52 protein-coding genes and 1 pseudogene (2 of these 53 running past the window's edge) are annotated in these 56,805 nt (G+C 63.9%); 26 read left to right on the forward strand and 27 right to left on the reverse strand.

What is annotated here, in order from left to right; genetic code table 11:
- The 5 genes from PCJ21_RS01645 to PCJ21_RS01665 form a co-directional block, all read left to right on the forward strand.
- Positions 1-140, forward strand: the 3' end of a protein-coding gene (locus tag PCJ21_RS01645) for an acyl carrier protein (protein WP_269929633.1). Its footprint begins 142 nt before the window's first position; the window shows 140 of its 282 coding nt (coding positions 143-282); the start codon falls outside the window, past its left edge; the stop codon is at positions 138-140.
- Between the two features lie 17 nt (positions 141-157).
- Positions 158-1,345 carry a beta-ketoacyl-ACP synthase gene (locus PCJ21_RS01650; protein WP_269929634.1) on the forward strand — a complete coding sequence of 396 codons (1,188 nt, stop codon included), beginning with the start codon at positions 158-160 and terminating at the stop codon, positions 1,343-1,345.
- Between the two features lie 18 nt (positions 1,346-1,363).
- A complete protein-coding gene (locus PCJ21_RS01655) occupies positions 1,364-2,635 on the forward strand; it encodes a beta-ketoacyl-ACP synthase (RefSeq protein WP_269929635.1) in 1,272 nt (423 codons plus the stop codon).
- Positions 2,636-2,775: 140 nt separating this feature from the next.
- The gene (locus PCJ21_RS01660; RefSeq protein ID WP_269929636.1) at positions 2,776-3,804 is read left to right on the forward strand and encodes a zinc-binding dehydrogenase; all 1,029 of its coding nucleotides are present in this window, start codon (positions 2,776-2,778) and stop codon (positions 3,802-3,804) included.
- A 52-nt stretch (positions 3,805-3,856) separates the two neighbouring features.
- On the forward strand, positions 3,857-4,816 hold the full coding sequence (locus PCJ21_RS01665; RefSeq protein WP_269929815.1) for a lipid A biosynthesis lauroyl acyltransferase: 960 nt from the start codon (positions 3,857-3,859) through the stop codon (positions 4,814-4,816).
- Between the two features lie 13 nt (positions 4,817-4,829).
- Here PCJ21_RS01665 and PCJ21_RS01670 read toward each other — a convergent pair whose 3' ends face one another.
- From PCJ21_RS01670 to PCJ21_RS01690, 5 genes are all read right to left on the reverse strand, one after another.
- The gene (locus tag PCJ21_RS01670) at positions 4,830-5,750 is read right to left on the reverse strand and encodes a dimethyl sulfoxide reductase anchor subunit family protein (RefSeq protein WP_269929637.1); all 921 of its coding nucleotides are present in this window, start codon (positions 5,748-5,750) and stop codon (positions 4,830-4,832) included.
- A gap of 3 nt (positions 5,751-5,753) precedes the next feature.
- Positions 5,754-6,521: a 4Fe-4S dicluster domain-containing protein gene (locus PCJ21_RS01675; protein WP_269929638.1), complete on the reverse strand. Its 768-nt coding sequence runs from the start codon at positions 6,519-6,521 to the stop codon at positions 5,754-5,756.
- Entirely contained in the window at positions 6,518-9,358 is a 2,841-nt protein-coding gene (locus PCJ21_RS01680) for a molybdopterin oxidoreductase family protein (protein ID WP_269929639.1), read from the reverse strand. The genes PCJ21_RS01675 and PCJ21_RS01680 overlap by 4 nt, the downstream gene beginning before the upstream one ends.
- Before the next feature lie 199 nt (positions 9,359-9,557).
- Positions 9,558-10,388: a hypothetical protein gene (locus PCJ21_RS01685; protein WP_269929640.1), complete on the reverse strand. Its 831-nt coding sequence runs from the start codon at positions 10,386-10,388 to the stop codon at positions 9,558-9,560.
- 238 nt (positions 10,389-10,626) lie between these two features.
- Positions 10,627-11,052, reverse strand: a complete 426-nt coding sequence (locus tag PCJ21_RS01690) for a L,D-transpeptidase (protein WP_269929641.1) — start codon at positions 11,050-11,052, stop codon at positions 10,627-10,629.
- Positions 11,053-11,374: 322 nt separating this feature from the next.
- Here PCJ21_RS01690 and PCJ21_RS01695 point away from each other — a divergent pair, with 322 nt between their 5' ends.
- From PCJ21_RS01695 to PCJ21_RS01730, 8 genes are all read left to right on the forward strand, one after another.
- Positions 11,375-12,949 carry a flavin monoamine oxidase family protein gene (locus PCJ21_RS01695; RefSeq protein WP_442865938.1) on the forward strand — a complete coding sequence of 525 codons (1,575 nt, stop codon included), beginning with the start codon at positions 11,375-11,377 and terminating at the stop codon, positions 12,947-12,949.
- A 50-nt stretch (positions 12,950-12,999) separates the two neighbouring features.
- Positions 13,000-13,413 carry a c-type cytochrome gene (locus PCJ21_RS01700; RefSeq protein WP_269929643.1) on the forward strand — a complete coding sequence of 138 codons (414 nt, stop codon included), beginning with the start codon at positions 13,000-13,002 and terminating at the stop codon, positions 13,411-13,413.
- A gap of 64 nt (positions 13,414-13,477) precedes the next feature.
- Positions 13,478-13,978 (forward strand): RidA family protein, encoded by a 501-nt coding sequence (locus PCJ21_RS01705; RefSeq protein WP_269929644.1) that lies wholly within the window; start codon positions 13,478-13,480, stop codon positions 13,976-13,978.
- Between the two features lie 107 nt (positions 13,979-14,085).
- Positions 14,086-15,366, forward strand: coding sequence for an acetylornithine deacetylase/succinyl-diaminopimelate desuccinylase family protein (locus PCJ21_RS01710; RefSeq protein ID WP_269929645.1), 1,281 nt, complete (start codon positions 14,086-14,088; stop codon positions 15,364-15,366).
- Positions 15,367-15,499: 133 nt separating this feature from the next.
- Complete coding sequence (locus PCJ21_RS01715; protein WP_269929646.1) at positions 15,500-16,981, forward strand: ABC transporter substrate-binding protein; 1,482 nt, start codon at positions 15,500-15,502, stop codon at positions 16,979-16,981.
- A 78-nt stretch (positions 16,982-17,059) separates the two neighbouring features.
- On the forward strand, positions 17,060-18,007 hold the full coding sequence (locus PCJ21_RS01720) for an ABC transporter permease (RefSeq protein WP_269929647.1): 948 nt from the start codon (positions 17,060-17,062) through the stop codon (positions 18,005-18,007).
- On the forward strand, positions 18,004-18,873 hold the full coding sequence (locus PCJ21_RS01725; protein ID WP_269929648.1) for an ABC transporter permease: 870 nt from the start codon (positions 18,004-18,006) through the stop codon (positions 18,871-18,873). Before PCJ21_RS01720 ends, PCJ21_RS01725 begins: the two co-directional genes overlap by 4 nt.
- Positions 18,870-20,492, forward strand: a complete 1,623-nt coding sequence (locus PCJ21_RS01730) for an ABC transporter ATP-binding protein (RefSeq protein WP_269929649.1) — start codon at positions 18,870-18,872, stop codon at positions 20,490-20,492. Before PCJ21_RS01725 ends, PCJ21_RS01730 begins: the two co-directional genes overlap by 4 nt.
- Positions 20,493-20,586: 94 nt before the next feature.
- Here PCJ21_RS01730 and PCJ21_RS01735 read toward each other — a convergent pair whose 3' ends face one another.
- A complete protein-coding gene (locus PCJ21_RS01735) occupies positions 20,587-21,018 on the reverse strand; it encodes a tellurite resistance TerB family protein (RefSeq protein WP_269929650.1) in 432 nt (143 codons plus the stop codon).
- Between the two features lie 245 nt (positions 21,019-21,263).
- On the opposite strand from PCJ21_RS01735, the gene PCJ21_RS01740 reads away from it, so the two are divergent.
- The 3 genes from PCJ21_RS01740 to PCJ21_RS01750 all read left to right on the forward strand — a co-directional run bounded on the left by PCJ21_RS01740 (position 21,264) and on the right by PCJ21_RS01750 (position 23,433).
- On the forward strand, positions 21,264-22,049 hold the full coding sequence (locus PCJ21_RS01740; RefSeq protein WP_269929651.1) for a TSUP family transporter: 786 nt from the start codon (positions 21,264-21,266) through the stop codon (positions 22,047-22,049).
- A 49-nt stretch (positions 22,050-22,098) separates the two neighbouring features.
- Complete coding sequence (locus PCJ21_RS01745; RefSeq protein ID WP_269929652.1) at positions 22,099-22,932, forward strand: helix-turn-helix domain-containing protein; 834 nt, start codon at positions 22,099-22,101, stop codon at positions 22,930-22,932.
- Between the two features lie 78 nt (positions 22,933-23,010).
- Positions 23,011-23,433: a VOC family protein gene (locus tag PCJ21_RS01750; protein ID WP_442865939.1), complete on the forward strand. Its 423-nt coding sequence runs from the start codon at positions 23,011-23,013 to the stop codon at positions 23,431-23,433.
- Positions 23,434-23,436: 3 nt separating this feature from the next.
- Here PCJ21_RS01750 and PCJ21_RS01755 read toward each other — a convergent pair whose 3' ends face one another.
- Together PCJ21_RS01755 and PCJ21_RS01760 are read right to left on the reverse strand one after the other, a co-directional pair.
- Positions 23,437-24,906 carry a cobyric acid synthase gene (locus tag PCJ21_RS01755; RefSeq protein ID WP_269929654.1) on the reverse strand — a complete coding sequence of 490 codons (1,470 nt, stop codon included), beginning with the start codon at positions 24,904-24,906 and terminating at the stop codon, positions 23,437-23,439.
- A 3-nt stretch (positions 24,907-24,909) separates the two neighbouring features.
- Entirely contained in the window at positions 24,910-25,527 is a 618-nt protein-coding gene (locus PCJ21_RS01760; RefSeq protein WP_269929655.1) for a dimethylsulfonioproprionate lyase family protein, read from the reverse strand.
- Between the two features lie 118 nt (positions 25,528-25,645).
- Between PCJ21_RS01760 and PCJ21_RS01765 the strand changes: the two genes are divergently transcribed.
- Both PCJ21_RS01765 and mmsB read left to right on the forward strand, forming a co-directional pair.
- Positions 25,646-26,821: an isobutyryl-CoA dehydrogenase gene (locus PCJ21_RS01765; RefSeq protein WP_269929656.1), complete on the forward strand. Its 1,176-nt coding sequence runs from the start codon at positions 25,646-25,648 to the stop codon at positions 26,819-26,821.
- A gap of 114 nt (positions 26,822-26,935) precedes the next feature.
- Positions 26,936-27,820 (forward strand): 3-hydroxyisobutyrate dehydrogenase, encoded by an 885-nt coding sequence (mmsB, locus tag PCJ21_RS01770; protein ID WP_269929657.1) that lies wholly within the window; start codon positions 26,936-26,938, stop codon positions 27,818-27,820.
- A 232-nt stretch (positions 27,821-28,052) separates the two neighbouring features.
- On the opposite strand, the gene PCJ21_RS01775 is transcribed toward mmsB, so the two are convergent.
- Positions 28,053-28,424, reverse strand: a complete 372-nt coding sequence (locus tag PCJ21_RS01775) for a hypothetical protein (protein WP_269929658.1) — start codon at positions 28,422-28,424, stop codon at positions 28,053-28,055.
- Between the two features lie 286 nt (positions 28,425-28,710).
- Entirely contained in the window at positions 28,711-30,090 is a 1,380-nt protein-coding gene (locus PCJ21_RS01780) for an aspartate aminotransferase family protein (RefSeq protein WP_269929659.1), read from the reverse strand.
- Between the two features lie 313 nt (positions 30,091-30,403).
- Between PCJ21_RS01780 and PCJ21_RS01785 the strand changes: the two genes are divergently transcribed.
- Complete coding sequence (locus PCJ21_RS01785) at positions 30,404-30,781, forward strand: COG4315 family predicted lipoprotein (protein ID WP_269929660.1); 378 nt, start codon at positions 30,404-30,406, stop codon at positions 30,779-30,781.
- Positions 30,782-30,835: 54 nt separating this feature from the next.
- On the opposite strand, the gene PCJ21_RS01790 is transcribed toward PCJ21_RS01785, so the two are convergent.
- Both PCJ21_RS01790 and PCJ21_RS22075 read right to left on the reverse strand, forming a co-directional pair.
- Complete coding sequence (locus PCJ21_RS01790) at positions 30,836-31,738, reverse strand: MFS transporter (RefSeq protein WP_333474377.1); 903 nt, start codon at positions 31,736-31,738, stop codon at positions 30,836-30,838.
- Positions 31,723-32,013, reverse strand: coding sequence for a hypothetical protein (locus PCJ21_RS22075; RefSeq protein ID WP_333474378.1), 291 nt, complete (start codon positions 32,011-32,013; stop codon positions 31,723-31,725). Before PCJ21_RS22075 ends, PCJ21_RS01790 begins: the two co-directional genes overlap by 16 nt.
- Positions 32,014-32,213: 200 nt before the next feature.
- On the opposite strand from PCJ21_RS22075, the gene PCJ21_RS01795 reads away from it, so the two are divergent.
- The 4 genes from PCJ21_RS01795 (at position 32,214) to PCJ21_RS01810 (ending at position 38,694) form a co-directional block, all read left to right on the forward strand.
- Positions 32,214-33,791 (forward strand): trimethylamine methyltransferase family protein, encoded by a 1,578-nt coding sequence (locus PCJ21_RS01795; RefSeq protein ID WP_269929661.1) that lies wholly within the window; start codon positions 32,214-32,216, stop codon positions 33,789-33,791.
- A gap of 80 nt (positions 33,792-33,871) precedes the next feature.
- On the forward strand, positions 33,872-34,525 hold the full coding sequence (locus PCJ21_RS01800; RefSeq protein WP_333474375.1) for an endonuclease domain-containing protein: 654 nt from the start codon (positions 33,872-33,874) through the stop codon (positions 34,523-34,525).
- On the forward strand, positions 34,522-37,095 hold the full coding sequence (locus tag PCJ21_RS01805) for a GcvT family protein (protein WP_269929662.1): 2,574 nt from the start codon (positions 34,522-34,524) through the stop codon (positions 37,093-37,095). The genes PCJ21_RS01800 and PCJ21_RS01805 overlap by 4 nt, the downstream gene beginning before the upstream one ends.
- Before the next feature lie 249 nt (positions 37,096-37,344).
- On the forward strand, positions 37,345-38,694 hold the full coding sequence (locus tag PCJ21_RS01810; protein WP_269929663.1) for a M24 family metallopeptidase: 1,350 nt from the start codon (positions 37,345-37,347) through the stop codon (positions 38,692-38,694).
- 43 nt (positions 38,695-38,737) lie between these two features.
- Here the strand turns inward: PCJ21_RS01810 and PCJ21_RS01815 are convergent, their stop codons facing one another.
- The 3 genes from PCJ21_RS01815 to PCJ21_RS01825 form a co-directional block, all read right to left on the reverse strand.
- A complete protein-coding gene (locus PCJ21_RS01815) occupies positions 38,738-39,700 on the reverse strand; it encodes a bile acid:sodium symporter family protein (RefSeq protein ID WP_269929664.1) in 963 nt (320 codons plus the stop codon).
- A gap of 195 nt (positions 39,701-39,895) precedes the next feature.
- Positions 39,896-40,669: a PhnD/SsuA/transferrin family substrate-binding protein gene (locus PCJ21_RS01820; protein ID WP_269929665.1), complete on the reverse strand. Its 774-nt coding sequence runs from the start codon at positions 40,667-40,669 to the stop codon at positions 39,896-39,898.
- Positions 40,670-40,715: 46 nt separating this feature from the next.
- Positions 40,716-41,726, reverse strand: coding sequence for a fatty acid desaturase (locus PCJ21_RS01825; protein WP_269929666.1), 1,011 nt, complete (start codon positions 41,724-41,726; stop codon positions 40,716-40,718).
- 219 nt (positions 41,727-41,945) lie between these two features.
- Here PCJ21_RS01825 and PCJ21_RS01830 point away from each other — a divergent pair, with 219 nt between their 5' ends.
- Both PCJ21_RS01830 and bmt read left to right on the forward strand, forming a co-directional pair.
- Positions 41,946-42,794: a helix-turn-helix domain-containing protein gene (locus PCJ21_RS01830; protein ID WP_269929667.1), complete on the forward strand. Its 849-nt coding sequence runs from the start codon at positions 41,946-41,948 to the stop codon at positions 42,792-42,794.
- Between the two features lie 106 nt (positions 42,795-42,900).
- Positions 42,901-43,932 (forward strand): betaine--homocysteine S-methyltransferase, encoded by a 1,032-nt coding sequence (gene bmt, locus PCJ21_RS01835; RefSeq protein ID WP_442865940.1) that lies wholly within the window; start codon positions 42,901-42,903, stop codon positions 43,930-43,932.
- Positions 43,933-43,936: 4 nt separating this feature from the next.
- On the opposite strand, the gene PCJ21_RS01840 is transcribed toward bmt, so the two are convergent.
- The 12 genes and pseudogenes from PCJ21_RS01840 to PCJ21_RS01895 all read right to left on the reverse strand — a co-directional run bounded on the left by PCJ21_RS01840 (position 43,937) and on the right by PCJ21_RS01895 (position 56,319).
- Positions 43,937-44,323 (reverse strand): hypothetical protein, encoded by a 387-nt coding sequence (locus PCJ21_RS01840; RefSeq protein WP_269929669.1) that lies wholly within the window; start codon positions 44,321-44,323, stop codon positions 43,937-43,939.
- A gap of 187 nt (positions 44,324-44,510) precedes the next feature.
- Entirely contained in the window at positions 44,511-45,053 is a 543-nt protein-coding gene (locus PCJ21_RS01845) for a PadR family transcriptional regulator (RefSeq protein WP_269929670.1), read from the reverse strand.
- 292 nt (positions 45,054-45,345) lie between these two features.
- Entirely contained in the window at positions 45,346-45,792 is a 447-nt protein-coding gene (locus tag PCJ21_RS01850) for a hypothetical protein (protein ID WP_269929671.1), read from the reverse strand.
- 157 nt (positions 45,793-45,949) lie between these two features.
- Positions 45,950-48,001 carry a vWA domain-containing protein gene (locus tag PCJ21_RS01855; RefSeq protein WP_269929672.1) on the reverse strand — a complete coding sequence of 684 codons (2,052 nt, stop codon included), beginning with the start codon at positions 47,999-48,001 and terminating at the stop codon, positions 45,950-45,952.
- A 2-nt stretch (positions 48,002-48,003) separates the two neighbouring features.
- Complete coding sequence (locus PCJ21_RS01860) at positions 48,004-48,561, reverse strand: RNA polymerase sigma factor (protein WP_269929673.1); 558 nt, start codon at positions 48,559-48,561, stop codon at positions 48,004-48,006.
- Positions 48,562-48,627: 66 nt separating this feature from the next.
- Positions 48,628-49,716 carry a hypothetical protein gene (locus PCJ21_RS01865; protein WP_269929674.1) on the reverse strand — a complete coding sequence of 363 codons (1,089 nt, stop codon included), beginning with the start codon at positions 49,714-49,716 and terminating at the stop codon, positions 48,628-48,630.
- A gap of 106 nt (positions 49,717-49,822) precedes the next feature.
- Positions 49,823-51,001, reverse strand: a complete 1,179-nt coding sequence (locus PCJ21_RS01870) for an NAD(P)/FAD-dependent oxidoreductase (protein ID WP_269929675.1) — start codon at positions 50,999-51,001, stop codon at positions 49,823-49,825.
- 80 nt (positions 51,002-51,081) lie between these two features.
- A pseudogene (locus tag PCJ21_RS01875) lies at positions 51,082-51,812 on the reverse strand (dienelactone hydrolase family protein).
- Between the two features lie 66 nt (positions 51,813-51,878).
- A complete protein-coding gene (locus PCJ21_RS01880; protein WP_269929676.1) occupies positions 51,879-53,192 on the reverse strand; it encodes a CynX/NimT family MFS transporter in 1,314 nt (437 codons plus the stop codon).
- Complete coding sequence (locus PCJ21_RS01885) at positions 53,189-53,866, reverse strand: FadR/GntR family transcriptional regulator (protein ID WP_269929817.1); 678 nt, start codon at positions 53,864-53,866, stop codon at positions 53,189-53,191. The genes PCJ21_RS01880 and PCJ21_RS01885 overlap by 4 nt, the downstream gene beginning before the upstream one ends.
- Before the next feature lie 98 nt (positions 53,867-53,964).
- Positions 53,965-54,648: a 4Fe-4S dicluster domain-containing protein gene (locus PCJ21_RS01890; RefSeq protein ID WP_269929677.1), complete on the reverse strand. Its 684-nt coding sequence runs from the start codon at positions 54,646-54,648 to the stop codon at positions 53,965-53,967.
- Between the two features lie 96 nt (positions 54,649-54,744).
- Positions 54,745-56,319, reverse strand: a complete 1,575-nt coding sequence (locus tag PCJ21_RS01895) for a trimethylamine methyltransferase family protein (RefSeq protein WP_269929678.1) — start codon at positions 56,317-56,319, stop codon at positions 54,745-54,747.
- Between the two features lie 251 nt (positions 56,320-56,570).
- Between PCJ21_RS01895 and PCJ21_RS01900 the strand changes: the two genes are divergently transcribed.
- A protein-coding gene (locus tag PCJ21_RS01900; RefSeq protein WP_269929679.1) for a corrinoid protein crosses the window boundary here: on the forward strand, positions 56,571-56,805 show its 5' end (the start). Its footprint extends 464 nt past the window's final position; the window shows 235 of its 699 coding nt (coding positions 1-235); the start codon lies at positions 56,571-56,573; the stop codon falls past the right edge of the window.

Genomic DNA, 56,805 nt, shown 5'->3' on the forward strand with positions numbered 1-56,805 from the left:
ACAAGGAATTCGGCATCAAGGTGCCGCTCGAGAAGTGGACGCAGGAAGTCAACGACGGCAAGGCTTCGACTGACGAATACTTCGTCATGAAGAACCTCTGCGCCAAGATCGACGCGCTCGTCGCCGCCAAGAACGCCTGAGCATAGCCAACCAGCCCATGGCCAATCGTGACGTCGTCATCACCGGCATAGGTCTCGTCTCCTCCCTCGGGGAAGGCGGCGCCGCCCATTGGGACAAGCTGACCGCGCCGGGCGCGGCACCGGTGATCGATGCCGAGCGCTTCCAGCCCTATGCCATCCATCCGCTGCCCGAGATCGACTGGGGCCTTCAGATCGCCAAGCGCGGCGACCAGCGCCAGATGGAGACCTGGCAGCGCCTTGGCACCTATACGGCTGGCATGGCGCTCGACGACGCCGGCATCAAGGGCAATGACGAGCTGACGACCACCATGGACATGGTGGTTGCGGCAGGCGGCGGTGAGCGTGACGAGGCCGTCGACGCCGATGTGCTCGCCGCTTCGCAGACACGCTCCGACCGCGACGTGCTGCTGAATGAAAAGCTGACGACGGAACTCAGGCCCACCCTGTTCCTCGCCCAGCTTTCCAATCTGCTCGCCGGCAACATCTCGATCGTCCACAAGGTGACCGGCTCTTCGCGCACCTTCATGGGCGAAGAAGGCGCAGGCGTTGCGGCAATCGAGACGGCAGCGGCGCGCATCCGTTCGGGACAATCCACCCACGTCCTGGTTGGCGGCGCCTTCCAGACCGAGCATTCCGATATGCTGCTCGGCTACGAGTTGGCCGGGTATCTGCATCGCGGCCCGTGGAAGCCTGTCTGGCAGCGCCAGGGCTCCGAAGGTGGTGGCGTCGTCACCGGCTCAGGCGGCGCGTTCCTGGTTCTGGAATCGCGCGAACACGCTGAGGCCCGTGGCCAGAAAATCTATGCCCAGCTGGGTCCGGTGGTTTCCGACCGCGCCAAGCGCCGCAATGGCGGGCTTGAAGCAGCCATAGGCGAACTGCTTGCCAAGGCGGAGTTGCCGCAAGGCGAGCTTCTGGCGATTTCGGGCTCGTCCGGGGCTCACGCCGCCACGGCGGCTGAAAAGGCCGCATTCGAAGCCAATCCTGCCATTTCCGCTCGCGCGCTCTCGTCGCTGACCGGACACATGAAGGAAGCGCAGTTTCCGTTCGCGGTTGCGCTCGCCGCGCTCGCCGTCGAACGCGGCGCCGGCTACCCGGCCTTCGAAGCAGGCGAGAAAGAATTTGCGGGCAAGCCAGCCAACGTGCTGGCAACTGCCATCGGCTATCACCAATTCGAAGGCATGGCGCTCATCTCCGCGCCGCGCTGAAGGGTGTCAGGACAGAAAATGGCCAATCTGAAGGATCATCTCGGCAGACCGGTCGTTGCCGTTACCGGCATCGGCGTCGTCACCTCGCTGGGCATCGGCAAAGCCGAAAACTGGGCGGCGCTGACGTCGGGCAAGTCGGGCATCCACCCGATCACACGCTTTCCCGTCGATCACCTCAACACGCGCATCTCCGGCATGGTCGACTTCCTGCCGTCGAGCAACAAGGGCGCCAGCGCCCTGACCTATGAGCTGGCCGAGACCGCCGCGCGCGAAGCGGTGGACGAGGCAGGCTTTGCCGGCGACGACTTCGACGGCCCGCTGTTCCTCGCCTCGCCGCCGGTCGAGCTCGACTGGCGCGATCGCTTCACGCTTTTTGCCGGCGACGACAAGGGTTCGGCGTCCGAGCGGCTGCTTCGGGTCGCGCGCGACCTGAATTCCCTCGACATGTTCGACAGCTCGCAATTCGGCTCGATCGCCGACCGCCTGGCCGACCGCTTCGGCACGCGCGGCCTGCCGATCACCACGTCGACCGCCTGCGCCTCCGGTGCCACCGCCATCCAGCTTGGTGTCGAGGCCATTCGGCGCGGCGAATGCGACCGCGCGCTGGCCATCGGCGCGGACGGTTCGGCAACCGCGGAAGCGCTGATCCGCTTCTCGCTCCTGTCGGCGCTGTCGACCAACAACGACGTCCCGGAAAAGGCCTCCAAGCCCTTCTCCAAGGACCGCGACGGCTTCGTGCTCGCCGAAGGCTCGGCCGCACTGGTGCTTGAATCGCTCGAAAGCGCGCTCGCACGCGGCGCCGAGGTGCTCGGCATCCTCCGCGGCTGCGGCGAAAAGGCCGACGACTTCCACCGCACCCGCTCCAAGCCCGACGGCTCGCCGGCCATCGGCGCGGTCAAGGCGGCGCTTGCCGACGCAGGCCTTGGCGAGGACGAGATCGACTACGTCAACGCCCACGGCACCTCGACCCCGGAAAACGACAAGATGGAGCATCTGTCGCTGTCCACCGTCTTCGGCGAACGCATCCGCAAGATTCCGGTGTCGTCAAACAAGTCGATGATCGGCCATACGCTTTCCGCGGCCGGCGCGATCGAAGCCGCGTTTTCGCTGATGACGATGCGCGAAGGCGTCATTCCGCCGACCATCAACTACGACAACGCAGACCCCTCGATCGAGCTCGACGTGGTGCCGAACGTGAAGCGCAAGGCCGAAGTTCGCACCGTGCTTTCCAACTCGTTCGGCTTCGGCGGCCAGAATACCTGCCTTGTCATGGCGCGGGAACCGGTCTAAGCGACCGTTTCAACGTTCTGGCGCATGCGCAAAGTCCGGGATCGGTCTTTGCAAGGGTCATGCGCCGCTTATAAGCGCTGTTTCGTCCCCGGCATGTCGCCGGGAACGCGCGGCACTCGAGACAAGGATTTAGCGACATCATGCGCGCATTGCAGCTCGTCGAGGACCGCCGGCTCGAGCAGGTGGACATCACCCCGCCGCCGCCTCCGGGCCTTGGCGAAGTCACGTTGCGGATCAAGGCCGTGGCCCTCAACCACATCGATGTCTGGGGCTGGCGCGGCATGGCCTTTGCCAAACGCAAGCTGCCGCTGGTGATCGGCGCCGAGGCATCCGGCGAAGTGGACCAGGTCGGCCCCGGCGTCACCGGCCTGACGCCTGGCCAGCTTGTTTCGATCTACGGCGCCCGCACCTGCGGACTTTGCCGCCCGTGCCGCGAAGGCCGCGACAACCTCTGCGAACACGTCTCGGGCGTGCACGGCTTCCACGTCGATGGCTTTGCCCAGGAAAAGATCAACCTGCCGGCCCGCCTCCTCGTCCCCGCCCCTCCCGGAGTCGACGCCGTCGGTGCTGCGGTCGCTCCCGTCACCTTCGGCACCGTCGAGCATATGCTGTTCGACAACGCCAAGCTTGAGCCGGGCGAAACCATCCTTGTCCATGCCGGCGGTTCGGGCATCGGCTCGGCGGCGATCCAGCTCGCCAAGAAGATGGGCTGCACCGTCATCACCACTGTCGGCTCCAACGACAAGATCGAGAAGGCAAAGGCGCTCGGCGCCGATCACGTCATCAACTACCGCGATGACCGTTTCGAAGGCGTGGTGCGCAAGCTGACCAAGAAGAAGGGCGTCGACGTCGTCTTCGAGCACGTCGGCAAGGACACATGGGCAGGCTCGATGTTCAGCCTGAAGCGCGGCGGTCGCCTCGTCACCTGCGGTTCGACCTCGGGCGTATCGACCGAAATCAACCTGATGATGCTGTTTCAGCAGCAGCTCAAGCTGCTCGGCTCGTTCGGCTGCCGCATGGAAAACATGGCCAACGCCATGCAGAAGATGGCGGCCGGGCTGGTCAAGCCGGTCATCGACACCGAAGTCGACTTCACGTCTATCGATACCGCGCTGAAGCGGATGGAGGGCCGCGACGTGTTCGGCAAGATCATCCTCCGCATCGACTGAGGATATCAGCGAATTGCCACGCAAGAAGGTCCACAAGATTCCCAGTCCGATGATGATGCGGATCATGGGTCGGCTGCGCATGTTCAACTACTGGCTGATTGCGCAGCTCGCCCTCGTCGTGCTCAAGCTGCTGCGCCTGCTGCCGGTGGATACCGGCCTGAACTTCGCTGACCGCGCCGCCCGTTTCGTGGGGCCGTGGTTTGGCCGCCACCGCGTCGCGGTGAGCAATCTGCGCGCCGCCTATCCGGAAAAGTCGGAGGCCGAAATCGAGGCCATTGCCCGGGACATGTGGGGCAACATGGGCCGGCTCGGTGCGGAATACATCTTCCTCGAGCAGATCTTCGACTTCGATCCTGAGACCGAGACACCCGGCCGCATCGAGGTTTCAGGCATCGACCATTTCGCCAAGATCGCCAACGAAGACAAGCCGCATATCGTCTTCACTGGCCATCTCGGCAACTTCGAGCTGCTGCCGATCGCCGCCGCCACCTTCGGCATGAAGATCACGGCGCTGTTTCGCCCGCCGAACAATCCCTACCTCGCCGAGTACATCTTCTCGACCCGCAGCTCGAACATGGGCGACCTGCTCGCCTCACAGCGCGGCGCGTCATTTGCACTGGCCGGCATTCTCGACCGCGGCGGCAATGTCGGCATTCTGGTCGACCAGAAGTTCATCCGCGGCCTGCGCACCACCTTCTTTGGCCGTGAATGCGAGACCACCCCGGTGCTCGGCATGCTTGCGCGCCACTACGACTGCGACGTCTATCCGGCACATTGCATCCGCTTGCCCGGCAACCGCTACCGGTTGACCATCGAAGACAAGCTCGTCTTGCCACGCCTTGAAGACGGGGCAGTCGATGTCCTGGCGACCACCCAAATGCTCAACGACACTGTCGAGCGTTGGGTTCGCGAAGATCCCGGGCAGTGGATGTGGTTCCACAAGCGCTGGGGTTTGACTGGCGGCAAGCGTCGCAAGACCAACAAGGCGGGCAAGCTGGTGGCCGGTTCGTGAACCGGCTTGTGCGCTAGCCGCCGTAATAATTCATCACGGCATGGCGTGCTTCGGCGAAAAACAGCCAGCGCTCGACGACCAGCCCGAGCGCATAGCCCGCCACCGCGAAAACAGCCGCAAAGATGGCGAGCGTGCCCTGGCCGGCAACCGCCGCAACAATCAACAGCAGCATCGGCAGCGCGCCGCCTGCTAGCATGGCGAGCTTCGACAGCTTGGCCGCATGCTTGCGTGCGACCTTGAAGCCCATTTCCCGTGTCAGGTAGTTGTCATTGATGTGTGGCCGCTCAAACAACCTGACGTGTCCAATATGCCCGAGCCCCGTCGCGCTCTCGGGCGTCGACAGCGGCGCGAGCATCCGCAACCTTGTCCACCAGGCGTTCTTTGCAACCCACGCTGCGGCGAGCGCCGGTAGCGCCAGTGCCGCCGGAAGCGCGCCGTTGCCGCCATTAACGAACGCAAAGGCCGTGGCGAGCAGAAGGCCGCCGGCTGCGGCAAACAGCAGATAGCACAGTGGCGTGAGCCCGGTGTTCCACGCCTGGATGGAGCGAAGCGAAGCGTAGATCATCGCCGTGCAATAGACCGTCACCCCGCACATCACCGTTCCGAGCAGCCCGACCGCCACAACGTGTCGGCCTTCGATGGCCGCCAGCCAGGCCGAAAAGGTCAGCGGAGCGAACGTCAGGATCGCCATCACGCCTTCGCGCGACAGCCAGCTCGAACGCCATTGCGACAAGGCCCGCCAAGCTCGCTGCGGATTCCCGAGATGCAACGTTGACGCCAGCAGGCCGCCGGATATCAGCGCCAGCGCCAACGCGTAGGCGACCTTGGTGCCGATCATCGTCGGGTCGAGCAGACCGAGGCCAAGAACGGCGGCAAGGCCGTAGCCCATGCCGGACAGCGTGGTGAACAAGATGATGGAAGGTGCGGGATGCATGTTTCAGATTCGGTCCAGCATGCCGTCGAGCCAGGCGAAGAAGCCTTTTGCTCCGTCGGTGTTTTCAGCGAGCACCGGCGATCCGGCGCTGGCAGCCAGCGGTTTGCGCGGACGCGGCGGCAGATATTTGTTGGTCGGGCGCGTGCCCTGCTCCGGCATCAGGTCGTAGCCACCGCGTTCGGCCACCATGCGCGAAACATCGGATGCGGGATCCGCGAGATCGCCGTAGTGCCGGGCGTTGGCAGGGCACGTACGCACGCAGGACGGCACGCGATCGATTTCCTGGAGTGTCTCGTTGTAGATGCGGTCGACGCACAGCGTGCACTTTTTCATCACGCCGGCGGCAAGGTCCATCTCGCGCGCGCCATAGGCGCAGGACCAGGCGCACAGCCCGCAGCCAATGCATTTGCTCTCGTCGACCAGCACGATGCCGTCTTCGGCGCGCTTGTACGATGCTCCAGTCGGGCAGACGGTGACGCACGGCGCATCCTCGCAATGCAGGCATGACTTGGGGAAATGCACGATGCGCGCCTCGCCCGCCTCGCCGATCACCTGCCCGCCCTCCGGCACGACCTCGAAGGTGTGGATGCGGTTGAGGAAGGTGCCCGAGACGTCGGCGCCGTACGGGTTCTGGTCCGAAAGTGCGGCGCCGTAGCCACCGGTGTTCCATTCCTTGCAGCTGATGACGCAGGCATGGCAGCCGACGCAGACGTCAAGATCGATCACCAGTCCGAGTTTTTTCGGTGTCGGCAGCGACGGCAGGCTGGTCATTTCGCCCACTCCTGGCCATAGCGCAGTTCGTCCGGATGCTGCCGCTCCGGCGCCACAGCGGCAAAATGCGGTTCGCTAACTCCGGCCCGTTCGGCCTTCTCGATACGGACGCGAAGGTCGTACCACGCTGCTTGGCCGGTAACAGGATCGGAGTTGGACCAGCGCATGCCGTCACCTTTGGGCGGTAGAAGTTCGTGGATCAAGTGATTCATCAGAAAGCCCTTTTTGGCTTCCGGTGCATCCTTGTCGAGGGCCCAAGCGCCCTCGCGCTTGCCGATGGCGTTCCACGTCCAGATGGTGCTTGAATTGACCGCCTCCATGCGCGCCACCTCGACCTTGATGCGGCCGTGATGTGAAATCACCCAGACCCAGTCGCCGTCGACCAGCCCGATCTCGTCGCAGATCGGCCCCGGCACGTAGAGCGGGTTCCTGGTGTGGATCTGCCGCAGCCAGGCGTTCATCGAGCCCCAGGAATGGTACATCGCCGCCGGCCTCTGGGTGATGGCGTGATAAGGATATTCGTCGCCGTTGACCGCCGCTTCCTCGAACGGCCGATACCAGGACGGCAGCGGATCGAAGGTCTCCAGGATGCGCTGGCGATGGGTCACAGGCGCGACAGGCTCGCGCACGCCCTCCGCCGACAGCCGGAACTTCTGCAGCGTTTCCTGGTAGAGCTGGAAAATCACGGGTTTGGGTTCGTCGAAGAAGCCCATGCGCACGCCGAAATCCTGGTAGGCCTTGTTGGCGTGCTTGAAGAACTGGGCTTCGAGCGGGATATGCGCGGAAAAGAACGAACCGTTGTCGATGTAGCGCTGCATCTGCTCGGGATTGGCTGCCCCGCGCCCCGAACGCTCGCCATTGCTGCCGCGGAAGCCCGCAAGCGGCCCGATGCCCGGCCGCCGCTCGTGACGGACGATGTAGTCGGCATAGTCCTTGTACAGCGGCTTGCCGTGATTGTCGGCGAAGCCGGGCAGCTTCAGACGCGCGCCGAGATCGAGCAGCACCGTCTGGAAGCCACGAACGTCACGGTCGGGCTCGACCACCGGCCAGCGGATGGCATCCTGCACGGCATCCGGCTCGGAGATCGGCCGATCGAGCAGCGAAATGCAGTCATGCCGCTCGAGATAGGTCGTATCCGGCAGGATCAGGTCGGCGTAGGCGACCATTTCGGAGGAATAGGCATCGGAATAGATGATCTTGGGGATACGGTACTCCCCGGTCTCCGGGTCCTTGTCCTCCAGCATCTTGATGACGCCGGCCGTGTTCATCGACGAGTTCCAGGCCATGTTGGCCATGTAGAGGAACATCAGGTCGACCGGATAGGGATCGCCGGCATGCGCATTGGCGATGACCATGTGCATCAGCCCATGTGCGGAGATCGGCGCATCCCACGAAAACGCCTTGTCGATGCGCATCGGCTGGCCGTCGGCGTCGACCAGAAGGTCTTCGGGGCCTCTCGGAAAGCCGAGGTGCGGACCCGACAGCGGCTTGTTGGAGCCAAAATGCTCGGCCTTGCCGTGCGGCGTCGGATGCGCTTCGATCGGCTTGGGATAAGGCGGCTCGAAGCGGAAGGCGCCGGGGCAGTCGACCGCGCCGATCAGCACCTGAAGCATGTGCAAGGCGCGCGCCGTCTGGAAGCCGTTGGAATGCGCCGAAAGCCCGCGCATGGCATGGAACGACACCGGCCGGCCGATAAAGCTCTCATGACGCTGGCCGTTGACGTCGGTCCATGGCTGGTCGATTGAGATCGCCTCGTCGAAAGCGACGCGTGCGATCTCTGCTGCCAGTCCGCGGATCGTCTCGGCGGAGACACCGGTCTCCTTTGCCACGGCTTCAGGGGCATACTGCGGGTCGAGGTACTTTTCGGCCAGCAACTGGAACGCCGGCACCGCGAAACGTCCGTCCGGCAGTTCGACGCGGCCATAGAGCCCTGCCCTGGCGCCTTTGGCGCCCAATGCCACCACCTGCTCGGTCACCGTCTCATGGACCTGGACCTTGCCGTCCTTGTCGCGCAGGAACAGTCCGTGCTCGGCGGTGCCCGGCGCGTCGACCACCAGCCAGGTCGCGTTGGAATAGCGCACGATGTAGTCGACATCGATTTTTCGTGCCTTCAGCAATTCGTGCACGATCGCCAGGATCAGCAGGCCGTCGGTGCCGGGGCGGATGCCGATCCAGTTATCGGCGACCGCCGAATAGCCCGTGCGCACCGGATTGACCGAGACGAAGCGCGCGCCACGCTTCTTGAGCTTGGAGATGCCGATCTTGATCGGGTTGGAATCGTGATCCTCGGCCACGCCGAACATCACGAACAGCTTGGTCCGGTCCCAGTCCGGCGCGCCGAACTCCCAGAAGGCCCCGCCAATCGTCATGATCCCGGCGGCAGCCATGTTGACCGAGCAGAAGCCGCCATGCGCGGCGTAGTTGGGCGTGCCGAACTGCTGCGCCCAGAAGCCGGTCAGCGACTGCGACTGGTCGCGGCCGGTGAAGAAGGCGAGCTTCCTCGGGTCGTTCTGCCGCACCTCACCGAGCCAGTTCGTCGCCAGCGACAGCGCCTCGTCCCAGGAAATCTGCTTGAATTCGCCCGAACCGCGCGGCCCGGTCCTGAGCATCGGGCCGGTCAGTCGCGCCGGCGCGTAGTGCTGCATGATGCCGGCCGAGCCCTTGGCGCAAAGAACGCCGCGATTGACCGGGTGGTCGCGGTTGCCCTCGATATAGCGTACCTTGCCGTCCTTGAGGTGCACGTCGATGCCGCAGCGGCAGGCGCACATGTAGCAGGTGGTCTTGCGGACCTCGTCGGAGACGGGTTCGGATAGTGCCACGCGTGGCTGTGACGTCATGCTTGCGAACTCCCTGACCGGGAGTCGTAACCAGACTGACCGTGAAAGGAAATGCCTGCAAAGGTCAGTCTACGGCAAAATTTATCCATTGAGGGCAAAGAACTTGGTTCGCCCGTCTAATGTATCGCTGAAAATGGAAAGACCGGGGAATCCCCACTCCCCGGCCTTTCCGCAGGCACGTCGCCCCGAACGTAAATTCCTAGAAGAACAGGTAGCTTGACCGCGCGGTATCCATGGTCGCGCCGTTGCGATCCTCGTCCAGCAACGTATCGGCGCCGAATGTCGCGCGGATGCCAAGAACCAGCTTGTGAAGATTTACGTCGTCGCTGCTGGGGCCAGTCAGGTGGTCGAACTGATAGCGTCCGAATACCGTCCATGGCGTGTTGTCGAAGCGATAGTTACCTTGCAAGGCCAGGGTAATGGTATCTGCACCCTCATCGAGGTCCACCGACCGATAGCCAAGCTCGCCATCAAACCTGAGATTGGGCTGGGCAAAGTACCGGGCAACTGCGCGCGCACCCCAGACATCGATATGTTCGGAGAAGCCGGATTGGCGCAATTGTCCGTAGTAGGCTTGGCCATAAAGTGTGACGTTGTCGAAATAGACCTGGGCCTCCGGCCCGACCGTGAAGCTGTAGAGGTCTTCCGGACCGCTGTCGCCACCATAGCCGTTGATGGATGCAAAGCCACCCAGCGCGAAGCTGCTCGGATCACGCCAGTAGGCATGCAGCGCGCCGCCATAGCTGTTGATATCGCCCTCGTCGAACCAGGCGCCGTCAGCGAAAACGTCACCCTGGATGTTCCAACGCGCGTCGATCGGATAGTTCAACCGCGCCGCGCCTCCCGCCACCCACGCATTCTCGCTGCCGCCATCGAAGTCGATCCAAAGCCCGCCGAGATAGGCTTCGATATGACCGGAAACACGCGGCCCAGCGACAACGGGCTCTTCGACTACTGGCGAAACAGCGTCGGCCGCGAATGCTGAAGAAGTGACGGTGGCAAGCAATGCACTGGCAAGAAGGCGCTTCATGAAGGTCCCCTCATACTCTGGCAAATCAGCTATGGCGAAGATTAGCATTGGCTTGCAGGGACGCAATTCCGGACGAACTCAACGCCCGCCTCAACTTAGGATTTCACACGGCTGATGATACAATTCTGCAACAAACCCATCCTCCGATGGTTAAGCAGCCGTGTATTTGACACGCAACAGCGCATTTTCTCGGCGACATGAGCCGCCCAGCCAGGATTTCGCCAGCCAGCGAGGATTCTCAGTTGGTCACGACGATCCGCGTGTTTTTGGCCCCGACCTCGCGGACCAGCGAGTAGAAGCGCGCGGCATTGCCGGTCTGCAGCCGCACGCAACCATGCGATGCCGGACGCCCGAGTTGCCGCACAGCGCCGGTGCCATGGATGGCGTAGCCGCCATTGTAGAAGACCGAATACGGCATCGGTGAATTGTCGTACTTCTGCGAATACCACATGCGGTGCAGGCGCTTCGGCCGCCAGCTGCCACGCGGCGTGACATAGCCTCGCCGCGCCGTCGACACCGGCCATTGATGGATCACCCGCCCGTCCATGCTGACGGTCATCGTCTGTGTGGCAAGACTTACCCTGGCAACAAGAACATCGGCGAAAGCTTGCGCCGGAGCTCCAGAAAACGCCAAGACCGCAGCAATGCAAAGCGCTTTGTACATCTTCGCGCACTCCCCGCATTCGGCAATATTTCTGCCTGACTGCAAATGGGACCATGAAAAGTTGTACGGATGGTAAATCTATCCCGGAAGATGCGACGCATCCAGCCCTCCATCGACGGCGATCCCGTCCACGTCAGCGCCCAATCGGCACAGCCCCTATCGCCGGGCCGATCTGGCCCAGTTGACTCGCTTCCCTTAGGGCATAGGCTACCTTGGCAGCTGGAGCGAGGTTCCATGATGCTCCAGCGGGACAACCTGCGGCCGTGAGTGACCGTAGCCCGGAGGACATGAAACCATGACACAATCTCAATTCGTAGGCGGAATGAGCAGGCGTCAGTTGTTATCGCTCATCGGCCTCACCGCCGGCAGTGCGGCGATGTATCAGGCCATGACCAGCCTGGGTCTGGCAGTGGAGTCCGGCTACAAGGGACCCGTCAAGCTTGAGGGCGATCCGAAGGGGGCGACAGTCCTGATCCTGGGCTCGGGCCTCGCCGGCATGACGGCCGCGCTCGAACTCCGCCAAGTCGGCTACAAGGTCAAGATCCTCGAATACAACAGCCGGTCAGGCGGCCGCAATTGGACCCTTCGCGGCGGCGACACATACACCGAACTTGGTGGCGCCACGCAGAAGTGCGAATTCGACGAAGGTCTTTACATCAACCCCGGCCCCTGGCGTATCCCCTACCACCACAACGGGCTGCTGGCCTATTGCCGTCGCCTTGGCGTCACTCTCGAGCCGTTCCAGCAGCTCAACCACAACGCCTTCCTGCATTCGTCAAAGGCCTTCGGGGGCAAGCCGCAGCGGGTCCGCGACATCAAGATCGACTTCCAGGGCCATGTCTCGGAGCTTTTGGCAAAGGCCGCGCACACCGGCAAGCTGGAAGGCGGCGTCAGCAAGGAAGACCAGGAGATGCTTCTCGAAGCACTGCGCTCCTGGGGCGTCCTCGACAAGGACTATGCCTACACCAAGAGCATAGCCAACTCCGAATTCCGCGGTTTTGCCAAGGATCCGGGCGGCGGTCTCGGCGCTGCGCCGGTTCCCAGCGATCCGATCGCCTTTTCGGACATCCTGAGCTCGAGACTTTGGGGCAATCTCGCCAATTTCGCGCTCTATGAATTCCAGACCACCATGTTCCAGCCGGTCGGCGGCATCGACATGATCGGCAAGGCATTCACCAAGGAGGTCGGCGATCTCATCACCTACCATGCCAAGGTCAACAAGATCCTCCAGGACGAAAAGGGGGTCACCGTCACCTACGAGGACCAGCAAAAGCCCGGCACGATGGTGGAGGAGAAGGCGGACTGGTGCATCTGCACCATCCCGCTGACTATTCTCAGCCAGATCGAGATGAACGTCAGCGGCCCCATGCAGGCCGCGATCGAGGCCGTTCCCTATGCCTCGTCGGTGAAGGTCGGTCTGCAGTTCAAGCGGCGGTTCTGGGAACAGGACGATTTGATCTTCGGTGGCGTCAGCTACACTGACCTGCCGATTGCCCAGATCTCCTATCCGAGCACCGACTTCAACACCAACGGCAAGGGCGTGCTGCTTGGCGCCTACACCTGGAACGGTCCGCATTCCTACGAATTCACCTCGATGGCGCCCGAGGAACGGGTGAAGCGGGCTGTCGAATATGGCGCGCAGATCCACCCGCAGTACAAGGACGAGTTCGAAAACGGCATCTCGATGGCGTGGCACCGCTCGCCCTTCACGCTCGGTTGCGCCGGAGACTGGACCGAAGAAACCCGCAAGGAGCACTACGACAACCTCTGCCAGATCGATGGACGTATCGTGCTGGCCGGCGAACATGCCTCCTACATTCCGGCATGGATGGAAGGAGCGATCCTGTCGTCGCTCGATGCGATCACCAGGTTGCATCAACGTGTCGTCAGCGGGTGACGGCCATGACCGTTCACTCCTCACCTCACCTTTTCGCAAGGCATGCCATCATGACCCAGCAATCCATGCGGCCGCTTGGCCTGCTCGCAGCAGCGGCTCTTATGATCGCCCTTTCGACACCAGCAGCGTTTGCCGATTCGGCTGGAGTAACACTCAGCGACGGCGACATGTTCTCGGAAAAGACCGGGCAGGAACTCTACGCCAACGTCTGCCAGGCTTGCCACATGGATCAGGGGCAAGGCGCGATCGGCGCGGGCAAGTATCCGGCCCTCGCCAAGAACCAAAACCTCGAATCCGGCGGCTATCCGGTGTTTGTCGTCCTGCACGGCCTCAAGGGTATGCCGCCAGTCGGCACAATGATGAGCGACGAGCAGGTTGCCGCGGTGGTCAACTATGTCCGGACCAATTTCGGCAACGATTACAAGGATCCGGTGACTACAGAGGACGTGGCGGGTGCCCGTTGAATAGGTCGAGGTGGCCGAAGCCTAGCCCGGCCGTCCGGTTTGCCTTCGAAAAAAGGAGAAACAGATGACAATGATGCGGATTGCCGCCGCCACGCTTGCGGCTGGCCTTTTGCTCGCCGGCAGCGCGATCGCCCAGGACGTGACCCGCCACAAGACGCCAAACTCCAACTTCCCGATTGCCCAGGCGGTGGAAGTGCCGGCGGGCAAGACCACCGTCTATGTCAGCGGCGCGGTGCCGACGGTTGTCGACGACAAGGCCGAAAAGGGCAGCCTTGCGGCCTACGGCAACACCAAGACCCAAACCGAGTCGGTTCTCAAGTCGATCGACAAGACGCTCCAGGGGCTGGGCCTGAAGATGGGCGACGTGGTCAAGATGCAGGTCTTCCTCGTCGGCGATCCGGAAAAGGACGGCAAGATGGACTTCGAGGGCTTCATGGAAGGCTATACCCAGTTCTTCGGAACCGCAGAGCAGCCCAACCTGCCATCCCGCTCGGTCATGCAGGTTGCCGGACTGGTCGCGCCCGGCTGGCTCGTCGAGATCGAGGTAACGGCCGTCCGGCCCTGATGCAAAACTTCCGATGCCTGGCATGAGCCGGCTGCCGGCGCGCTCGACACTCAAGCGCGGATGCGCAAGACTGTCTTACTTCGGGTCAACCCAGAATCGTCAGCCGCATGTATGACAATCTTTTCAAGACCATAGACGAGCGCCGTGAAGAACTGGCGGAACTGACGGCAGAGCTGATCCGCTTTCCAACCATCAATCCTCCCGGCGACGCCTATCGCCCTTGCGCGGAATTCCTCGGCAACCGCTTGGCCAAGCGCGGCTTCGGCATCGAGTATGTCCGCGCCGAAGGAACTCCCGGCGACACCGACCGCTATCCGCGCGTCAACGTGATTGCACGCTTCGACGGCCGCTCGCGCGGCCCGACCGTTCACTTCAACTCGCACATCGATGTCGTCGAGGCCGGCGACGGCTGGACGGTCGATCCGTTTGCCGGCGTCATCCGTGACGGCCGCGTCTACGGTCGTGGCGCGTGCGACATGAAGGGCGGTCTCGCTGCCTCCGTCATCGCAGCGGAAGCGTTCATGGACGTCAACCCGGATTTCCCCGGCGCCATCGAGATTTCAGGCACCGTCGACGAGGAATCGGGCGGTTTCGGCGGCGTCGCCTTTCTCGCCGGCAAGGGCTATTTCTCGAAGCCCAGGGTCGACCACGTCATCATTCCCGAACCGCTCAACAAGGATCGCATCTGCCTCGGCCATCGCGGTGTCTGGTGGGCGGAAATCGAGACCAGGGGCGAGATCGCGCATGGCTCGATGCCCTTTCTCGGCGATTGCGCGGTGCGCCACATGGGCGCCGTGCTCGAAGCATTCGAGCGCGAGTTGTTCCCGGCCCTCGACCGCAAGCAGACGCGCATGCCGGTGGTCCCCGAAGGCGCACGCCGCTCGACGATGAACATCAACTCGATCCACGGCGGCCAGACCGACGACTTTCGCCCCGGCCTGCCCTCGCCCAACGTTCCCGATTCCTGCCGCCTGACCATCGACCGCCGCTTCCTGCTGGAAGAGAAGATCGACGACGTCAAAGGCGAAGTCACGAGCATCCTCGACCGGCTGAAGCGAGAGCGAAAGAAGTTCGACTACGAGATCCGCGACATCATGGAGGTGCAGCCGCTGATGACGGAGCGCGATGCACCGGTGGCGTCCGCCATTGCGAGCGGCATTCGCGAAATCTTCGACAAGGAGCCGGAATACGTCATCTCACCCGGCACCTATGACCAGAAACACGTCGCCCGTATCGGCCATTTGTACGATTGCATCGCCTATGGCCCGGGTATTCTCGACCTCGCTCACCGGCCGGACGAATGGGTAGGCATCGAGGACATGGTCCAGTCGGCGAAGGTCATGGCCGTCGGCCTCGATATATTGCTGCGCGGCAAGTTGAACGGCTGAGCAGCAAGAAACCGATACGTTAGGTACAAGAATTTCATTTCAGCAGCGTCGCTGCAATTGCAACAAACTTGATTTACTCGGCCGGGAATTCGCGCTTCTATCCGGCCATCGAAGTCAAAGCGGGGAGACCAGCATGAAGCAGTGGAAGACCATTCTCACGGCCGCGGCGATTGCGCTGGCGTCCAGCACCGCAGCGTTTGCCGCTCGCACTGATCTCGTGCTTGGCATGCCGCTTGAGCCGCCTCATCTCGATCCGACCGCCGGCGCTGCCGCAGCCATCGACGAGGTGCTCTATGCCAATGTCTTCGAAGGCCTGACGCGCATCGGCTCGCGCGGCGAGGTGCTGCCGGATCTCGCCGAAAGCTGGACGATTTCCGACGACGGCAAGACTTATACCTTCAAGCTGCGCTCGGGCGTGAAGTTCCACGACGGCAGCGACTTCAACGCGGACGACGTCAAGTTCTCGCTCGACCGTGCGCGTGGCGAAAACTCGGTCAATGCGCAGAAGGGGCTGTTCGCTCCCATCGACACGGTCGAGGTCGTCGACCCGACCACCGTCAAGGTGACCCTGAAGAACCCGCTCGGCTCGTTCCTCTACAATCTCGGCTGGGGCGACGCGGTGATCGTCGCGCCCGAATCCGCCGAAACCAACAAGGAAAAGCCCATCGGCACCGGGCCGTTCAAGTTCCAGAACTGGGCCAAGGGTTCGGCGATCACGCTGGTCAAGGCGGACGGCTACTGGGGCGACCCGATCGGCCTGGACAAGGCCGAGTTCCGCATCATTCCCGACGCCGCGGCAGCGATCCCTGCCCTGTTGTCCGGCGACGTGCAGGCGCTGCCGAATTTCGCGCTTGGCGATGCGCTTGCCCAGGTCCGGGCCGACCCGCGCTTCAAGGTGGTCATCGGCACCACCGAAGGCGAGACCGTGCTGTCGACCAACAACAAGAAACCGCCGTTCGACAACCTGAAGGTGCGCCAGGCCATTGCCCACGCCATTGACCGCAAGGCGCTCATCGATGGCGCGACAGGCGGGCTCGGGACGCCCATCGGCTCGCACTTTGCACCACATAATCCCGCCTATGTCGACCTGACGGGCACCTATCCCTACGACGTCGCCAAGGCCAAGGAACTGCTCAGGGAGGCAGGCCACCCCGACGGCTTCAAGGCGACGCTGAAACTGCCGCCCGTCGGCTATGCCCGCCAGGGCGGCGAGATCATCGCATCGCAGATGCGCGAGATCGGCATCGATCTGCAGATCATCCCGGTCGAGTGGGCGGAATGGCTGAAACAGGTGTTCAAGGACAAGGACTACGACCTGTCGATCGTCTCGCACACCGAGCCCAACGACATCGATATCTACGCCCGCAAGGACTACTACTTCAACTACGACAACCCGGCCTTCAACAAAGTCATCGATGAGCTCAACCTGACCTCCGACGAGGCAAAGCGCACCGAGCTCTACAAGCAAGCGCAGAAGATTCTCGCCGACGACGCCGTCAATGGGTTCCTGTTCGAATTGCCCAAGGTCGGCATCTGGGACGCCAAGGTCGAGGGTCTGTGGGAAAATTCGCCGATCCAGGCCAACGACCTGACCAAGGTGAAGTGGACCGACTAGCAAGAACCCTGTGAACAGACACCGCTCCGCAACCACCACGAGCTTTCGGAGCGGTGCTTTCTCGGGCAATTTGGTCCGATGACCGCATACCTGCTCAAACGCTTGCTGATCGGTGCTGCGACCCTCGTCGTGGCCTCGCTCGTGGTATTCCTGATGCTGGAGGTCGTTCCCGGCGATCCGGCGCGGCTGATGCTCGGCATGAGCGCCAGCGACGCCCAGGTCGAGTTGCTGCGCGACCAGATGGGCCTCAACCAGCCCTTGATCGTGCGCTACCTCGATTGGGCGCGCGGCCTGCTGTCGCTCGATTTCGGCAAGTCCTATACCTATTCGGTGCCGGTCATCGACCTGATCCGCGAAAGGCTGGTTGTGTCGCTGCCCTTGGCGCTGATCGCGCTCGCGCTGTCGACGCTGATCGCCATTCCCGTCGGCCTGTTTGCCGCCGCCCGCCGCGGCAAGGCCGCCGACACCGCGGCCATGGCAGTGGCCCAGGTCGGCGTTGCGATGCCCAACTTCTGGTTCGCGCTCCTGCTGGTCTATGTTTTCGCGGTCTGGCTCAGGCTGGTTCCGGCGGGCGGGTTTCCCGGCTGGGGCAACGGCGTCTGGCCCGCCCTCAAGGCGCTGATCCTGCCTGCCTTCGCGCTGGCCTTGCCGCAGGCCGCCATTCTCTCCCGCGTCACACGCGCCGCCCTGATCGAGGTTCTCGGCGAGGACTACATCCGCACCGCCCGCGCCAAGGGCATGCCGCAGCGCGCGGTGCTGTGGCGCCACGCCTTGCGCAACGCCATGATCCCGGTGCTCACCATCATGGGCCTGCAGTTCGCCTTCCTTCTCGCCGGCACCATCATCATCGAGAACGTCTTCTACCTGCCCGGCCTTGGTCGGCTGATCTTCCAGGCGATCACCCAGCGCGACCTGATCGTCGTCGAGAGCGTGGTCATGCTGCTGGTCGCCACCGTCATTGTCGTCAACCTGCTCGTCGACCTGTCCTACGCGCTGGTCGATCCGCGGCTGAGGACACGGCAATGAGCGATGCCATGCCACAAAAGCCGGAAACGCTCGCCGAGCTAATTGGCCGGGCGCTCGCCAACCGCTCCTTCGTCATCGGGCTTGCGATTACGCTGCTGATCGCGGCGATGGCGCTCGTCTCATTCTTCTGGACGCCCTACGACGTCACCAGGCTGATCGTCGCCGACCGCATGCAGCCGCCGTCTTGGAAACACTGGTTCGGCACCGACCATTTCGGCCGCGACGTGCTGTCGATGATCATGATCGGCGCGCGCAACTCGATTGCAGTGGCCTTCGTCGCCGTCGGCATCGGCATGGGCGTAGGCGTGCCGCTGGGCTGCTGGGCAGCGGCGCGCGGCGGCTGGATCGACGAAATGCTGATGCGTTTCAACGACCTGGTCTTCGCCTTTCCGGCGCTGCTGTCGGCGGTGATGATCACCGCCGTCTTCGGCCCGAGCGCGATCAACGCCATCATCGCCATCGGCATTTTCAACGTTCCGGTCTTCGCCCGTGTCGCCCGCGCCGGCGCGCTGTCGATCTGGCCGCGCGAATACATCCTGGCAGCCCGCGCCGCCGGCAAGGGTCCCTCGCGCATCACACTCGAGCACGTCCTGCCCAACATCGCCAACCTGTTGCTTGTCCAGGGCACGATCCAGTTCGCGCTCGGCATCCTCGCCGAAGCGGGCCTGTCCTATGTTGGTCTCGGCACGCAGCCGCCGATGGCGAGTTGGGGACGCATGCTGTTCGACGCGCAGACGCTGATGATGGTCGCGCCATGGCTCGCGCTGTTTCCGGGATGCGCCATCCTGTTGGCCGTGCTCGGTCTCAACCTGCTCGGCGACGGCATCGCCGACATCTTCGATCCGCGCACGAGGCGCCGGGCATGAGCTTGCTGAAGATCGACAAGCTGAGCCTGAAGATCGGCCGTCTGCCGGTGCTGAGAGATATCGACCTCAGCATCGAAGCCGGCGAAGTGATGGGGCTGGTCGGCGAATCCGGCTCAGGCAAGTCGATGACCGCCCTCGCCATCATGCAGCTTGCGCCTCTTTCGGCACGGACCAGCGGCCGCATCACCTTCGACGGGATCGACATCCTCGGCGCCTCGGAGCAGCAGATGTGCGCCTTGCGCGGCGACGACATCGGCATGGTCTTCCAGGAGCCGATGACCGCATTGAACCCGGTCAAGTCGATCGGCGCACAGGTATCCGAAGGCATCAGGTGGCACACCAGGGCGAGCCGCGCCGAAGCCGAGGAGCGCACGCGCCAGATCCTCGACCGCGTCGGCCTGCCCGAGCAGAAGTTTCCGCTTTCGCGCTATCCGCATGAACTGTCGGGCGGCCAGCGCCAGCGCGTCGCCATCGCCATCGCCTGCGCGCTGAAGCCCAAGCTGCTGATCGCCGACGAGCCGACAACAGCGCTCGACGTGGTGCTGCAGGCGCAGATTCTCGATCTTCTCAAGGAGCTGGTCAGGGAAAACAGGATGAGCCTGCTGTTCATCTCGCACGACCTTGCGGTCGTTACCGAGATCGCGGACAGGGTGACGATCATGCGTCAAGGCGCGGTGATGGAGAGCGGCGACACAGCCCGTACGCTTTCGGAGGCGGTCCATCCCTACACGCGCCAGCTGGCGCTGGCGTCGACGCATGTGCCGGCGCGCGTCCGGCCCACTGTCGAGCCCGACGCGGCAAATCTGCTGGAAGTTTCCGGGCTGACGCGGGACTATCCCGGTCGGCGCGGATCACTGTTCTCCCGTCCCGAGTCCGTCCGGGCGGTGGATAATGTCTCGCTGACGATGAAGCCCGGCGCATCCGTGGCGCTTGTCGGCCGCTCAGGCTGCGGCAAGTCCACCCTCGCCCGGATGATCCTGGCGCTCGACAAGGCAACAGCCGGAACCATCCGCTTTCGCGATCAGGACCTGACCCACGCCGCCGAGGCCGAGATGCGGCGGGCGCGGCGCAACATGCAGGTGGTGTTCCAGGATCCCTACGGCTCGTTCGACCCGCGCCACACCGTCGAAAGACTGGTCGCGGAACCGCTTTTCCTGCTCGATCGCAAGATCGACCGCAAGGAACGGCGCGACATGGTGGGACGCGCCCTGCATGAGGTCGGCCTCAGTCGCGCCGACATGGAAAAATATCCGCACGAGTTTTCCGGCGGCCAGCGCCAGCGCCTGTCGATTGCCCGCGCCATCATCACCCGACCAAAGCTCGTCGTCGCCGACGAGCCTGTGTCGGCGCTCGACGTCTCGATCCGCGCCCAGGTGCTCGACCTGTTTGCCGAGTTGAATCAGAAGCTTGGCATAGCCTATCTGTTCATCACCCACGACCTGACGGTAGCCCGCGCCATCACCGACGATGTCCTGGTGATGCACGAGGGCCGGATCGTCGAGCGCGGCAAGACATCGGATGTGCTCGATCATCCGCAGACGGAGGCGGCCAAGGCGCTGGTTTCGGCAGCGCCCGACCTGCACCGGGCGATCGCCCGCCGCCTGCAGGAACAGGGGTGAGCCGCCGCTGGCTCGACTGACTTCACCAAAGGCGGCCAGCGCGGGACGACGCGTGGCGGCACGGATCCGTCCGCCAAACGTTGAAAATGCGTCTCTACGAAGCCGGCTTGACCACGTCGACCGGACTGATGCCGAGCAGGTCGAGGCTGCGGCGCAACAGTTTGACCTCGTTTTCGGCAAGTTTGGCGTCTGCCTTGGCGATCTCGGCCATGTGACGCGCAAGCAGCTTGCGGCGCTCGACATCGAGTTCCTGGAACACGGCGATGGCCTGCGAGCCATTGGTCTCGTAGCCGAACTCGTTGAGATACTCGATGACGGGATCGATGCTTTCCTCGGCGATACCGAAGGCGTCACGGCAGATGCGGCGGAACGTGGCCATTTCATTTTCGCTGGCCTCGCCGTCGGCGAGGATCATGCGAAACAACAACAGCAATTCGGCCGACAGCACCGGGTCGTCGGCAACCTTGCGCACACCGGCGTCGCCTTCGAAGATCGAACGAATCTGGGCCAGTAAACCGCTCGCCATGCTTTTCCTTTCCTCTGCCACACCTTCGAAAGCCAGAATCGGCTTCGGCCAGGCCATGCACTCGCTCGTTCTATACGACACTTGCGCATCCAAATCATGCGCCAGCCATACCGCCTGTATCCGATATGGAACAAACTTTTGCGAAAGGCACTTGACCCGATGGCCCCCGCGTCGGCCGCTATTGCGCTATCTTGCCTGCCGTGATCGAACGCTCACGTTCCATCTCCCCAGGCCAATTCTCCCCAATGTTCGATCTTGCCACTGAAACCGTCGCCTTGCTGGCCGTTGCCGCCTTCCTTGCCGGGTTCATCGATTCCATCGCCGGCGGCGGCGGGCTGATTACGGTCCCGGCCCTGCTTCTCGCCGGGCTTTCGCCCGTGCAAGCCCTTGGCACCAACAAGCTGCAGTCCCTGTTCGGTTCGGCGTCGGCGACGATCAGCTACGCCGCAAAGGGCCATGTCGATTTGCGCAAGCAATTGCCCTGGACGGCGCTGGCCTTTGCCGGCGCCGTACTCGGCGCATTTCTGGCGACGGTTCTGCCGGGTGACGTCCTGCGTATTTTCCTGCCGTTCCTGCTCGTAGCTATCGCGCTCTACTTCGCCCTCAAGCCGAATATGGACGACGTCGACCGCACCGAGCGCATCTCGCCGTTCCTGTTCGGCATGACGGTTGTTCCCGTCGTTGGCTTCTATGATGGCCTGTTTGGCCCCGGAGCCGGCTCGTTCTTCATGCTCGCCTTCGTGTCGCTTGCCGGATACGGCGTGCTCAAGGCCACCGCCCATACCAAGCTGCTCAACTTCGCCTCCAACCTTGGCGGCTTCGTCGCCTTCGCCCTGGTTGGCGCGATCTACTGGAAGATCGGCCTGATGATGGGCATTTGCCAGTTCCTCGGCGCGAGGCTCGGCGCGCATATGGCCATGCGCAAGGGCGCCAAGCTGATCAAGCCGTTGCTGGTCTGCACCTGCGTTGCGCTGGCGATCAAGCTTCTGATGGATCCGACGAACCCACTGAGGGCGATGGTCGGCTTTTGACCGTCGGGCACGGCGCTGATAGCTTTCCGCCCTCAGCGGAGCCGGTGACATGGCCAGCGGCCAGGCGTCGAAGATTGCAGTTGAATGCGCCACGCCGGCGCCGATGGAGATCGTGCGCCGCCGGCCATCGCCGCAACTTATCGGCCTCGTCACCGAATTCATCGGCTATCGTGAACTTGTTGCCGGGCACAGCAGGCAGACCGAGGCAGCCTCGCTCACCGTCCCACTGGTCATAAGCTTCGGCGAAGCCTTCGCCATCGGCCTCAGCCGCGCCCCCGGCGACAACGACCGCTTCGCCAGCTTTGCTGCCGGCCTGCATCCTGGGCCGGTGGTGATCGACTCTTACGGCCGCTCCAGCTGCATTCAGGTCAATTTCACGCCACTCGGTGCCCGGCGCTTCTTCGCAATGCCGATGCACGAGCTAGCAAGCCGCATGGTCGAACTCGACGATGTACTGGGCCACGCCGGGCGCGCGCTGCGCGAGCGGCTTGGCGCGGAAAGTGACTGGCACCGCCGTCTCGACCTGGCGGAGAGCTTTGTCATCCGGCGCTTGGCGGCAGCTACGCCCACCTCGGCTGAGGTCCATGGCGCGTTCCAGGCGATCGTGGTCAGCGGCGGCCGCGCCCGCATTTCGGCGCTTGCCCGCGACATCGGCTGGAGCCGCAAGCACCTGGCCCATCGCTTTGCCGAACAAGTCGGTCTCGGCCCCAAGGCAGTCGCACGCATAGTCAGGTTCACCCGCGCTGACAGCCTGTCGCGCCGCCTTGGCCCGACCGACTGGGCCGATCTCGCTGCCGAATGCGGCTATGCCGACCAGGCGCATCTGGTCCGCGAGTTCCGTGAGATGTCCGGAACCCCGCCCGCCTTGCGCTCTCCAAGCTGATCCGCAGGTAACATTTCTTCAATACGGCGCCGGGCTCGGCTGCGAAACTCGCTCGACATTCGCATCAGGGAGATGGTCATGACCACGCCAGGCATCGAAGCACCGCGCATCTATCCGAGTTTCCACTACCAAAACGCAGCCGCCATGATCGACTGGCTCGGCGAGGCCTTCGGCTTCACCGTGCACGCCCGCTATGAGGATGGCGGCATTGTCCATCACGCCGAACTGGCGCTCGGGTCGTCGATGATCATGGTCGGCACGGCGCGCGACGACGCCTATGGCAAGGTCGTGGGCCGGCCGGGCAGCAATGGCGGCAAGTCCTCATACATTGCTGTCGACGACGCCGATGCCACCTATGCCCGCGCCAAGGCTGCCGGCGCGGCGATAATCCAGGAGCTTACCGACCGCGACTACGGCAGCCGCGAGTTCATCTGCCGCGACCCCGAGGGCAATGTCTGGTGCCTCGGCACCTACTGGCCGAAAGCCGACGATCCGGCCTGAACCTCAGCGCGCGGCGGCGAAGATCGCGTCGCAATCGAGATGCCGTTCCAGATGCTCGGCGATTTCGTCGAGGGCGCGCTCGACCTCGGCCCGGTAGTCGATGCCGCCGCCCTTGATGCCCAGGCTTTCGAGGAACCGCCCGCGAAAGCCATCGGCGCCGAACAGGCCGTGCATGTAGGTTCCGAACACCTTGCCATCGGCCGATGTCGCGCCGTCCTCGACGCCGTTGATGACGGTTGCCGGCCGGGTGCAATCCGGCCCGATCGTCCGCCCGAGATGGATTTCGTAGCCGGACAGTGGCTCGCCATACCGCACCGAGCGCGCCTCGACATTGCGCACGGTCTTTTCCGGGGCCATCACCGTCTCGACGTCGAGCAGGCCAAGCCCTTCGGCTTGCCGCACGCTACCCTCGATGCCGAGCGGATCGTGCACCATTCGGCCGAGCATCTGGTAGCCGCCGCAGACGCCGACGACATGGCCGCCGCGTCGGCGATGCGCCTCGAGATCGCGGTCCCAGCCGTTGTCGCGGAAATGAATGAGGTCGCCGATTGTCGATTTCGAGCCGGGAATGACCACAAGTCCAGCATCGTCGGGAAGCGGCTGGCCGGGCGGCACGAACACCACCTCGACCTGCGGTTCGGCGCGCAACGGATCAAGGTCGTCGAAATTGGCGATGCGCCCGAGCATCGGCACCGCAACTTTCAGCGCGCGTTTCTCGCCGCCAGCCAGGCGTTCGAGGATGACCGAATCCTCCGACGGCAGGAGTGCCGCCGCCTTCAGCCACGGCACCACGCCGAAGCAGCGCCAGCCGGTGAAACGCTCGATCGCCCTGATGCCGTCGTCGAACAGGCTGGCGTCGCCGCGGAACTTGTTGATCAGGTAGCCGGCGATCATGCGCCGGTCGTCCTCCGGCAAGATGAGATGGGTTCCCGCTACCGAGGCAATGACCCCGCCGCGGTCGATGTCACCGACGAGGATCACCGGTACGTCGGCGCGTGTGGCGAACCCCATGTTGGCGATGTCGCGCGGGCGCAGGTTGATCTCGGCCGGCGAGCCCGCGCCTTCGACGACGATCAGGTCGGCGCCCTCGCCCAGCTTCTGCCAGGAATCGAGCACCGCGCCCATCAACTTGGGTTTCAGGTCCTGGTAGTCGCGCGCCTTGGCATGACCGAAGACCTTGCCCTGCACCACCACCTGGCTGCCGATGTCGCTCTGCGGCTTGAGCAGAACCGGGTTCATGTGGATCGACGGCTTGACCCCGCAGGCGATTGCCTGCAGCCACTGCGCGCGGCCGATCTCGCCACCGTCGGCCTCACCCGGAATGTCGGCGACGGCGGCATTGTTGGACATGTTCTGTGGCTTGAACGGCCTGACGCTGAGGCCGCGATTGCGCGCCGCACGGCACAGTCCGGCCACCAGGACGGTCTTGCCGACATCGGAACCCGTGCCCTGGAGCATGATCGCCTTGGCCATGGTTCAGCCCTTCGCCTGCTCGATTGCGCCGGTCACGGTCGACTTCGCCGCCAGCGGCCCGCCGCGCCAGAGATAGAGCGCCAGCAGCGGCCCGTCGCCGGTGCGCATCGCGTGACTGACGTTGGACGCGTGGTGAACCAGCTCGCCAGCAGCGCGCAAGCGGAAGGCCTCGTCGCCCCTCCGCCATTCGGTGCCGCCCGTCAGGGGAATGTAGAGTTCCTCGGCGAGATGGTGATGGTCGGGATATTCAATTCCTGGGCCGAGCACCAGAAAGCCGGCTGCCACCGTCTCGTTGACGAAATGGCCGCGCGTCCCGAACAGCTCGACCCAGCCATAATTGTCGATGAAGTGCTGGCCGAAATCGGCCGCCGTGTAAGTCTGGCCCCAGCGCAGTTCCCCGCCCCGTTCGGCGAGTGCCACGGCCAGCGGCCGCGTGGCGTCGGAGGTCAGGGAAATGGTGCGGTCGAGAAGACTCGAACTCGCGATCGCCTTGGACTCCAGTGCCCTGGCAGGCATCGTCCAGTCGATGTCGGCAAGAAAGCCCGCCACCACGGGATCCGCCCCGCAGCTCTCCAGATAGGCCCGCAACGCCGCCAGCAGCTCGTCAAAATTTGTCGTCACGTCGCGTCTCGCCCACTAAATTGCGCACAGCCGCTCTGTGTCGAACGTCGGGTTGCACGGCGGCATCATTGGTCTAGATTGAACCGCGCGCATAGCCAAAAACGTCAGGGAGGCCGACATGGACGCCGCAAATGAAGCGACTGCCGGTCAATACGAGCTCAACGAGGATCAACTGGCCATTCGCGAAATGGCCGGCAGTTTCGCGGCCGAAAAGGTCGCGCCCTTTGCGCTCGAATGGGACAAGGCCAAGCACTTCCCCGAAGATGTGATCCGCCAGACCGGCCAACTCGGCTTCGGCGGCCTCTACGTCAAGGAAGATGTCGGCGGCTCGGCCCTCGGCCGCCTCGACGCGGTGCTGGTGTTCGAGCAGCTGGCGCAGGCCTGCCCCGGCTTTTCGTCGTTTATCTCGATCCACAACATGGCCGCGTCGATGATCGACCGCTTCGGCAACGAGGAGCAGCGACAGCGCCTGCTGCCGAAGCTGACGTCGATGGAATGGCTGGCCAGCTATTGTTTGACCGAGCCGGGCTCGGGCTCGGACGCAGCCGCGCTCAAGACGAAGGCGGTGCGCAGCGGCGGCAACGGCAGCGACTTCGTCGTCAACGGCACCAAGCAGTTCATCTCCGGCGCCGGCGACAGCGACGTCTATGTCGCCATGGTGCGCACCGGCGTCGACGGCCCCAAGGGCATCTCGACCCTGGTCATCCCCAAGGATGCGCCCGGCCTCTCCTTCGGTGCCAACGAACACAAGATGGGCTGGCACATGCAGTCGACCCGCCAGGTCATCTTCGACGATTGCAAGGTGCCGGCCGAAAACCTGCTTTCCGATGAGGGTTCCGGCTTCGGCATCGCCATGGCCGGCCTCGACGGCGGCAGGCTCAACATTGCCGCCTGCTCGGTCGGCGGCGCGCAGTCGGCGCTCGACAAGGCGCTGGCCTACACCGCCGAGCGCAAGGCCTTCGGCCAGACAATCGACCGCTTTCAGGCGCTGCAGTTCCGCCTCGCCGACATGGAAACCGAGCTCCAGGCGGCGCGCCTGTTCCTCTATGCGGCGGCCTCGAAGCTCGACCGCAAGGCGCATGACGCCTCGAAATGGTCGGCCATGGCCAAGCGTTTCGTCACCGACACCGGCTTCGACATCGCCAACGACGCGCTTCAGCTGCTCGGCGGCTACGGCTATCTGCACGACTACGGCATCGAGAAATTGGTGCGCGACCTGCGCGTACACCAGATCCTCGAAGGCACCAACGAGATCATGCGCGTCATCATCGCCAGGCATTTGATTGGAAAGTAAAAAGTCGGGGGCAGTAGGGGAGTAAGGCAATGAGGCAATAGCTCAACCTTTCACTCCTCATTGCCCTATTCTCCTACTCCCTTACTGCCCTATCCCACCGGAGGAACCACCCCAATGACCACCATCGCCTTCATCGGACTGGGCAACATGGGCAACCCCATGGCCGCCAATCTCGTCAAGGCCGGCCACGCGGTCCTTGGCTTCGATTTGATGCCCGAGCATCTCGAGACGGCGCGTAACAATGGCGTCACCGTCATGGCCAACGCCGCGGCCGCCGCCAAGGATGCCGATGTGGTCATCACCATGCTGCCCGCCGGCAAGCATGTGCTGTCGGTCTATGAAGACATCGCACCAAGGATGAAGAAAGGCGCGCTGCTCATTGATTCCTCGACCATCGACGTCGATTCGGCCCGCAAGGCGCACGCGATTGCTGCCAAGAATGGCCTGCATTCGGTCGACGCGCCGGTATCGGGTGGAACCGGCGGAGCCGCGGCCGGAACGCTGACCTTCATGGCCGGCGGCGCGAAAGCCGCCTTCGATGCCGCCGAGCCGGTATTGCAGCCGATGGCAGGACGCATCGTTCATTGTGGCGACGCCGGCGCTGGCCAGGCGGCCAAGATCTGCAACAACATGATCCTCGGCATCTCGATGATCGGCGTGGCGGAAGCCTTCGTGCTGGCTGAAAAGCTCGGCCTGTCGCACCAGGCGCTGTTCGATGTCGCCTCGACATCGTCCGGCCAGTGCTGGTCGCTGACTTCCTATTGCCCGGTCCCCGGCCCGGTGCCGAACTCGCCGGCCAACCGTGACTACCAGCCCGGCTTTGCCGCGGCCCTGATGCTCAAGGACCTCAAGCTGTCGCAGGAAGCGGCCCAGCAGGCAGGTGCTGTCACCCCTCTCGGTGCGGAGGCAACCCAGCTCTATGCGCTCTACTCGGCGCTCGGCAATGGCGGCGCCGATTTCTCCGGCATCATCCGGTTTCTGCGCGGCGAACAGGCCTGACCGGCCAAAAAAGATCAAAATTTAGGTTTGCTTAAGGTCTCGCTAACCACGCGGTAACGATGTCCGGCTAAAACGGTTTTCAAGGGCGGGCTTCGCAGCCGCCTCTGGCTCCGGATCAGGTCTCGCGTACCGGAGCTGTAAACCTTCGCTGGTCAAGCGTCGCGAAGGGCCATGCGTATTAGTGGCAAAGCCGCGTTCCCGTCCGGGACGCGGTTTTTGCGTTATGTCCCCGCTACCCGCCCGACTTGCTCGCCAGCCGGCGAAAATTGGCCTTCACGCGCTTGCTGGCCGGCCGCATTGCCGCGGCCGCCGATTTCTGCGCAGCCACGCCGTTCAGTATCGAAGGCGTACGTCCCGACATCACTTCAGGCCAGAACTGCATCGCCGACTGAAAGAAGGCCATCTGTGCTGCGACGGCGCCTTCGGCAATCGCGGCGGTCTTTTCGGTGAAGGCGCTCAAGTTCTCGCCGCCCAGCATGACGCCTTTGCTGGCTTCCGTCGCCATGATCGGCAAACGCATGGCCATGACCATAGGCGCGAGCATCAGGTTGCCGGCAATGGCGGTGGACTGGCGCGATGCGCGCGTCATGCGGCGGCTTTTCATGGGGCTTGCTCCGGCAGGGCCTGCTCAGGCCGGCCAAGGCTGCCATTCGCGGCAGCCGGATCATTGTGCAAGGCACAATAGGCCCGCCGGCTGTCATGGACAAGCCGAAGCGGGCTCGGTCTTTCGGCGCCATGCGAACAGACCGGGGCCTACCGCTTGGTCGTTTCCTTGTCACCGTCGTCGTAGGCGATGCCGATCTTCTCGCCCGCCAGCGATGGCAATCGTCCCTTTGCACCACTCGTCGAAGAATGCCGGGCAGGCTCTCGCCTGCCCGGCTGTTCGATGTTCAGGACTTCCTCAGGTCGCGCTCGGCAAGGTCGAGCGCCCCAAGGATGCGATCGCCGGCCATGTCGACGGTGGTACGCGTCCAGATCAGCGGCGGCGACAGGATCATCGAGTCGCCGGTGGCGCGCATCATCATGCCGTTGGCGATGGCGTGGTCGCGCACGACGACGGCGGCACTGCCACCGGGCGAGAAACGCTCCTTGGTCGCCTTGTCCTTGACGATCTCGATAGCGCCCATCAGTCCGACCGAGCGGACTTCACCGACCAGACCATGGCCGGCGATGCGCTCCTTGAGCATCTGCGCGAAATACGGGCCGGTGTCGGTCTTCACCCGCTCGACCAACCCTTCGCGTTCGATGATCTCGAGGTTCTTGAGCGCCACCGCGCAGGCCACCGGGTGACCGGAATAGGTGTAGCCGTGGTAGAACTCGCCGCCCTTGTCGACCAGCGTAGCGGCGATGCGGTCGCCGACGAGCAGCGCCGAAAGCGGCTGGTAGCCCGAGGTCAGCGCCTTGGCGGTGGTGATCGTATCGGCCTCGATACCGAAAGTCTGCGCGGCAAACCACTCGCCGGTACGACCATAGCCGGTGATGACCTCATCGAGCATCAAAAGCACGTCGTATGTGCGGCAGATGCGCTGGATCTCCGGCCAGTAACTCGCCGGCGGGATCTTGACCCCGCCCGCCCCCATGATCGGCTCGCCGATGAAGGCGGCGACATTGTCGGCACCGGCTTCGAGGATCGCGTCCTCGACCGCCTTGGCCGCCCGCAGGCCAAAATCATGGTCACTTTCGCCCGGCAGCGCGAGTTCATAGGCATAAGGCATCATCACATGGACGATGTTGGGCACCGCCCCGCCGAGCTGGTGATGCATGCCGTCCATGCCGCCGAGCGATGTGCCGGCGACAGTCGAGCCGTGATAGGCCATCTTGCGCGAGATGATGCGGTTCTTCTCAGGCTTGCCTTCGAGCGCCCAGTAATGCCGGACGAGCCGCAACGCGGTGTCGTTCGATTCCGAACCAGACGAGCCGTAGAACACCTGATTGATATTCTTGGGTGCGAGTTCCGCCAGCTTCTTGGACAGCAGCACCGGCGTCGGCGTCGAGCATTTGAAGAAGGAGTTGTAGTAGGGCATTTCCTTCATCTGGGCGTAGGCCGCCTCGGCCAGCTCGTCGCGGCCATAGCCGACATTGACGCACCACAGGCCGGCCATGCCGTCGAGCAGTTCCGTCCCTTCCGAATCGTAGATGTAGGGACCCTCGGCGCGCGTGATCATGCGCGAGCCCGCCTCGCGCAGCTCCTTGTGGTCGGTGAACGGATGGAGGTGATGCGCGGCATCGATCTGCTGAAGCTGCTTCAGCGAATAGTTCTGATAAGTCATTGGCTTGTGCCTTTCTCTTGAATCAATCCGGCAGGCGCCGGGGGCGGATTCGAGGTCAGGCAGGTGGCGAGTAGCCAATGCGTGCGCACAGCCGCAGAAGCTCGGTGTGCCGCGTCCGCGGCGACGGCTTCGACGCGACGTCCCTTGAGAAGCTATGAGCGTGAAAGGCGCACATGGACACACTCTAACCCGGCGTTTTGCAAATCCACAAGCGCCCGGGATCCGGCCCAGCAGTCGGCCAGGGAATAGATTGCCCGCCTCACACGTTGGTCATGTGTGTGGCCGGCAGTTCGGCCCAACCCAGGAGGACCCCATGAAGACGCTTTTGTCGGCCTTTGCCATCTTGCTCGCAAGCTCAGCCATTTCGTTTGCGGCAGAACCAGCCAAAGTCATGGAAGGCGCGGGCGGCAAGATCTACACCGACGCCAACGGCATGACGCTCTACACCTACGACAAGGACAGCGCCGGCAAGTCGGCCTGCAATGGCGACTGCGCCGTCAACTGGCCGCCGCTGATGGCGGCAGCCGACGCCAAGGATGAAGGCGAGTGGACGGTCGTTACCCGCGACGACGGCGCCAGGATGTGGGCGTATGAGGGCAAGCCGCTCTACACATTCATCCAGGACAAGAAAGCCGGCGACATGGTCGGCGAAGGCAAGGGCGGCGTATGGCACGTGGCCAAGGCCGATTGAACCAACTGCTGCGCGAGGGCCACTTTGGGCCATCGCGCAGCCTGTTCTCCAGGGTCAGCCAGCAGTCCGCCGCCGTGCCGCCGCGCGATAGAAGGCAAAGGCGAGCAGCAGGATGTTGAGGCTCGCAAGCACCGCCGGCAGCCCGATCGGGCCGAAGGTCTGCATAACCATGCCCGAACTCGGCGGGCCGACCATGCCGCCAAAGCCCCACATCAGCGCGAATGCCGCGTTGCCGGCGACGAGCAGACTGCCGTTGAAACGATTGCCGAGTTCGACTAGCGCCATGGTGTAGACGCCGTAGCCGACCGCGCCCATCACCACCAGCACGACCCAGATCAACGGCGTGCCAATCAGCAACTGCAGAAGCACGGCGCAGATTGCTGTTGCCGCTGCGCAAAACAGGATCATGGTGCGTCCACCCACCCGCTCCGCCATCAGGCCGAGCGGTATCTGCAGCAGGATGTTGCCCATCGACAGCGCCGTCAGCATAGCGGCAAGCATGGCTTCCGGCAGGCCGTGAGCGGCACCGAAGACCGGTAGCAACGAATAGGTGCTCTGCTGGTTGGCGGCTGACACCAGCACCGCAAACAGCAGCGCCGGCGCAAGCGCTGCAAAGCCCAGCACGCCACCCTTGGACTGGCCGTCATCCTCGAAGCCCGACAGGTCCGACAAGATGCGCAGGACGGCGGCACAGGCGAGGAAGCCGACGATCGCTATGACGAAAGGCGTCCAGCCTGCCGTGCCGACGAAGGTCAGCACCAGCGGACCGCTGGCATAACCTACCCCCATCAGCGTGTTGAACACACCCATGACCCGCCCGCGCCGCGACGGTGGCGCCATTGACAGTGCCCACACCTCGCCGAGGACGTAGAGCGGGTTGATGACCACCCCGATCATGAAGCGCAGCACGAACCAGGCGAACCTGTCCTGGAAATAGCCGATTAGCAGGAAGCAGATTGCAGCGGCGAACGAGCAGCCGACGCCAGGTTTCGCGCCCCGACAAAACGCACGGCCGCCGGCACGAAGGCTGCCGACGCGATCAGGCCCAGCGGCATCATCGCCGCCGACAGGCCGATCATCGCCGGCGACATGCCCTGCTTCTGCATCAGGAGCGAAAACAGCGGGTAGCTCAGCCCCTGGGCTGCGCCGAACATTGCCAGCGCGGCGGTAACGCCGACAAGGGGAGCCCATCTGAGCGGCGGCTCGGCGGCTGCGGAAGCGGAAGAAGTCAAGCTGGTCACCACGAGAATCGAATGTCGGCGATCCTACAGAAGGACAGCCATGTCGCGGATGCTTCACCACGACGGAGAACGTCGGTCCAGTCCAATCGGTGATGTCGTTTCCCTCGCGCTACTTGTCGCCGCCTCCGCAATGAGCCGCACCGCCCCGGTCCATTATGCCCGCGATACTGAAGCTTTGCCGTGAGGATCCCATGACCGTGGCCCTGCAAACAGCCGAACAGGCCCCTGCCTCCGATCGCGCTCGTCGCGGCGGCCGTGCCGGCAAGCGCGCCGGCGGCTCGGCCGCGTTCGAGCAACCTGCCTTCCGTCAGCTCAAGATACCTTTCGCGCCGACCAAGCTGATCTCCGACGACGAGCTGGAATCGATCCACCTCGCATCATTGCGGGTGCTCAAGGAAATCGGCGTCGACGTGCTGCACGACGAGGCGCGGCGCATCATGAAGGCGCATGGCGCCGACGTGCGCGACGGCTCGGAGCGGGTCCGCTTCGACCCCGACATGGTCCTCGAGCTGATTGCGCATGCCCCGGCCGAATTCACCCTCCATGCCCGCAATCCGTCCCACAATGTGCGCTTCGGCGGCAACAATCTGGTGCTGTCGCAGATGGCGTCGGCGCCCAACTGCTCCGATCTCGACCGCGGACGGCGACCGGGCAACCAGGCCGACTACCGCAACTTCCTCAAGCTCGCCCAGATGCATAACATCCTGCAGACGACGGGCGGCTATCCGGTCGAGCCGGTGGACATCCACCCCTCGATCCGTCACCTCGAATGCATCCGCGATCTCGCGACGCTGACCGACAAGGTGTTCCACATCTATTCGCTCGGCAAGGAACGCAATGTCGACGGCATCGAGATCACCCGCATCGCCCGTGGCATCAGCCGCGAGCAGATGATGGCGGAGCCCTCGGTCTACACCATCATCAACACCAACTCGCCGCTGAAGCTCGACGTGCCGATGATGGAAGGCATCATCCAGATGTCGTCGATGGGCCAGGTGGTGATCGTCACCCCCTTCACCCTGTCGGGTGCGATGGCCCCCGTCACCATCGCCGGTGCGCTGGTCCAGCAGAACGCCGAAGCACTTTCGGGCCTCGCCTTCACCCAGATGGTCAGGAAGGGCGCGCCGGTCGGCTATGGCGGTTTCACCTCCAACGTCGACATGAAGTCGGGCGCCCCGGCCTTCGGCACGCCCGAATACATGAAGGCCCAGCTTGTCGGCGGCCAGCTCGCCCGCCGCTACAACATCCCCTACCGCACCTCCAACGTCTGCGCCGCCAATGCCGTCGACGCCCAGGCGGCCTATGAAAGCGTCTTTTCGCTATGGGGCGCGATCCAGAGCGGCGCCAACTTCATGCTCCACGGCGCCGGCTGGCTCGAAGGCGGCCTGCGCTGCTCCTACGAGAAGACGATCCTCGACATCGACCTGCTGCAGATGGTGGCCGAGTTCCTGACCCCGCTCGACCTGTCCGAGGATGCGCTCGCCATCGACGCCATCCGCGACGTCGGTCCCGGCGGCCATTTCTTCGGCACCCAGCACACCCAGGACCGCTACAAGAACGCGTTTTATTCGCCTGTCATCTCCGACTGGCGCAACTTCGAGACCTGGGCCGAGGCAGGTAGTCCAACGGCGGTGGAAAAGGCAAATCGCGTCTGGAAGGAGCGCCTCGCCTCCTACGAGGAGCCATGGATGGATCCGGCGATCCGCGAGGAACTCAACGCCTTCGTCGACAAGCGCAAGGCCGAGGGCGGCGCGCCGACCGATTTTTGATGCTCATGGTTTCGCCAGATCGACCCCCACTCCGGTCGGCTCCGCCGACCACCTCTCCCCCGATCGACGGGGGAGAGGAAGTGCGCCTCGTTCTGGACCGCCCCGCTGTTCTTCAAGGCGCGAAGGCCGACGGCCCTGGCTCACTTCCTCTCCCTCCGGAGGGGGGAGAGGTGGCGCCGCGCAGCGGCGACGGAGTGGGGGAAGCCGTCGAAACAACGATCAGAGATGCCACTTCGTCCAACCGAAGCCGTCGTCAGCGAGGCACCACGGCCCGCGCCCGCACGCTTCGCCAAGGTGGCAACAAGGCCGAAGCCCTGCTTTGGCTGGACCTGAAGAACAGGAAGCTCGGCGGCTATCGCTTCACGCGCCAACTGCCGATCGGCCGCTATTTCGCGGACTTTGCCTGTCGCGAGCATTGGCTCATCGTTGAAATCGACGGCAGCCAACACGCCGACAATTCACATGACGCCATCAGGGACGAGTTCATCAGCACCCAAGGCTATTCGATCCTGCGCTTCTGGAACACGGATGTCCTCAAGCATCGCAGTGCTGTCTGCGATACCATCCTCGCCGCGCTCGAAAGTCGCCTGTCTCAACCGGTCGCCGCCTTCGATCTTCGCTTTCGCCCAGCCCGAACCCCTTCACGCCCCGCAACCCTACTGACTTCCAGCCAGCAGGTCCGGCCGCGTGGCACACAAGATTCAACTTCTTCAAAACCGGACATAACCTTATGAAATCCCATGTGAAAGCAGTTGTCATTGGCGGCGGCGTAGTGGGCTGCTCGGTGCTCTACCACCTCGCCCGCGCCGGCTGGACCGACATCATGCTGATCGAACGCTCGGAGCTGACCTCCGGCTCGTCCTGGCACGCCGCCGGCGGCTTCCACACACTGAACGGCGACCCCAACGTCGCCAAGCTTCAGGCCTACACGGTGCAGCTCTACAAGGAGCTGGAGGAGATTTCCGGCCAGTCCTGCTCGCTGCACCTGACCGGCGGCGTCATGCTCGCCGATAGCCCGGAGCGCATGGACTTCCTGCGACTGGCGCATGCCAAGGGCCGCTATCTCGGCATGGATACCGAGCTGATCACGCCGTCCGAAGCCAAGAAGATGTTCCCGCTGATGGACGAAAAGCACTTCGTCGGCGCGATGTGGGACCCGGTCGAAGGCCATCTCGACCCGTCGGGCACGACGCATGCCTATGCCAAGGCGGCGAAAAAGCTCGGCGCCGAGATCGTGCTGCGAAACCCGGTCAAGGAGCTGACGCAGGACCCCGACGGCACCTGGAACGTCGTCACCGAGCATGGCACGGTCAGGGCAGAGCACGTCGTCAACTGCGGCGGCCTGTGGGCGCGCGAGGTCGGACGCATGGTCGGCGTCGAACTGCCGGTGCTCGCCATGGAGCACATGTACCTGCTGACCGAGCCGATGCCCGAGGTCGAGGCCTTCAACAAGGAAACCGGCCGCGAGATGATCGGCGTGCTCGATTTCAAGGGCGAGATCTACACCCGCCAGGAGCGCAACGGCATCCTGCTCGGCACCTATGAGAAGGCCTGCAAGCCGTGGTCGCCTGTCAACACGCCATGGGATTTCGGCCATGAACTGCTTGCGCCCGACCTCGACCGCATCGCGCCTTCGCTCGAGATCGGCTTCCAGCACTTCCCCGGCATTGCCAATGCCGGCATCAAGCAGGTCATCAATGGCCCCTTCACCTTCGCGCCCGACGGCAATCCGCTGGTCGGCCCGGTGCAGGGCCTGACCAATTTCTGGGTCGCCTGCGGTGTCATGGCCGGCTTCAGCCAGGGCGGTGGCGTCGGCCTCGCGCTCTCGAACTGGATGGTTGATGGCGATCCGGGCTTCGACGTCTGGGGCATGGATGTCGCGCGCTGGGGCGAATGGGCCTCGCTGCGTTACACCAACGCCAAGGTGCGCGAAAACTACTCGCGCCGCTTCTCCATCCGATTCCCCAACGAAGAACTCCCCGCCGCCAGGCCGGCCCAGACCACGCCGCTCTACGACACCATGGTCGCCAACAACGCCGTCATGGGCGACAGCTGGGGCCTGGAGACGCCGCTGTGGTTCGCGCCGAAGGGTACGGAACCCAAGGACATCGTCTCCTTCCACCGCTCCAACGATTTCGAGCACATCGGCAACGAGGTGCGTGCGACGCGCGAGCGCGTCGGCATCACCGAGATCGCCAATTTCGCCAAATACGAGGTGTCGGGCCCGGCATCGGAGGATTTCCTCAACCGGCTGATGACCAACCGCATGCCGAAGAAGGGCCGCATCGTGCTGACGCCGATGCTGAACGAGTTCGGCCGGCTGATCGGCGACTTCACGATTGCCAAGACGGGCGACGACAAGCTCATGATCTGGGGTTCGTCGGCGGCGCAGAAGTACCACATGCGCTGGTTTGAAAGGCATCTGCCGAAGGATGGTTCGGTGCGCATCCACCGCTTCGACCAGACGCTCGTCGGCCTGTCGATCGCCGGTCCGAAGTCGCAGGCGCTGCTGGCCAAGCTAGTCGACGAGGACGTGACCAGCAAGGCCTTCCGCTTCATGGACTTCCGCGAGATGGCTGTCGGCGGCGCGCCCTGCATGGTCAACCGCATCACCTACACCGGCGATCTCGGCTACGAGATCTGGATGGCGCCCGCTTACCAGCGCCTCGTCTACAAGGCGATCAAGGACGCCGGCGAGGAGTTCGGCATCGTCGATTTCGGCATGCGGGCACTGCTCTCCATGCGCCTCGAGAAGAACTTCCCGACCTGGTTCCGCGAACTTCGCCCGATCTACGGGCCGTTCGAGGGCGCGATGGAGCGCTTCATCAAACTCGAGAAGAACGACTTCATCGGCCGCGAGGCAGCCGCCAGGGAACATGCCGAGGGGCCGAAGCTGCGCCGCGTCTCCTTCTATGTCGATGCCCACGACGCCGACGTGATGGGCGACGAGCCGATCTGGGCCAAGGTCGGCGACAAGGATTTCGGCACGATCGAAAAGCCGCACGGCTATGGCGCGCCGCGCTTTGACGAGACAGGCAGGGAGGTGCGCGGCTCGGACGCCGCCACCGGTGCTTCCGCCGTGCGCGGTATTGTCGACGGCGACTGGCGCGTGGTCGGCTGGGTGACATCGGGCGGCTATGCCCATTATGTCGGCAAGTCGATGGCTCAGGGCTACGTGCCGGCAGCGCTTGCCGAAAACGAGGTGGAAGGGCTGTTCGAGATCGAAATCCTCGGCCACCGCCGTCCCGCCCGCATCAATGTCGAGCCGCCCTTCGATCCATCGGGCGACAAGATGCGGGGATAGTGTTCGCGCGTTGCTCTCGATGATCGGCAATCACCCCCACTCCGTCGCGCTGCGCGCGCCACCTCTCCCCCTGCCCGGGGGAGAGGAAATGCGCCATGTTCTGCCCGGCGGACTGGAAAGGTGCCTAGACCGGCCAGGCAGTGAGCAAAGGCGCGAGCAGTGCGGCCGGCCTTCCTCTCCCCCGTCGATCGGGAGAGAGGTGGTTTGCGCAGCAAACCGGAGTGGGGGTCGAACCTCCAGCGAAACACAATGAACACAGGCACCAACTTTGGCCGCCACCGCAAGATCATGCCGTTCGAGCCGGGCTCGATGGAGGATTTGCGCGCGCAGGCCCGCACAAAGGCCGCCGGGCTCAACAGCCACGTCCTCGGCTACGGCGCGCAGGCCGAGGCTGAATGGGCCGCAGCGGGCATCGCGGCGCCCGACATGCCGGCGATGCGCAAATACCGCCTGGACCGCATCCGTGCTGAGCTCGCGCGGCGCGGCTACGCCGGCGCCCTGCTCTACGATCCGGTCAACATCCGCTACGCCACCGACTCGACCAACATGCAGCTGTGGGTGGCGCACAACCCGACCCGTCACTGCTTCGTCGCCACCGACGGCCCGGTGGTGCTGTTCGACTACTTCTCCTGCGAGCACCTGTCGGATCATTCCGGCGTCGTCGCCGAGGTTCGCCCGGCAGTGTCATGGATGTATCTCTACAGCGGCGAACTGACCGGCATGAAAGTCGAGCGCTGGGCGCAAGGCATCGCTGATGTCGTCCGTGAGCATGGCGGCGGCAACAGCCGCATCGCCGTCGACCATCTCGACCATGAGGGCGTCGATGCGCTTGCCAAGCTTGGCATATCGGTCGGCAATGGCGAGGCGGTGATGGAGAACGCCCGGCTGATCAAGTCGCCTGACGAAATCCTCTGCATGCGCCGTTCGATCGTCGCCTGCGAAGCGGCGATGGGCGAGATGGAAGCAGCACTCCGCCCCGGCATCTCCGAAAACGAACTCTGGGCCGAACTGCATCGCGGCAATATCACCCGCGGCGGCGAGTGGATCGAAACACGGCTTTTGGCATCGGGACCGCGCACCAATCCGTGGTTCCAGGAGTGCTCGTCGCGGATGGTCGAGGCAGGCGATCTCGTCGCCTTCGACACCGACCTCATCGGGCCCTACGGCTTCTGCGCCGACCTGTCGCGCACCTGGCTGTGCGGCGACGGCGAGCCCACGAGCGAGCAGCGCGACCTCTACAACATTGCCGCCGAACAGATCGTCCACAATACGGCGCTGCTCAGGCCCGGCCTCGGCTTCCGCGAATTGGTGGAGCGCGCGGCCGTGCCGCCGCCCGACTGTTATCCCGCACGTTACGGCGTACTCTTCCACGGCGTCGGCCTGGCCGACGAATATCCCACCCTGCCCCACGCCTCCGACTGGACGGCTGATACGCCCGACGGTGTGCTTGAGCCCGGCATGGTGGTCTGCGTCGAGAGCTATATCGGCCGGCTCGGCGGGCACGAGGGCGTCAAGATCGAGGAGCAGGTCCTGATCACCGAAACCGGCCATGAGCAGCTCTCCAGCTACCCGCTGGACCAGCGCCTGCTCGGCAAATGAAAACGCCGGGCAAGCCCCGGCGTTTTCGCATGATACAGTCGGCTCAGGCCTTTTGCGTCGTCATTTGGCTCTCTGCCTCGGGATCTTCCATCCGCGAGAAGTAGTTGGCGACGAGCGCACCCGAGATGTTGTGCCAGACGCTGAACACCGCGCTCGGCACGGCGGCCAGCGGCGAGAAATGCGCGTTGGCGAGTGCCGCGCCCAGCCCGCTGTTTTGCATGCCGACCTCGATGGCGATCGCCTTGCGCTTGGCCAACGACAGGCCGGCGGCGCGCGCCGCAAAGTAGCCGAGCAGCAGTCCGAAGCCGTTGTGCAGCACAACGACCGCAAAGATCATCAGGCCCGACTGGGCGATGTTGGCCTTGTTGACGGCAACGACGGCCGACACGATCAGCACGATGCCGGCGACGCTGACCAGCGGCAGCATCGGCTCGGCGGCCTTGACCAGCGCTGGCGCAACCTTCTGCAGCACGAAGCCAAGCGCCAGCGGCACCAGGATGACCTTCACGATCGACAGGAACATGCTCATGGCGTCGACCGGCAGGTACTGGCTGGCGAACATCCAGACGAGGAACGGCGTGACGATGGGCGCCAGCAGCGTGGTGACGCTGGTGCAGGCGACGCTGAGCGCAACATCGCCCTTGCCGAGATAGGTCATGACGTTGCTGGCGGTGCCTCCGGGGCAGCAGCCGACGAGGATCACGCCCGCCGCCACTTCGGCCGGCATCGGGATGAGCATCGTCAGAATGACCGCCAACAGCGGCATGATGATGAACTGGCCGAGCACGCCGATGGCGACGTCGAAGGGCCGGCGCGCCACCTCGGCGAAGTCCTTGGCCGAGATGGTCAGGCCCATGCCGAACATGATGATGCCGAGCAGGACGACGATCCACGGGGCGAAGATGCTGAAGGTCGACGGCAGCAGGAAGCCGAGAACGGCGAACACGATCACCCAGATGGCGAAGCTGCGGCCGATGAAATTTGAGAATGCGACAATGGTTTTCACGACAGGTCCTTGGAAGGATTCTTGTTTGGGGGGACTCTCGTCGGCAAACGCGACAGAAAGTTGCGCGCTTTTCCCGCCAAGTTGAACGATTGGCAATCGAAATCGCCTGATTGCGACTTTTTAGCATTGACCCAACGTCAGGAAATCCGCGGCCTTTCGGGCGACGATGCAGCCGAAATCGCGTCGTAAGATCGGCTAGCCGGCCAGCGGTGAACCAAGCGCGGTGATGAAAGGCAGGCCCTTGCGCTTGCCGGACCAGCCCACGACCATCACCGCGCGCGCGGCGGGTTCGAAACGCTGCGCCAGCGCCCAGCTCAGGCAGTCGATGGTCGCGACGTCAGCCCGGCCTTCGGCGATTGCGATGATGGAATTGCGGTGCCCGCCGCTTTCGATCCGGTCGGAGAATATCCGCAGGCCCTCGCCCGAAGCGGCGAGATCGCGCGAAATCCCGATGAAGCCGGACAGCGAGTCGTGGCTGTTGAAGGCAAGCCGCTTGTCGCGGATCAGATCGAGCGGAATGAGCGGCATGTTGCCGTCGGGCGCATGCGCATGGTCGGCTGTCACGGCGCCGCGGCGCATGACGATGGCGCTGGAATAGAGCTCGGCGCGCCCTCCCTCCATGCCATCATAGCTCGGCTGCCCGATCACCTTTACCTGTGCGGCAAGGCCCGTGGTTTCCATCGGCCCCCAGCACGTCTGCCCAAACAGCAGCTTGGGATGCCGCCACAATGTCGGCAGGTCGAGTTCGTCAGGAGGCAAGGTGGCGGGATCGGCTGCGATCAGCGCACCGGCAGCGTCGCGAATGCCGCCCGGGACAGCCGGCATGTCGGCGTTGCGGCGCACCAGCGATTTCGGCGTCTGCACGCCGCGCTCGGCAAGCGTCGACCTGAACGCCGCCCACTCGGCGTCGACCTCCGCGCGCCGTTCGGGCCAGTCATACATCGGCAGTGCGGCGAAGTGGTCGCTCATGGCGTCATTTCAGGTGGGATTGCACTGGATGGCAAGGGGGACTGCGTCATTCCTTGGGCGGTTCGGCCGGCACGGGTGCAGTGCCCAGTCCGTTGACGTTGCGCGCCCTTATGCGCGGCGCAAATGCCCTGCCCGACTCGGGCGCGCGGCGCAGGGCAGGATGGCACACCGGCTCCTTGGCGCGGAACGCGTAAGCGCGCAGCAGCGACATGTAGTTCGGATAGGCATATCCCTTGTTCATCCGGAGCCAGTCTTCGCGGCGTTCGCGGAACAGCGCCGGCAGCTTGTACCAGGCAACCATCGGGCTCTTGTGGTGGACGAAATGCAGGTTGTTGTTGAGAAACAGGATCGACAACGGCGAGCGCTCGACAATGATGGTGCGCCCTTCCGGGTGCTCCGACCACTGGTGCTCGGCGAAGGTGCGGATCGAGATCAACGAATGACCGAGCCACACCGCAACCAGAACATAGAGCCAGAGCGGCAGGCCGAAGCCGAACTGGACAAGCGGCAACACGATGGCGAGCCCCGCGGCGTGCAGAAGCCAGGCCTTGCGAATGGCCTTGTCGCCTGATGCAATCGCCTTGGCGTCGTCGATGAAGAAGCCGATGCACGACAAGAGCGGCCCGAGCACGAAGCGCCCGGCCATAGTGTTGTTGATCTTGAGAACGAGCTTCATCGCATCGGGCAGATCGTCATGCTGCCACAGCGCCCGGTAGTAGCTCTCGGGATCGTCGAACGGATCGGTCAGCTTCTCGTCGGCGTGGTGGCGCAGGTGAATGGTCTTGAAGCGCCGGTAGGGCCAGAGCAGTCCAATGGGCAGGCAGACCAGCGCCTCGTTGACATGCGCATTGCGGGTCGGATGGCCGTGCAGCACCTCGTGGACCAGCGACGATTGCAGCGCCACCATCAGCGCCATGATGCCGAGTGCCGCGACAGGATAGTTCGGCCAGACCAGCAGACCCGCGACCAGCCAGGTTGCATAGCAGGCGCCGATCAGGAAAACAGTCGGCCATTCGACCGCTTTGGCCGTGCCGCGCCTATTTCCCCGCTTTGCCATGCTTATGCCTGCTGCCTTTGTGAAACTCGAAGGGCAAATGATCCTGACATAATGCTGTCAGTAATCAGCCGTCGATTCAACGCGACAACGCGCACATAGCGTTTACATTGCGCTACTTAGGCTGCAGTTGTTACACTTAGTAAACACGCAGGAAGATGAATCTAAATTCCAGCCGCTGCATTGCCGCTAGGGCAATCTGAATCCGCAGGAGAGCCAGCCGTGGACAAACGCGATCTTTCCGAGGTTTTTCGCGAGCGGCTAAAGGCTCTCGTCCTGCGCTCCGGCCTGAACCAGTCGGCCTTTGCCGCATCGGTCGGGATAGACCGTTCCGCGCTGTCGCAACTGCTGTCGGGGGCAACCACCCGCCTGCCCCGCGCCGAAACACTGCTGACCATCGTGTCGGCCCACAAGGTGTCGCTCGACTGGCTGCTCGGCATCAGCCAGGACGAAGGCGTCACCGGCGAGATCCGCGAAAGCCTCGAGATCGAGGAAGCGTCGGGCGGCTTCGAGCGCACCCTGATCGCCAAATGGCATGCGGAGGCAGCCGGCACCAAGATCCGCTATGTGCCGGCGGGCATTCCCGACCTGCTGCGCACCGAGACGCTGATCGACTACGAGGCCGACATCTCCAACAAGAGCCGCGAGGCGCAGGCCGGCGAAACCCAGTACCGCATCGACTACAACCGGCGGCCCGAGACCGACATGGAGGTCTGCATGCCGCGTCATACGCTGGAGATCTTCGCCCGCGGACTGGGCGTCTGGTCCGGTTTCTCCGACCGCGACCGGCGCGCGCAATTGCGCCATATGGCTGACCTGCTCGACGATCTCTATCCGACCTTCCGCCTCTTCCTCTATGACGGCCGCCTGCGCTATTCGGTCCCCTACACCATCTTCGGCCAGGCGCGCGCCGCCATCTATGTCGGCGACATGTATCTGGTGCTCTATGCCATCGAGCCGATCCGCAGCCTGACCCGCCATTTCGAACAACTGATCCGTGCTGCCGACGTCAACCCGCACGAGACCGCCGGTTTCGCCCGCAAGCTGGCGAATTCGTTCTTCACCAGCTGAACCTTGCTGCTCGCCGTGGTTTCCAGGGTCGCGTCCGGGCGCTCGACCATCAGGACATTGACTGGACATAAAGACTTCTTTATATCCTTGTTCATCCTCCAGATAGATGAAAGCCGTCTCGATGACCGCCAATCCGATTGACGCCCTGCTTGCCGAAAAGGGCGTCCTGCTTGCCGACGGCGCCACTGGCACCAATCTATTCGGCATGGGCCTCGAAGCCGGTGACGCGCCAGAGCTGTGGAACGAGAGCGCGCCTGAGAAGATCGAAACGCTGCATCAGAAGTTCGTCGATGCCGGCGCCGACATCATCCTGACCAATTCGTTCGGCGGCACGCGCCATCGCCTGAAGCTCCACCACGCCCAGGACCGCGTCTTCGAGCTCAACAGGCGCGCCGCCGAGATCGCCCGTTCGGTGGCCGACAAGGCTGGCCGCAAGGTGATCGTCGCCGGTTCGGTCGGCCCGACCGGAGAGTTGCTGGTGCCGCTCGGCGCGCTGACCTATGACCAGGCGGTCGAGGCCTTTGCCGAGCAGATCGAAGGCCTCAAGGCCGGCGGCGCCGAAGTTGCGTGGATCGAGACGATGTCCGCGCCCGACGAGATTCGCGCTGCCGCCGAGGCCGCCATCCGCGTCGGCCTGCCCTACACCTATACCGGCTCGTTCGACACCGCTGGCCGTACGATGATGGGCCTCCTGCCCAAGGATATCCACGGTGTCGTCGACGGCCTGGCCGAGGCGCCGCTGGGCGTCGGCGCGAACTGCGGTGTCGGCGCTTCCGATATCCTCGCTTCGCTGCTCGACATGAGCGACGCCAAGCCGGATGCGACCATCATCATCAAGGGCAATTGCGGTATCCCGGAATTCCGCGGCACCGAGATCCACTATTCCGGCACGCCGGAACTGATGTCGGACTATGTCCGGCTTGCGGTCGATGGCGGCGCCAGGATCATCGGCGGTTGTTGCGGAACCTCGTTCGAGCACCTCGCCGCAATGCGCAAGGCACTCGACGCCCACAAGAAGGACGTGCGTCCGACCGTCGAGGCGATCGTCGAGCGCATCGGTCCGATGCGCAACAAGCTGGCCGATGCCAGCGCTGGCGAGGGTGGCGAAGCCCGCCGCGAGCGGCGGCGCCGCAGCTGAGGCGTCAGCTGTTTTCTTCGTAGCGCGCGAGCGCCGATCTGAGGTCGGTGCCCGCGCCTTCGACCGGGCGCATCATCATCACCGCATCCGACGCCCTCCCATCGGAGAGCGTTTCCATGGCGAGGCGAAACCGATCGTTGTTGAGCGCCGACCACGCGGCGCGATGCGCATCGTCGACCGCACTGATGGCTGGCGAGGCGGCAGTGTCGCGTAGGCCCCCGATGGGGGCGCTGTCGGCGAACAGCGCCGGCCGAACCGGTACATAGATATGGCTGCTGCGCGGAGGCTCGGCCTGCCTGTTTTCGGCCTGCCCGACGCCGGTCGACGCCAGCGGCTTGTCGGGACTGCGGACGATAGAAACCGCACCCGACGTCAGGCCACCAATCTGCATTCTTTCCCCCAAGCACTTTACCCATCGGTAAATTAGCGGACGAACGTTGCGATTGGGTTTTGCCGCCTCCTGGCATTTGACTTGAATTGTCGGCATCGGCGCGCAACTCCGGCCTTTTGCCCAGTGTCCCGCAATAAAGATCCCGCCTCGCGGCGGGAGCTCCTGAAGTTTCAAGGCCTCGGGGGAATCAGAGGTCTTCGAGGTCGCGGCGCGCCTTCTTGAGAATCTCACGCGCCTTCTCGGCCTGCTCCGCACTCATCGACCCGCTGCGCAGCCGGCTGAACACGGCGAAGTTCAGCGCCTTGACCTCGTCGCCAAGCGCGACGCCACTGACCTGCGTCGAGTTTTCCTCGATCTGGCCGTTGATCTTGGCCAACTCGGCGGCGTTTTCGTCGAGATAGGCCTGGCCGGCTTCGGTGATCGAGTAGAGCTTCTTGTTGCCGTTGGCGACGGAGACCACGAGGTCAGCCTCCTCCAGCATCTGCAGCATCGGATAGATCGCACCCGGGCTCGGGCTGTAGGCGCCCTGGAACTTGGCTTCCAGAGCCTTGATGATGTCGTAGCCATGGCGCGGTTCCTCGGCGATCAGGCCGAGCACGACCAGGCGCAGCGCGCCGGGGTCGAACATGCGCGGGCCACGGCCGCCGAAGGGGCCGCCACGATGACGGCCGAAGGGACCGCCGCGGCCATGGCGGCCGCCGCCCCTGCCGCCTTCATGCTGGCCCGACATGGACCATTCTCCGCGGCAACGATCGTTGAAATTCGGGTGATTGAACATGTGAGTACCTCTCCAGGATGTTTGCTTCATGCCGCTATATCTATTCAAAGATATATCTTTTGCAAGATAGAACGTAACGATTTTTGCGCCCGCCCCCCGAAGGCGCGCGGAAACAGGTCGGGAAGGAGCGCCCTCGCCGGCCCTGACCGTCGGTGATTTCAAATTATTTTCAGTTACTTACGGATGAATCGACATGTTCTGGCTGCACAACGGCTACCGAGCAAAGTTTCGCAGCACCCGTCGCCTAAGCGCCGACAACCATGTCGCTCAGCACATTGCTGAAGTGCTTTTCCTGCCGTTCCAGCCACTCGTAAGCCTGCGGCCAGTTGGCCGGATCGATCATCGCGACCGGATGGTTCGACAAGTAGCACAGAGCGTATTCGCCGCGCAGGCTGACGCCCAGCGCCTTGCCCAATGCAGGCTCGAAGGCAGACAGCCGGTTCACGGTTGTTGCATAACCCTCGCCGCGCTGGCCCCTGACAAACAGCCCGACGCTGCGATTGGTCAGATAGAGCGAAACCACCAGATCGTCGGCGACATGCCGCCAGCGCGAATAGAGGCTGCCATGGCGTATCCTGGGATCGTTGCGGCGGGCGAGATAACCGTCCCAAAAAACCTTGATCTCGCGCGACGACAGCGAGCGCAGCCCGCCATGCGCGATATCCCATTCATCCAGTTGCCTGTCGGCCATCGTCATCTCCGAAGCACCACCCTGCGATTTCGGGTGGAAGAGATCACAAAAGAACGGCCGGCGGAAAGCCCCCTTTCCGCCGCCTGGAGATCACAAAAGAGCGGCCGACGGAAAGCCCCCTTTCCGCCGGCCGGCCCACCTGCCCTTGGCTGTTGCCTTACTGCTTGTTGCCCTGAAGCGACGATGCCAGCCGCACCAGCGACAAGAATTCGGCGCGATAGCCATAGGGATCGTCGCCACGCGATGCAGAAGCGATCTCGGCGATCCGGTCGAAGCCGAACTTGTCGGTCGCATCCTCGTCGCGCAGCTTCTGGCCGAACGCTGCCACGGCCACCGCAAAGCGCTGGTCTGTGGCCGCCGCATCGAAGCTCGCGACCTCGTTCGCTTTGGTCACGGGCGTGGTGATCAGCTTGCTAGCATCGCCGTCTGGCGCCTTGTAGCGGATCTTCACGAAGGCATATTCGTCAGCGTTGGCGACGCCGCCATTGCTGGTCGACGCCTGGCCATAGCGCAGCGGGTCCATCGCCAGCGAAGGGCTGTCCTTGAGCGTGATCTCGTAGATCGCCGTCACCGAATGACCCGAGCCGATCTCGCCGGCATCGACGCGGTCGTTGTTGAAGTCCTCGCGGTTCAGCGCCCGGGTCTCGTAGCCGATCAGGCGATACTCCGAGACGGCAGCCGGATTGAATTCGACCTGGATCTTCACGTCCTTGGCGATCGGGAACAGCGTCGACGATGCATCCTGGACTAGCACCTTCTCGGCCTCCGCCAGCGTGTCGATATAGGCCGCCGTGCCGTTGCCGTTCTGGGCGATGGTCTGCATCATCTGGTCGTTGAGGTTGCCGCGGCCGAAGCCGAACACCGACAGGAACACGCCCGACTTGCGCTTGTCCTCGATCAGCCGCTTGAGCTCGTCGTCATCGCTCTGGCCGACGTTGAAATCACCGTCCGTCGCCAGCATCACCCGGTTGATGCCGTCCTTGACGAAGGATTTCTGCGCCAGCCGGTAGGCCTCGCGAATGCCGGCCTCGCCGGCGGTCGAGCCGCCAGGCGCCAGCGTGTCGATGGCCGACAGGATCTTTTCCCGATCCGACGCCTTGGTCGGCTCGATCACGGTGCCGGCGTTGCCGGCATAGGTAACGATCGAGACCGTGTCTTCGGCCTTGAGCTTGTTGACGAGCAGCCGGAATGCCGAACGCAGCAGCGGCAGCTTGTCCGGTTCGTCCATCGAACCCGAAACGTCGATCAGGAACACCAGATTGGCCTTGGGGCGCTCCGCCGGCTGCACGTCGTAGCCCTTGATCGCGATATGCATCAGCTTGGAGTGCTCGTTCCACGGCGTCGGCATGACGCTGACTGTGGTGTTGAACGGCACCGACGCCTGCTCCGGCCCCTTCCAGTCGTAGGGGAAGTAGTTGACCATCTCCTCGATCCGAACCGTGTCGGGCTGCGGCAGCACGCCTTCCTTCAGCGAGCGCCGGACGAAGGAATAGGACGCCGTGTCCACGTCGATGGAGAAGGTCGAAACCGGCTCCTCGAGCGCCGAGCGCACCGGATTGGTCTTGAAATCCTGGAACCGGTCGCGGTTTTCAACCGGTGGCAGCGGCAAATCACCGGGTGCGATCGCCGCCCGCGGCGCGGACATCAGCGTCGGCATGCCTTGAGTCGACATGCGGCCGACCTTTGCCATTGCGTCGGCCATCGGCGCAGGCGCGGGCGCGGGACTGGCGGGTGCTGCCTCATTCACCGCGACCGCTTCGTCGCGCGCCATCTCGGCCTCGAGCCTGGCAGCCTGCGAAGCTGCCAGGGTGTCACGCGAGGCGGCCTTCGTCCTGGCTTCCGCATCGGCTTTCTTTGCAGGCTCGGGCGTGGAAGCGGGAGCCTGCCCACCGGCTTCCGGCAACTGCGCCGCATCGAAGCGAAATGGCGACTGCCCCATCAGGTAAAACGTGGCGTAGCCGGCGATCGGCAGGGCGACGAGTCCGGCCAGTGCCGGCGCCGCAATCAGCTTCTTCTGCATGATGTCTCTCCAGAGCTTTTGTGCTCGCTCGGTGAGACGATTGCCTAGTCCGGTTCCTTGGGGCGCCGGAGAGATTTTTTCTTCGTCGAAGGCAGCCATGGCGGCGGCCAGCGCGCGCGACTTGGCGTCAGCACCCGGGTGCGGCGCTTTCATGCCCCCGAGCATGTCGAGTTCGGTATCGTCGACCATGATCATGCTTCCCCGGCCGAGCGCATCAAAAGCTTCAGCCGTTTCTTCGCTTCATGGATGTGCCAGGACACGGTCGTCTCGGCGATGGCCATGGCCTCGGCCGCATCGGCGTGCGACAGGCCCTCGCCGTAGACCAAAAGCACGGCATCGCGCTGCTTGTCCGGCAACTGGCGGACGGCGGCCCACAAGGCCTCGGCGGGGTCGTCAGCCGGCCCCGACGACCCTTCGATCAACGCATGGACGCCATAGGCCGCGGTCTTGGCCGTATCCCTCGACGATTTGCGCAAGGCATCCCGCGCGGCGTTGATCGTCATGGCATAGAGCCAGGTGGTGAAGGCCGAGCCGCCGCGATAGTCGCGGACAGCGCGGCCAAGGCGCACGCACACGTCCTGGGCGATGTCTTCGGCGTCGGATGCGTTGCCGCACCAGCGCCAGGCGACGCGATGGATGAAACCATAATGTCTTCCGACAAGCTCGCCGAAAGCCTGCCTGTCCCCATCGCGAGCAAGTCCGACCAGATCGGCATCGGAGGCCTCGCCCTCTTCAAGCATCATCGCCATCATCGCCACTTGGACGAAAGCTTTTGGGCAATCCTTGGGGCGCCGAGAAGTTTTTTTCGCCGCCCCTCACGTGCCCGGGCAAACCAGTTTGACGCTGACCGTGTTCTTGCCGCTGACGGACATGCCGCTGGGCACGTATTTGGCGAATGGCAAGCTGCGGACGTCCTGCGACACGTCGGTGCCGATGGTGAAGGCCTCGTCGGCGAAGACGTTGCCGCCATCGACCTCGCCTTGCGGGCGCATCGACATGCCGTGGCCGCCCTTGCAGCGGATCTTGATGTCGCCCGGCTTACCCTTGGACTTGCTGTCGAGCCCCATGGTCAGGCCATCGAGCTCCAGCGCCATGTCGATGTCGTCGTTGATCTGGCCGCTCGGCTTGCACGACATGCCGGCAAGCTTGACGTTCTTGATCTTGCCCGCGCGGCGCGTCTTGCCCTTCAGCGTCCAGGTGTCGGATCCTGGCGAACTGTTTCCTTCCATCTCCACCGACTGTGTGACGTAGGAATAGATCACGTCGAACTGTGGTCCCGAAATGCGCGGCTCGAGCTTGGCCTCGATGGTGACGGTGCCCTCGTCGATGATGCGCTTCAGCAGCGCGCGCGTCGCCTTGGCCTGCTCGCGGTAGCGCTCGGCCTCTTCGGCTACAAAGTAGCTGGGTAGCCGATCCCAATAGACGGCGGCGGTGTCCTTTGCGCATTTCGCCCGGTGGACCGCCTCGTGCTCCAGCGCGAAATCGGCCAACTCCGTGCATTGCGAGCCGTTGCGCAGGGCCTCCAGCATGGCGGGCTTCTGCTCGCAGCTGCCATATGTCATGTCGACCGTCGCCGGCCCCTTGTAGCCATGGGCTGGGCGGTACGGCAACTTAAACGTCCGCATGATCTCGGCCCGCTTTCGCGACGAGCGGTCATAAATGCTGACGTTAGAATCGGGATCGGTTTCATCCTTATGCGCTTCGATCAGGTCATCCTCGACCACCTTGAGCTGCGCTGCCGTGTCGGCGAAGAACTTGGCCAGATAGTCCGCGTTCTTCAGCTCTTCCTGAATACTTTGCAGGTTCCTGCACGAGCATTGCTGCTGATCGGCCGCAGCCGGCATCGCCAGCCCCCCTGTGAGCGTCAGCGAAACAACAAACGCCTTGATTGCTTTCGATAACATCGCCGCACCTTCTGATTGAATAAGACGGCAGTCGGTATCGGAAACCTATGTATCCGCAGGATGTTGCGACGCGGGCGCATTGGATGCAGAACGAAGACGAGAAAGATCAGGCTGCTTGCCCTGCCGCCCAGCCCGACGACCATGCCCACTGGAAATTGTAGCCCCCGAGCCAGCCGGTGACGTCGACGACCTCGCCGATGAAGTAGAGTCCCGGTACCGACTTCACCTGCATCGTCTTCTGGTCGAGCGACTTGGTGTCGACACCACCGAGCGTCACTTCGGCGGTGCGATAGCCTTCCGAACCGGCCGGCTTGATCCGCCAGGCATTGACCGCCGCGTCGACCGACTTGAGTTGCGCTTCGGACAAATCGGCAAGATTGCCGTCAAAACCGGTGCGTTCTGCAATCGCCTGCGCCAGCTTCTTGGGCAGATGCGCCGCGAGTGCCGTTTGCACTGCCTGCCGCCCATTGGCGCGCTTGGCCTCGCGCAACAATCCGACGACGTCGGCCCCCGGCAGCATCGAGATCGCGATCTCGTCACCCTCGCGCCAATACGACGAGATCTGCAGGATCGACGGGCCGCTGATGCCACGGTGGGTGAACAGCATGGCTTCCGAGAAGCTGGTCTTGCCGCAAGCGACATCCGCGTCGACCGCGATGCCGGAAAGCGGCGTCAATTTCTGCAAGGTGTTGGCGTCGAACGTCAGCGGCACCAAAGCCGGCCGCGTTTCGACCACAGGCAGCCCGAACTGCGCTGCGATCTCGTAGCCGAAGCCGGTGGCGCCCATCTTGGGGATCGACTTGCCGCCGCAGGCAACGACCAGCGACTTGCAACGCAGCTTGTCGCCGTTGAGCTTCAGCTCGAAACCTTCGCCCGTCTTCGCCACGTCCTCGACCGAAGTCGCCAGCCGCAGCTCGACACCGCCATTGCGCATTTCGGTCACCAGCATGTCGATGATCTGGCGCGCCGAGCCGTCGCAGAACAGCTGGCCGAGCGTCTTTTCGTGATAGGCGATGCCGTAGCGCTCGACGAGGCCGATGAAATTGCGCTGGGTGTAGCGGCTGAGCGCCGAGATGCAGAAATGCGGGTTCAGCGACAGGAAATTCTTGGGACTTGTATTGATGTTGGTGAAGTTGCAGCGGCCTCCACCGGAGATGCGGATCTTTTCGCCGGGTGCTGCGGCATGGTCGATGATCAGCACTGAGCGGCCACGCTTGCCAGCCTCGGCAGCGCACATCATGCCGGCTGCGCCAGCGCCGATCACGACGACATCGAAAGATTGCATCAAGACTTTCCCGGGAACGCCATGCGAGGCGCAATTGTCGGCCTGATAGCCGACCTCGGCGGAATTGGCAAAGCCGCCAGCTATCCCAGCGTTTCCTGAAACAGCGTCAGCAGGCGACGCCAGTGACGCTCGGCGCCAGCCTGGTCATAAACGCCATGATCCGGCACGCACCAGCCATGCCCCATGCCGACATAGTTTTCGATGATGTGGTCGACGCCGGCCGCGCGAAACGCCTCGGCCAGCAGTGCTGACTGCTCCGGCGGGAAGCTGCCGTCGACGCCGGCCGAGCCGACATAGGCACGCGCCTTGAGCCGCGCGGCGTTGCGATGCGGGCTATCGGGCGCATCGCTGGCAAGGTTGCCGCCATGGAAACTGGCTGCGGCAAGGATTCGGTCCGGATGGGCCGCAGCGGCATTCAACGCACGCGAACCGCCCATGCAGTAGCCGACCACCCCGACAGGCCTTGAAACACCTGCCTTTGCCACCGCCTCGATGAAGGCGCCGGTGTCGCGCATGGTCATTTCTTGCGTGGTGCCGCCGATCAGCGCGCGAAGCGCCGTCCGGCTCTTTTCTTCCGAGAATGCCGTCCTGGCGTCGAAAGGCCCGTAGGCGCCGGCGCGATAGAACAGATCGGGCACCAACACGGCGTATCCGTGGCCTGCGAGGCGCTCGGCATGCCGTCCAGCGCGGCCCGCGGCCCGAACGCGTCCATGTAGAGGATCACGCCGGCTTTCGCATCAACAGGCCCAAACAGCCCGGCCTTGCAGACGCCATCCGCCGTGGTGATTTCGATGTCGCGCTTGGTCGCCATGTCCGTTCTCCCTGTCTGAACCCTTGCGAGAACATAGTGGCTTTGCCCATGTCCGCAAATTCCGCGTCAGCCCTTGGGATCGAGCGGTATGGTGCGGGCGCCGACATGCAGCGACCTACCCGCGCCCAGCCCCATGACCACGACGCCGAGGCCGAGCGCCACGAACAACACCGACGCGGCGGCAAAACTGCCGGTCCAGTTGCGGATCAGGCCGACCAACAGCGGGCCGATGGCTGCCAGAGTGTAACCTACGCCCTGCGCCATGCCCGAGAGATGGGCCGCCACATGCGAATCCGGCGAGCGCAGCACGATCAGCGTCATCGCAGCGGCGATCAGCCCACCTTGGCCGATACCCTGGAGGACCGCCCAGAACAGGATGGTCGAGGTCGGCGCAAACAGGATGCCGAGCAGCGCGACAACGGCGGCCAGCGCCAGCGCCACGTTGACGCCGCGCTGGTCCTTGCGGCGGATGGCGATCGACGGCACGGCAAGGCACGTCACCACCTGCGCCATGACGGACAGCGACACGATAGCGCCCGCGGTCGCGGCATCGAAGCCGCGTTCGCGCAGGATCGGCGCCAGCCAGCCGAAGACACAATAGGCGAGCGCTGATTGCAGCCCCATGAACAGGGTGACTTGCCAGGCCAGCCGGTCGCGCCAAAGCCCGACCACACGAAAGCCGCTGTGGCTCACCTGTCGGCGGCTGCCGAGCGCCTGCGGCGTCCAGATCAAGAGCACGATGAAGGCCGGCACCGCCCAGGCTGCCAGCGCGCCGGACCATGAACCGGTGATCAGATGCTCGATGGGCAGCGTCAATCCGGACGCGGAGGCCGCGCCGGCGCAAAGCGCCATGGTGTAGAGCCCGGTCATCATCGCAGCCTTGTCGGGAAAGTCGCGCTTGACCAGCCCGGGCAACAGCACGTTGCCGATGGCAATCGCCGCACCTGCGATGAAACTCGCCACGAACAACAGCGGTGCCGTGCCAAGGCCGCGCAGCGCCGTGCCGACGGCCAGCAGCGACAAGGCAAGCAGCAGCGTGCGCTCGGCACCGAAGCGCTGGGCGAGCTTGGGCGCCAGTGGCGCAAACAGGCCAAGGCAGAGCACCGGCAGCGTCGTCAAAAGGCTTGCACCGGCGGGCGAAAGGCCAGTCGCTTGCATCACCTCGGGCAGCAGCACAGACAGGCTCGAAAACAGCGGCCGGAGATTGAAGGCGATCAGCACCAGGCTTGCGCCGAGCACGAAACGCGCCATGCCGCTACGCAACACCGGCGCCTGCGGTGGCGGCAGGTTGTCGACCTCGGCATCGACCAGTTGGTCGTCGAGACCGTCGATGGCGACAGCCTCGGCAGTTCGCCCCGCGGGAGCAAAAGTCTGGTTCATTGTGCAAGCAACCTGTCGAGTTCGAGAAGTACCGGCGCCATGAAATCGCGGACTGCGGCGGCGGCCCTGCCCGGATCGCCAGAGGCGACCGCCTCGACAATCGCCGCATGGGCCGGCGCATCGGGTTCGGGCAGTTCGCCGGCCAGCGTCGCCTTGATGGTTTCAGTGATCGCACCGGTGAAGAAATCGTAGAGCTCGACCATGGCCCGGTTGCCCGACGCCTCCACGACCGATTTATGGAAGGCGATGTCGCGGCGAATGAACGCCTCGTGGCCGCCATCGGCGACCGTACCGCGCTCGGCGAGCAGCTTGCGCATTTTTGCGAGATCCGCCGGCGTGCGGCGCAGGGCGGCGAGCCGCGCCGCCTCGACGTCGAGCGCAGCCCGCGCTTCCCACTGGTCGCGCAGGCCCGAACGCTTTATCCGGTCGAGCGCCGCCGAAGGATCGACCGCCGAGCGGACATAAGTGCCCGACCCTTGCCGTGTATCCAGCAGGCCTTGCGAGACCAGCACGCGAACGGCCTCGCGCACCGTGCCACGGCTTACCGACAATAGGTCCGTGAGTGCCGCTTCGTTGGGGATGCGTTCGCCCACGGCCCAGTGGCCGCTGACGATTTCGGCGCGCAGGCTATCGGCGGCGGTGTCGGTGAGATTGGCTCGTGCGGCTGGCTGCATGGCAATATTCATCAAGTCATCTGATGACTTCGGATATGCCCGTCATCTGGCAAAGGCAACAAGCGAGCCAGCAAAGCGATTGGGCCAGCCGGGCGGGTTCAGAGGCCGGCGTAGCTCTTCATGTGAAAGGCCTGCACATCGGCCGGATAGCGATAGGCCAGCCCGTAGGGACAGGCATTGCGATCGAGGCACCCTTGCGTCCGGCACGTACCTCCCGAGGGTCCGCGCACGTGTCCCAGGCATTTTTCATAAGCAAAGCCTGCCTCCGAATAGGCATCGACCGGGCAGGATTTCAGGCAAGGTTTTCCAGCACATAGGTCGCAAAGGTGACTCTGTTCGCGAAGTTCGGCGAACTCCAGATCAACATCGAACAGCAGCGCGCCGCGATAGGCATGCCAGAGCCCATATTCGGGATGCATCAGGATGCCCAGCGGCGACGGCTTGAGCCCCTCCGCGCGTATCGCCCATTGCTGGAACGGCAGATAGGGCTTGTCGGATGGCGACACGGCGCGCGCGCCGAACTCGCGCGCGACATCGCCAATCACCTCGCGAGACCAGCTGTCGAGTGGATTTGCCAGATTGCCCGGCTGCGTCCTGCGCCACCGCTGGAAATGCGGCCAGGGTGCTGCACCCGCCTGCCCCACCAGCAGCACCGACCGCGCCGGCTTGTCGGACGAACCGTCCGGTGCCGTCTCGTCATCGCCGAAAACGAAACCGCCGCGCTGGATGAGGCCATGGCTGGCCAGCGCGGCGGCAATCTCGTCAAGAACGAGAGACGGCAAGCGTCACCCCTTCCGGTCCGGGTCGGAGAACGCGCTCCGCCAGACTTCCTTGTGAATGATGTTGGCGACTTTAGCCCCGCCTGTTACGGGCTCCTTTCAAGTGAAGGCGTCGGGCATCGACGCCTTCTTGTTAGCCATGAAATCCTTGAGCCCATCGTCGATGCCTGGATCGAGATATGGCGCCTCGTAGCTTTCCAGCCAGCGGCGGGCGAGATCGTTGGCGCGCTGCGGCGCGCTCTTTTGTCCTTCGGCCAGCCACTGCTCGTAGGAATTGTTGTCGGCGATGTTCGAGCGGTAGAACGCCGTCTGGAAGTTCGCCTGGGTGTGGTCGCAGCCGAGGAAGTGGCTGCCCGGGCCGACCTGGCGGATGGCGTCCATCGCCTGGCCGTTCTCGGAGAGATCGACGCCCTCGGCAAACTTCTGCTGCATGCCGAGCTGGTCGATGTCCATCATGAACTTCTCGTAGCACGAGGCGAGACCGCCCTCGAGCCAGCCGGCCGAATGCAGCACGAAATTGGTGCCGGCGAGCAGGGTCGAATTCAGCGTGTTGGCGCTTTCATAGGCCGCCTGCGCGTCCGGGACCTTGGAAGCGCAGAGCGAGCCGCCGGTGCGGAATGGCAGCCCGAGACGGCGCGCCAGCTGGGCGGCGCCATAGGAAACCAGCGACGGCTCCGGCGTGCCGAAGGTTGGCGCACCCGACTGCATCGAGATCGACGAGGCGAAGGTGCCGAACAGCACCGGCGCGCCCTTGCGGATCAGCTGGGTGAACGAGGCGCCGGCCAGCACTTCGGCCAGAACCTGGGTCAGCGTGCCGGCGACCGTCACCGGGCTCATGGCGCCGGCGAGGATGAATGGGGTGACGATGCAGGCCTGGTTGTGGCGTGCATAGACCTTGGCTGCACCCAGCATGGTCTCGTCGAAGACCATCGGCGAATTGGCGTTGATCAGGCTGGTCAGCACAGTGTTGTTTTCGACGAAGTCGTCACCGAACACGATCTTGGCCATCGCCACCGTGTCCTCGGCGCGCTCCGGTGCGGTCACCGAGCCCATGAAGGGCTTGTCGGAATATTTGATGTGGCTGTAGATCATGTCGAGGTGGCGCTTGTTCACCGGCACATCGACCGGTTCGCACACAGTGCCGCCCGAATGGTGGATCGACGGCGCCATGTAGGCCAGCTTCACGAAGTTGCGGAAATCCTCGATCGTTGCATAGCGCCTGACGCCGTCGAGGTCGCGCACGAAGGGCGGGCCATAGACGGGCGCGAAGACCGTGGCGTTACCCCCGATCTGCACCGAACGCTCGGGGTTGCGCGCATGCTGCGTGTAGATGGACGGTGCCGTCTTCAGCAATTCGCGGCACAGGCCGCGCGGGAAATGCACGCGTTCGCCCTTCACCTCGGCGCCGGCTTCTTTCCACAACGCGAGCGCCTCGGCGTCGTCGCGGAACTCGATGCCGATCTCTTCCAGCACCGTGTCGGCGTTCTTCTCGATGAGGGCGAGGCCTTCCTCGTTGAGCACCTCATACACATTCACCTTGCGCTTGATGTAGGTGAGCTGGGTGCTCGGACCGCCGCCGCTGCGCGCCGCGCGACGTGCCGCAGCACCGCCGCTTGCGCCGCGCCCTCGCCTGCCGCCTGCCTGCTCCTGATCGACTGACGGGTTATCGCTCATGGCTGTTCTTCCCTGAATCGTTTGCGCCGCGTCTCGCGGCCTGCTCGCCGGATCGTAGCCATGCACCCATAGCGAAACGGCTTGCCAGCGCCAACGCCTGTCGCAAAATCGACAAGTAACTCTGCAAGTTATCAGTCGCTTTCGTTTTGCAGGAGGTCGCAAATCAGCTATGGAATTATGACAATTGCAAGCTAGGAATAGCGCATTAGCCGCGCGCCCAGATTTGGCCCGCCCCTAGGGAGCCTTCCAAGATGTCCGACGACGAAATCATCCTGTCCGAGCTTTCCGACGACGAACTCGTGCAGCAGATGCACGACGACCTGTATGACGGGCTCAAGGAAGAGATCGAGGAAGGCACCAACATCCTGCTCGAGCGCGGCTGGGCACCCTACAAGGTGCTGACCGAAGCGCTGGTCGAAGGCATGCGCATCGTCGGCGAGGATTTCCGCGACGGCATCCTGTTCGTGCCCGAGGTGCTGCTGTCGG

Origin of the sequence: Aminobacter sp. HY435 (assembly GCF_027568395.1) — a bacterium.
GTDB lineage: Bacteria > Pseudomonadota > Alphaproteobacteria > Rhizobiales > Rhizobiaceae > Aminobacter.

Excerpts from the sequence above, each read along its gene's own strand:
- PCJ21_RS01650 (WP_269929634.1), top strand. The coding sequence starts at position 158 with ATGGCCAATCGTGACGTCGTCATCACCGGCATAGGTCTCGTCTCCTCC.
- PCJ21_RS01805 (WP_269929662.1), top strand. The coding sequence starts at position 34,522 with ATGAAATCCCATGTGAAAGCAGTTGTCATTGGCGGCGGCGTAGTGGGC.
- PCJ21_RS01710 (WP_269929645.1), top strand. The coding sequence starts at position 14,086 with ATGTATGACAATCTTTTCAAGACCATAGACGAGCGCCGTGAAGAACTG.
- PCJ21_RS01690 (WP_269929641.1), bottom strand. The coding sequence starts at position 11,052 with ATGTACAAAGCGCTTTGCATTGCTGCGGTCTTGGCGTTTTCTGGAGCT.
- PCJ21_RS01775 (WP_269929658.1), bottom strand. The coding sequence starts at position 28,424 with ATGAAAAGCCGCCGCATGACGCGCGCATCGCGCCAGTCCACCGCCATT.
- PCJ21_RS01845 (WP_269929670.1), bottom strand. The coding sequence starts at position 45,053 with ATGTCGGGCCAGCATGAAGGCGGCAGGGGCGGCGGCCGCCATGGCCGC.
- bmt (WP_442865940.1), top strand. The coding sequence starts at position 42,901 with ATGAAAGCCGTCTCGATGACCGCCAATCCGATTGACGCCCTGCTTGCC.
- PCJ21_RS01765 (WP_269929656.1), top strand. The coding sequence starts at position 25,646 with ATGGACGCCGCAAATGAAGCGACTGCCGGTCAATACGAGCTCAACGAG.
- PCJ21_RS01820 (WP_269929665.1), bottom strand. The coding sequence starts at position 40,669 with ATGAGCGACCACTTCGCCGCACTGCCGATGTATGACTGGCCCGAACGG.
- PCJ21_RS01670 (WP_269929637.1), bottom strand. The coding sequence starts at position 5,750 with ATGCATCCCGCACCTTCCATCATCTTGTTCACCACGCTGTCCGGCATG.
- PCJ21_RS01740 (WP_269929651.1), top strand. The coding sequence starts at position 21,264 with ATGTTCGATCTTGCCACTGAAACCGTCGCCTTGCTGGCCGTTGCCGCC.
- PCJ21_RS01735 (WP_269929650.1), bottom strand. The coding sequence starts at position 21,018 with ATGGCGAGCGGTTTACTGGCCCAGATTCGTTCGATCTTCGAAGGCGAC.
- PCJ21_RS01795 (WP_269929661.1), top strand. The coding sequence starts at position 32,214 with ATGACCGTGGCCCTGCAAACAGCCGAACAGGCCCCTGCCTCCGATCGC.
- PCJ21_RS01810 (WP_269929663.1), top strand. The coding sequence starts at position 37,345 with ATGAACACAGGCACCAACTTTGGCCGCCACCGCAAGATCATGCCGTTC.
- PCJ21_RS01785 (WP_269929660.1), top strand. The coding sequence starts at position 30,404 with ATGAAGACGCTTTTGTCGGCCTTTGCCATCTTGCTCGCAAGCTCAGCC.
- PCJ21_RS01850 (WP_269929671.1), bottom strand. The coding sequence starts at position 45,792 with ATGGCCGACAGGCAACTGGATGAATGGGATATCGCGCATGGCGGGCTG.
- PCJ21_RS01855 (WP_269929672.1), bottom strand. The coding sequence starts at position 48,001 with ATGGTCGACGATACCGAACTCGACATGCTCGGGGGCATGAAAGCGCCG.
- PCJ21_RS01880 (WP_269929676.1), bottom strand. The coding sequence starts at position 53,192 with ATGAACCAGACTTTTGCTCCCGCGGGGCGAACTGCCGAGGCTGTCGCC.
- PCJ21_RS01685 (WP_269929640.1), bottom strand. The coding sequence starts at position 10,388 with ATGAAGCGCCTTCTTGCCAGTGCATTGCTTGCCACCGTCACTTCTTCA.
- PCJ21_RS01720 (WP_269929647.1), top strand. The coding sequence starts at position 17,060 with ATGACCGCATACCTGCTCAAACGCTTGCTGATCGGTGCTGCGACCCTC.
- PCJ21_RS01870 (WP_269929675.1), bottom strand. The coding sequence starts at position 51,001 with ATGCAATCTTTCGATGTCGTCGTGATCGGCGCTGGCGCAGCCGGCATG.
- PCJ21_RS01700 (WP_269929643.1), top strand. The coding sequence starts at position 13,000 with ATGACCCAGCAATCCATGCGGCCGCTTGGCCTGCTCGCAGCAGCGGCT.
- PCJ21_RS01885 (WP_269929817.1), bottom strand. The coding sequence starts at position 53,866 with ATGCAGCCAGCCGCACGAGCCAATCTCACCGACACCGCCGCCGATAGC.
- PCJ21_RS01865 (WP_269929674.1), bottom strand. The coding sequence starts at position 49,716 with ATGTTATCGAAAGCAATCAAGGCGTTTGTTGTTTCGCTGACGCTCACA.
- PCJ21_RS01705 (WP_269929644.1), top strand. The coding sequence starts at position 13,478 with ATGACAATGATGCGGATTGCCGCCGCCACGCTTGCGGCTGGCCTTTTG.
- PCJ21_RS01730 (WP_269929649.1), top strand. The coding sequence starts at position 18,870 with ATGAGCTTGCTGAAGATCGACAAGCTGAGCCTGAAGATCGGCCGTCTG.
- PCJ21_RS01655 (WP_269929635.1), top strand. The coding sequence starts at position 1,364 with ATGGCCAATCTGAAGGATCATCTCGGCAGACCGGTCGTTGCCGTTACC.
- PCJ21_RS01680 (WP_269929639.1), bottom strand. The coding sequence starts at position 9,358 with ATGACGTCACAGCCACGCGTGGCACTATCCGAACCCGTCTCCGACGAG.
- PCJ21_RS01695 (WP_442865938.1), top strand. The coding sequence starts at position 11,375 with ATGAGCAGGCGTCAGTTGTTATCGCTCATCGGCCTCACCGCCGGCAGT.
- PCJ21_RS01675 (WP_269929638.1), bottom strand. The coding sequence starts at position 6,521 with ATGACCAGCCTGCCGTCGCTGCCGACACCGAAAAAACTCGGACTGGTG.
- mmsB (WP_269929657.1), top strand. The coding sequence starts at position 26,936 with ATGACCACCATCGCCTTCATCGGACTGGGCAACATGGGCAACCCCATG.
- PCJ21_RS01745 (WP_269929652.1), top strand. The coding sequence starts at position 22,099 with ATGGCCAGCGGCCAGGCGTCGAAGATTGCAGTTGAATGCGCCACGCCG.
- PCJ21_RS01725 (WP_269929648.1), top strand. The coding sequence starts at position 18,004 with ATGAGCGATGCCATGCCACAAAAGCCGGAAACGCTCGCCGAGCTAATT.
- PCJ21_RS01780 (WP_269929659.1), bottom strand. The coding sequence starts at position 30,090 with ATGACTTATCAGAACTATTCGCTGAAGCAGCTTCAGCAGATCGATGCC.
- PCJ21_RS01895 (WP_269929678.1), bottom strand. The coding sequence starts at position 56,319 with ATGAGCGATAACCCGTCAGTCGATCAGGAGCAGGCAGGCGGCAGGCGA.
- PCJ21_RS01715 (WP_269929646.1), top strand. The coding sequence starts at position 15,500 with ATGAAGCAGTGGAAGACCATTCTCACGGCCGCGGCGATTGCGCTGGCG.
- PCJ21_RS01665 (WP_269929815.1), top strand. The coding sequence starts at position 3,857 with ATGATGCGGATCATGGGTCGGCTGCGCATGTTCAACTACTGGCTGATT.
- PCJ21_RS01825 (WP_269929666.1), bottom strand. The coding sequence starts at position 41,726 with ATGGCAAAGCGGGGAAATAGGCGCGGCACGGCCAAAGCGGTCGAATGG.
- PCJ21_RS01750 (WP_442865939.1), top strand. The coding sequence starts at position 23,011 with ATGACCACGCCAGGCATCGAAGCACCGCGCATCTATCCGAGTTTCCAC.
- PCJ21_RS01660 (WP_269929636.1), top strand. The coding sequence starts at position 2,776 with ATGCGCGCATTGCAGCTCGTCGAGGACCGCCGGCTCGAGCAGGTGGAC.
- PCJ21_RS01755 (WP_269929654.1), bottom strand. The coding sequence starts at position 24,906 with ATGGCCAAGGCGATCATGCTCCAGGGCACGGGTTCCGATGTCGGCAAG.
- PCJ21_RS01840 (WP_269929669.1), bottom strand. The coding sequence starts at position 44,323 with ATGCAGATTGGTGGCCTGACGTCGGGTGCGGTTTCTATCGTCCGCAGT.
- PCJ21_RS01860 (WP_269929673.1), bottom strand. The coding sequence starts at position 48,561 with ATGGCGATGATGCTTGAAGAGGGCGAGGCCTCCGATGCCGATCTGGTC.